The organism is Pseudoalteromonas sp. MER144-MNA-CIBAN-0113 (assembly GCF_040308965.1).
GTDB classification, from domain to species: Bacteria; Pseudomonadota; Gammaproteobacteria; order Enterobacterales; family Alteromonadaceae; genus Pseudoalteromonas; species Pseudoalteromonas tetraodonis.
In genome coordinates this window covers 1-43,078 of record NZ_JBEOOG010000033.1, presented here as the reverse complement: position 1 = coordinate 43,078, position 43,078 = coordinate 1, and the positions used below count along the sequence as shown (strand labels likewise).

General features: G+C 40.2%; 31 protein-coding genes and 1 pseudogene. 11 read left to right on the top strand and 21 right to left on the bottom strand.

Translation table 11 applies throughout. The annotated features are described in order from the left end of the window. Positions 1–74 precede the first annotated feature (74 nt). Positions 75–2,195, bottom strand: coding sequence for a bifunctional diguanylate cyclase/phosphodiesterase (locus tag AAEY57_RS10465; protein WP_350607818.1), 2,121 nt, complete (start codon positions 2,193–2,195; stop codon positions 75–77). A 562-nt stretch (positions 2,196–2,757) separates the two neighbouring features. On the opposite strand from AAEY57_RS10465, the gene AAEY57_RS10460 reads away from it, so the two are divergent. After that, a complete protein-coding gene (locus AAEY57_RS10460) occupies positions 2,758–3,243 on the top strand; it encodes a hypothetical protein (protein WP_013462913.1) in 486 nt (161 codons plus the stop codon). A 36-nt stretch (positions 3,244–3,279) separates the two neighbouring features. On the opposite strand, the gene AAEY57_RS10455 is transcribed toward AAEY57_RS10460, so the two are convergent. Continuing rightward, entirely contained in the window at positions 3,280–4,485 is a 1,206-nt protein-coding gene (locus tag AAEY57_RS10455) for an anhydro-N-acetylmuramic acid kinase (protein ID WP_350607817.1), read from the bottom strand. A gap of 309 nt (positions 4,486–4,794) precedes the next feature. On the opposite strand from AAEY57_RS10455, the gene AAEY57_RS10450 reads away from it, so the two are divergent. From AAEY57_RS10450 to AAEY57_RS10435, 4 genes are all read left to right on the top strand, one after another. Next, positions 4,795–6,462, top strand: a complete 1,668-nt coding sequence (locus AAEY57_RS10450) for a reverse transcriptase domain-containing protein (RefSeq protein WP_350607816.1) — start codon at positions 4,795–4,797, stop codon at positions 6,460–6,462. Between the two features lie 63 nt (positions 6,463–6,525). Beyond that, the gene (locus tag AAEY57_RS10445; RefSeq protein ID WP_350607815.1) at positions 6,526–7,014 is read left to right on the top strand and encodes a GNAT family N-acetyltransferase; all 489 of its coding nucleotides are present in this window, start codon (positions 6,526–6,528) and stop codon (positions 7,012–7,014) included. Positions 7,015–7,194: 180 nt separating this feature from the next. Further along, positions 7,195–8,223 carry an NADPH-dependent curcumin/dihydrocurcumin reductase gene (gene curA / locus AAEY57_RS10440; RefSeq protein WP_013462909.1) on the top strand — a complete coding sequence of 343 codons (1,029 nt, stop codon included), beginning with the start codon at positions 7,195–7,197 and terminating at the stop codon, positions 8,221–8,223. Positions 8,224–8,271: 48 nt separating this feature from the next. Further along, positions 8,272–8,889 carry a glutathione S-transferase family protein gene (locus AAEY57_RS10435; RefSeq protein ID WP_350607814.1) on the top strand — a complete coding sequence of 206 codons (618 nt, stop codon included), beginning with the start codon at positions 8,272–8,274 and terminating at the stop codon, positions 8,887–8,889. Between the two features lie 51 nt (positions 8,890–8,940). On the opposite strand, the gene AAEY57_RS10430 is transcribed toward AAEY57_RS10435, so the two are convergent. The 7 genes and pseudogenes from AAEY57_RS10430 to AAEY57_RS10400 all read right to left on the bottom strand — a co-directional run bounded on the left by AAEY57_RS10430 (position 8,941) and on the right by AAEY57_RS10400 (position 17,426). Continuing rightward, positions 8,941–10,476 (bottom strand): HD domain-containing phosphohydrolase, encoded by a 1,536-nt coding sequence (locus AAEY57_RS10430; RefSeq protein ID WP_350607813.1) that lies wholly within the window; start codon positions 10,474–10,476, stop codon positions 8,941–8,943. 19 nt (positions 10,477–10,495) lie between these two features. Next, positions 10,496–12,610: an ATP-binding protein gene (locus tag AAEY57_RS10425; protein ID WP_350607811.1), complete on the bottom strand. Its 2,115-nt coding sequence runs from the start codon at positions 12,608–12,610 to the stop codon at positions 10,496–10,498. A 443-nt stretch (positions 12,611–13,053) separates the two neighbouring features. Then, positions 13,054–13,470 (bottom strand): winged helix-turn-helix domain-containing protein, encoded by a 417-nt coding sequence (locus tag AAEY57_RS10420; protein ID WP_350607809.1) that lies wholly within the window; start codon positions 13,468–13,470, stop codon positions 13,054–13,056. Then, positions 13,433–13,735: a YkgJ family cysteine cluster protein gene (locus tag AAEY57_RS10415; protein ID WP_350607807.1), complete on the bottom strand. Its 303-nt coding sequence runs from the start codon at positions 13,733–13,735 to the stop codon at positions 13,433–13,435. The genes AAEY57_RS10420 and AAEY57_RS10415 overlap by 38 nt, the downstream gene beginning before the upstream one ends. A gap of 149 nt (positions 13,736–13,884) precedes the next feature. Beyond that, positions 13,885–14,292 carry a substrate-binding domain-containing protein gene (locus AAEY57_RS10410; protein WP_350607805.1) on the bottom strand — a complete coding sequence of 136 codons (408 nt, stop codon included), beginning with the start codon at positions 14,290–14,292 and terminating at the stop codon, positions 13,885–13,887. An 11-nt stretch (positions 14,293–14,303) separates the two neighbouring features. Further along, positions 14,304–15,378 (bottom strand): annotated as a pseudogene (locus tag AAEY57_RS10405) (porin). A gap of 107 nt (positions 15,379–15,485) precedes the next feature. Then, a complete protein-coding gene (locus tag AAEY57_RS10400) occupies positions 15,486–17,426 on the bottom strand; it encodes a RecQ family ATP-dependent DNA helicase (RefSeq protein WP_350607803.1) in 1,941 nt (646 codons plus the stop codon). A 234-nt stretch (positions 17,427–17,660) separates the two neighbouring features. On the opposite strand from AAEY57_RS10400, the gene AAEY57_RS10395 reads away from it, so the two are divergent. Beyond that, the gene (locus AAEY57_RS10395; RefSeq protein WP_013462895.1) at positions 17,661–18,965 is read left to right on the top strand and encodes an NAD(P)/FAD-dependent oxidoreductase; all 1,305 of its coding nucleotides are present in this window, start codon (positions 17,661–17,663) and stop codon (positions 18,963–18,965) included. Positions 18,966–19,059: 94 nt separating this feature from the next. Further along, the gene (locus tag AAEY57_RS10390) at positions 19,060–20,559 is read left to right on the top strand and encodes a phospholipase effector Tle1 domain-containing protein (protein WP_350607801.1); all 1,500 of its coding nucleotides are present in this window, start codon (positions 19,060–19,062) and stop codon (positions 20,557–20,559) included. Between the two features lie 55 nt (positions 20,560–20,614). On the opposite strand, the gene nagP is transcribed toward AAEY57_RS10390, so the two are convergent. The 5 genes from nagP to AAEY57_RS10365 all read right to left on the bottom strand — a co-directional run bounded on the left by nagP (position 20,615) and on the right by AAEY57_RS10365 (position 27,834). Next, positions 20,615–21,910, bottom strand: a complete 1,296-nt coding sequence (nagP, locus tag AAEY57_RS10385) for an N-acetylglucosamine MFS transporter NagP (RefSeq protein WP_024602609.1) — start codon at positions 21,908–21,910, stop codon at positions 20,615–20,617. A gap of 32 nt (positions 21,911–21,942) precedes the next feature. Beyond that, on the bottom strand, positions 21,943–23,070 hold the full coding sequence (gene nagA, locus AAEY57_RS10380) for an N-acetylglucosamine-6-phosphate deacetylase (protein ID WP_013462892.1): 1,128 nt from the start codon (positions 23,068–23,070) through the stop codon (positions 21,943–21,945). Next, on the bottom strand, positions 23,071–24,069 hold the full coding sequence (gene nagB-II / locus AAEY57_RS10375; protein WP_350607819.1) for a glucosamine-6-phosphate deaminase NagB-II: 999 nt from the start codon (positions 24,067–24,069) through the stop codon (positions 23,071–23,073). Continuing rightward, positions 24,069–24,980: an N-acetylglucosamine kinase gene (gene nagK / locus AAEY57_RS10370; protein WP_350607799.1), complete on the bottom strand. Its 912-nt coding sequence runs from the start codon at positions 24,978–24,980 to the stop codon at positions 24,069–24,071. Before nagK ends, nagB-II begins: the two co-directional genes overlap by 1 nt. Before the next feature lie 163 nt (positions 24,981–25,143). Further along, positions 25,144–27,834, bottom strand: coding sequence for a beta-N-acetylhexosaminidase (locus AAEY57_RS10365; RefSeq protein WP_350607797.1), 2,691 nt, complete (start codon positions 27,832–27,834; stop codon positions 25,144–25,146). A 509-nt stretch (positions 27,835–28,343) separates the two neighbouring features. Between AAEY57_RS10365 and AAEY57_RS10360 the strand changes: the two genes are divergently transcribed. Both AAEY57_RS10360 and AAEY57_RS10355 read left to right on the top strand, forming a co-directional pair. Beyond that, positions 28,344–29,366: a LacI family DNA-binding transcriptional regulator gene (locus tag AAEY57_RS10360; RefSeq protein WP_013462888.1), complete on the top strand. Its 1,023-nt coding sequence runs from the start codon at positions 28,344–28,346 to the stop codon at positions 29,364–29,366. A 363-nt stretch (positions 29,367–29,729) separates the two neighbouring features. Then, on the top strand, positions 29,730–30,455 hold the full coding sequence (locus AAEY57_RS10355) for a MauE/DoxX family redox-associated membrane protein (RefSeq protein WP_350607794.1): 726 nt from the start codon (positions 29,730–29,732) through the stop codon (positions 30,453–30,455). 87 nt (positions 30,456–30,542) lie between these two features. Here the strand turns inward: AAEY57_RS10355 and eat are convergent, their stop codons facing one another. From eat to AAEY57_RS10340, 3 genes are read right to left on the bottom strand one after another with little or no spacing between them, the layout of a single operon-like run. Then, positions 30,543–31,955, bottom strand: a complete 1,413-nt coding sequence (gene eat / locus AAEY57_RS10350; RefSeq protein WP_350607792.1) for an ethanolamine permease — start codon at positions 31,953–31,955, stop codon at positions 30,543–30,545. Positions 31,956–31,992: 37 nt separating this feature from the next. Further along, entirely contained in the window at positions 31,993–32,877 is an 885-nt protein-coding gene (gene eutC / locus AAEY57_RS10345) for an ethanolamine ammonia-lyase subunit EutC (RefSeq protein ID WP_350607790.1), read from the bottom strand. A 2-nt stretch (positions 32,878–32,879) separates the two neighbouring features. Then, positions 32,880–34,280, bottom strand: coding sequence for an ethanolamine ammonia-lyase subunit EutB (locus tag AAEY57_RS10340; RefSeq protein ID WP_028834301.1), 1,401 nt, complete (start codon positions 34,278–34,280; stop codon positions 32,880–32,882). Between the two features lie 221 nt (positions 34,281–34,501). Here AAEY57_RS10340 and AAEY57_RS10335 point away from each other — a divergent pair, with 221 nt between their 5' ends. After that, positions 34,502–35,485 carry a helix-turn-helix domain-containing protein gene (locus AAEY57_RS10335; RefSeq protein WP_350607788.1) on the top strand — a complete coding sequence of 328 codons (984 nt, stop codon included), beginning with the start codon at positions 34,502–34,504 and terminating at the stop codon, positions 35,483–35,485. 340 nt (positions 35,486–35,825) lie between these two features. On the opposite strand, the gene arfA is transcribed toward AAEY57_RS10335, so the two are convergent. The 4 genes from arfA to AAEY57_RS10315 all read right to left on the bottom strand — a co-directional run bounded on the left by arfA (position 35,826) and on the right by AAEY57_RS10315 (position 42,607). Next, entirely contained in the window at positions 35,826–36,026 is a 201-nt protein-coding gene (arfA, locus tag AAEY57_RS10330) for an alternative ribosome rescue factor ArfA (RefSeq protein WP_016899107.1), read from the bottom strand. Between the two features lie 449 nt (positions 36,027–36,475). After that, entirely contained in the window at positions 36,476–39,004 is a 2,529-nt protein-coding gene (locus AAEY57_RS10325) for a TonB-dependent receptor plug domain-containing protein (protein ID WP_350607786.1), read from the bottom strand. Positions 39,005–39,443: 439 nt separating this feature from the next. Further along, positions 39,444–40,601: an HDOD domain-containing protein gene (locus AAEY57_RS10320; protein ID WP_350607784.1), complete on the bottom strand. Its 1,158-nt coding sequence runs from the start codon at positions 40,599–40,601 to the stop codon at positions 39,444–39,446. Next, positions 40,598–42,607: an EAL domain-containing response regulator gene (locus AAEY57_RS10315; protein WP_350607782.1), complete on the bottom strand. Its 2,010-nt coding sequence runs from the start codon at positions 42,605–42,607 to the stop codon at positions 40,598–40,600. Before AAEY57_RS10315 ends, AAEY57_RS10320 begins: the two co-directional genes overlap by 4 nt. Positions 42,608–42,877: 270 nt before the next feature. On the opposite strand from AAEY57_RS10315, the gene AAEY57_RS10310 reads away from it, so the two are divergent. Then, positions 42,878–43,030 carry a hypothetical protein gene (locus AAEY57_RS10310; RefSeq protein WP_350607780.1) on the top strand — a complete coding sequence of 51 codons (153 nt, stop codon included), beginning with the start codon at positions 42,878–42,880 and terminating at the stop codon, positions 43,028–43,030. Positions 43,031–43,078 lie beyond the last annotated feature (48 nt).

Sequence of the window (43,078 nt, the reverse complement as noted above, 5' to 3'; positions counted from 1 at the left end):
ATCCAATCGTTCTTGGTCGAAAGATCGGATCTCGGAACAGGCATTTAGTTCAATTTTCTTAAACGAGATTCAGGTTAGTTAGCTTGCAGGTATTCAATTACAGAGGTCGCGTTCACAGGTTTGTAAAAGTAATACCCCTGAAAACGTTTACAGCCAATATCCACTAACATATCAAATTGTGCTTGCTCTTCCACGCCCTCAGCTATAACACTTAAGTTATGGCTGTTGGCAATGGCAATAATACTTTGCACCATACTATTTGATTTAGAGTCCACCAAAATATCATCAACAAAGCTCTTATCTATTTTCAGTTCATCTATCGGTAAGCGTCTCAAAAGACTCAGTGATGAATAGCCTGTGCCAAAATCATCCATTGAAAAGCGTATTCCACGTGACTTTAAGCTCTTAATCGTATCAATCATATGTTCAAGATTATCCATAAAGAGGGATTCTGTTATTTCTAAAATGATACTTTGCGCAGTAACATTGTGCGTCTCTAAACTGTGTAATAATGTAGGAATAAATACACTACTTTGAAATTGCATTACTGAAATGTTTATTGCCAATTCAAGAGGGGTATCGCTGTGTTGCTGCATTTTTGCAAACTCACTAATAGAGCGCGCTAAAACAAAGTCACCGATTTTAAAAATTAAATCACTTTGCTCCGCAATAGCAATAAACTCAGCAGGTGAAACCATACCCAACTCGCTATCATGCCAACGAATTAGTGCTTCCATAGCATGAATTTTACCCTGCTCATTTACTTGGCACTGATACGCCATAGACAATGACTGCTCGTTTAACGCCATATTAAGCCGCTCTTCTACTTTTAAACGACGTAAGTAAGCTTGTTTAATATCAGCATGATAATGACACAGCCATTGACCTGTATCCTTTGCCCATTGATTCGCTAAATGCGCACTTCGTACGAGCTTGCTCTTTGTTATACCATGCTCTGGATAACAGGCTATGCCCACACTTATATTAAGTAATCGTTCACTATTGTTGGTTTCATATTGCTGGATTGCTGACTCTAAAATATGCTCGAATGCACGTCTGTTTTGCTCATCAAAAGTGTGAGGTGCAATAATACAAAATTCATTCCCACTATTTCTAAATACTAAATAGGGTGATAAAAATGTTGTTTTTAAAAAGCCAGCAAAGGTTTTTATCGCTTTATCGCCAAACTCCATGCCAAAGCGATTATTCATAGAACGCAAGTTGGTAATGTTAATGATTGCTAAGCTAAACGATGTTTCTTTTTTCTCTTCAAAGCTATCACGTAACGCTTTTCGATTTGGGAGTTTGGTCAAATCATCATGTCTTGAAAGATGGAATAGCTCATCAATACGCTTTTTTTCAGCACGTGCAATAAGCCTAAAACCAAAAAATAGCACCATACAAATAAACACATAAACTAGGACATACAAGCCAACTTTCCAATAATACAGATTTTTTATTGGTTGCATCGCCATTTGTGACAGAGTCCACAACTGATAACGGTTATCAAATTTTGCTGAGGTGATATACGGTTTGCCTTTTACCGTCGTTTCTATGCTAAACACTTCCTCGGAAGATTTAAGTGTTTGCTTTGTTTTACCTGTTTGCTCTATCAAAGCATTACCCGATAACCCCAATGCCTCTTTAGTCTGGGTTTTTATATAACTTGCTATATCTGCATCTCTAACCGAGCTGTATTGAATAAAGCCATCTATTTCTCTTGCTAGCATGATGTAATCATCACGATTACTTTGCAAAATATTTAAGTACTTAGTCCCTCTCGACACCGCCATACCTGCCGTCATAACCGCAATTACTGTGCCGCTCTTATCGCGTAATGCTTTTCTTATTGGGATCACCCACTCTTGTAAAGATTCATTAAAGTAAGTCTGTCCTAATACCATTTTGTCTGATACGAGGGTTTGCGCAAAGCTTTGGCGTGTATTTTTATTTTCTTTCAGGTTGATCATGGTTGAAGCGTTTAAGTTTGAGCTGTAATAAATAATCTCGCCTTGCGGATTAAACAGTCCAAAGCCTAATAACACGGGATTTTCGAGCAAAATATTATCAAGAAGTTTAATTGTCGACGTTTTTTCATGTAAATTATTATTAGAGAGAATATCTCTACCAATTAAATCTAGCATCAGCTCTTTATTTCTAAGGGTGCTTTTAAGTGCTTGCGCAGAAAATTCCACACGATTTTGGGAGCTCGTGAGGTAATCTTTTTTGATGTTTTTCCACTCGTAAACCAAAAGCACGCTTAATAAAATTAAGCCACCCAACAGCAAAAAACAGAAGAGTTTCCATAAATTATTTTTTATTAGTGCCATCTAATTCTCACAACCCCGCCACAACCTGTTTGGTAGTGTGTTATGTATTTGGGCTCTTAAATGCACTTTATGGCTAGCTTGGTTTTTTTCAAGTAATTTTATTGCAAAATTAAGAAAACACACACAAATAAACACCTTTAATTAACAATAAAAGTAACATTAATTAACGACCGGCAAGCTCGATAAAAGCATTATTGTTATTGCTAAGCTAAGGCCTCGTTGTATCCTTGCATTTAATAAACGTATTATTAAGCGACCATTGTAGTTTATTTATTAAATATAATATTGATTTAAAACAATAGCTTTAGTTGTAAAATGTAATTTAAACCAGCCCATGTATGAAGTCGCTTTGTTTAGTCATAATTTTGCAATAATGATCGGTAATAATAGCTGTATTATTAATCAAAAATAGCATTTGAAGCCCCTCATGAGCGAATCTATAGTGCAACTTACTTTTGCACTTCCGTCATTTGAAGATCCTATGTCTGCGGCAATGAGTCACAGCATGGAATTTGAAACGCTATCGCAGGATGCTAACAGTCAGCATCAAATCACACTGCAATGCGTTTTACCTGAAGCGGCTCATGAAAGTGATATTATTTCACTCAGCGCAACTGAGCCAAATGCACGAGCGGCTCAATACTACACAGAAAAAACACTCAATTTATCTGATTTAGAACAAGGGCGAGTCAACCTAACTTTGAGTCAAATAGCACATAGTCATGATTTTGTGATGCAAATGATTTTGCATGGTAAGCACGGCACGTTAAAAAATAGTTTGCAGTTTGATATGCATATTAACCAATTTGGTAGTGGTTATACTGCACCTGCAACTTATATAGCGCCGCCTAGGCCGCATCGGGTACGTCAGTATTTCGCTAATATGGGAACAGCTTTACTTTCGCTTTTTTAGTTATTGGCGCACACTTTTCCACTGGTTTTTTATTACTCAATCAGCAAAGCTCACTTTACCCATAGTGATATCTAAAATCCCTTGGTTGTTATTATTTAAGCTTTGACGTTGCCCAGCCAAACATTCATTTGCCAAAATAGCAAACAGCACGGCCTCTTTGGCATCAGGATTTACGCCTAAATTCTCGGTGTTTTTAAACGCCTTAATGTTTGGGCAGTGCATCAGTAATTGCTCCATTAATAATGGATTATGAATACCTCCACCACTGGCATATACTACACAGTCTTGAGTATGTTGAGCACAGTCATTTAACGCCTTGGCAATCGTAGTGGCAGAAAGGGCATTTAAAGTCGCTAAAACATCTTCGTGGTTTAGTCTTTGTGTCGTTGAATGCGTTTGTGCCGCCCGTAAATAAGCTAAATTAAACACCTCAGGTCCGGTTGTTTTAGGCAGTGGTAATTTAAAAAACGCGTTATCGGTAAGCGCAGCAAGAAGCTTTGTATTCACTTTACCAGCTTTGGCAAGTTTAGCCCCCTCATCATAATGCAGCCCTTTAAAATAATGCTGTACATAAGCATCCATAATAGTATTGCCAGGGCCAATGTCAGAGCTAAAGACCGCTCCAGTATCGCCGTTTTTAGGTAAAAATGTTAAATTAGCAATGCCCCCCATGTTGAGTAAAATACGATTTTCATTTGGGCTGGCAAAAAACAAATAATCTCCATACACAGCTAATGGTGCGCCTTCACCACCAGCAGCAATATGCTTTTGCCTAAAGTCACCTACCGTGGTAATGCCTGTAGTAACCGCTATTTGATCGCTGTCGCCAATTTGTAGCGTGCCATTTTTAAAATCGTGGTGGTTATGTTGGGATTGCGGGCAGTGATAAATAGTTTGCCCGTGACTGGCTATTACATCAATATCGGCTGGATTTACTTGCCACAGTGCTAAACACTGATTAACCATAGCACCATGGAGTTTTCCTACCCAAGGGTGTAACAAAGTCAGCACTTCTAAATCGCATTCGCGCTTGGCAAATACCTGCTTTATTTTAGTTTTATACTCGTCGCTGTATTCAACCGTAGTAAAATTTTTAACCTCTATTTGTGTATGCAAACCTGCACCGGTTATTTTACATAGCGCCACATCTAAACCATCTAAAGAGGTGCCACTCATTAAACCAATAATTAAACGGCTGGGCTTTTGGGCACTATTATAAAGGGCGGCTATGTGTTGGTGCATAAAAGGTATCTTAAACAGTATTATATTTTGCTTATATTAACAAAGTTATAGCTGCAACTCCTATAAAGAGTATTAAATAAATTAAACTGGTATAAATCCAGTCTTTATCAACTAGTACTTTACAAGTAACTGATTAATAGTATAGTTTTGTAATGCGAGGCGAGAGTTTAACTTTCTGCTGTTAATCTGCGGCGGTCATTGGCATGTTTCATTTAAATCCGGTTCTGATGCACTACTCTAAGTGTGTCAAGGTATTAGAGAAAACAAAGTCGCCTCGCTTTTTATGGATGAATATTTTATGAGTTATCAATGCTGATTTTTTCTGCTTCATTAATAGTTAAGAAACCAACATGTTTAAAAGAATGCAGATGTGTTGAAGGCTTAGCTAAGTTCCTAGGATTTACCTCTTACAGTGAATTAGGTGAGCTAATATATCCAGCAAGTAGTCACCTTTATTATAGTTTTAAAATTCCAAAGAAAAATGGTCACAAGCGCACAATACTAGCTCCAAGGAAACCTTTAAAAAGCATTCAAAAGTTAATTAATATTGAATTAGCTAACTATTTCTATCCTAGAAAATCCACTCATGGCTTCATTAAAAATCGCAGTATTGTGAGTAATGCAGCTAAGCATGTAGATAAAAAATATGTGTTAAATTTAGATCTTGAAAATTTTTTTGACTCAATACATTTTGGGCGCGTCAGAAACCTATTTTGTTCTTATCCTTTAGAACTGTCAAAACCAGTTGCTGCAGTATTGTCTCACATATGTTGTTATCAAGGAAAGCTACCCCAAGGTGCACCTACATCCCCTATTATTTCAAATATGATAGCTTACCGGTTAGATAAAGAAATTCAGTATTTAGCATCGAATAATAGGTGTACATATACACGCTATGCGGATGATTTGACGTTTTCATTCACCCAAAAAAGAAGAAAACTACCCAGATCTATAGTCAAGGTATCGAGTGATTTAGACATTACTATTGGCCATGACCTCAAGGAAATTATATCAAAAAATGGATTTACTATTAATGACTCTAAAACACGCATTTCTTCAAAATGCCAAAGGCAAGAAGTTACGGGGATCACAGTTAATGAAAGAATGAATGTTCCCAGAAGTTTTATTAAACAAACTCGAACAATGCTTTATGCTTGGAAAACTTTTGGGTTAGAGAATGCCGAATTCCACTATTTAGACAAATATCATAAGAAAACCTTATTTGAAAAGCACAAAAGAAAAATAGATAAAAAAGAGGGGGTATTTTTTCAGAAAATAGTCAAAGGGCGTATTAATTTTATAAAAATGGTACGCGGCTCAGAAGACATTATTTATAGAAAAATTGCTTATGACTATTCTGTATTAACTGGTAAACCTAATTCAGACTTAATTAAAACCCCCTTAGATAAAGTGTGTGATTCCATATTCATCATTGAAAATATGCTTGATACTTCGCAAGGGACAGCTTTTTTATTAAAAGATATAGGGATGATAACAAACGAACATGTCGTGGAAGGTATTGATGAAGACAACCCTGAGCTTCTGGAGTTTTTTAGGCATTTTGAGCAAAAAAATAAGAAAAATGTTACTTTTAAAAAATCTTGTAAATCTAGAGATTTGGCAATATTAAAACCAACAAAAGATTTTAATGGTATCAAAAGGCTCGACGCTGGTGATGATAGCTCACTAGCTATTGGTTCAGAAGTTACAGTGTTAGGCTTTCCTCAATACTCACCAGATGAAACCCCCTATATAAATACTGGAAAAATTATACAGTCGAAAATATTATATGGCCAAAAAATATGGCTTTTGGATATTCCTATAATTCATGGGAATAGTGGCGGACCAGTATTAGATAAAGATCAAAAAGTTATTGGCATAGCATCCAGAGGATCTGCAAAACACGACCAATCAACTAAGCTACATGGCTTTATACCCATATCAACTTTGTTGAAGTATTTTAAAGAAAAATCTTAATAATTACCTATAGAGCAATTTCAATACCTCTTTTATATAAAAATCATTTGTGGACGGAATCCAATGATCACCCTCAGAGAGTTCAAAACCCAAGACGCGCCTTTTATTATTAGCACCTTAAACGATGAACAGGTGACGCGGTTTTTATCGTCTAAAATTCCATTTCCGTATACTCAAGCCGACGCCGATTGGTGGATAAACCAAGGCTCTAAAAGTGGAATAGTTAAGGCCATTGTTGTAGATGAGCAATTTGCGGGGTGTATAGGCATAACGCCCGGAGAGTTCGAGTATAGCCGCAGTGGCGAAATAGGTTATTGGCTTAATAACCACTTTTGGGGGCAAGGAGTAATGACTCACGCTATTACAAAAATTTGCGATGACGCGTTTAAAACCTCAAACCTAAACCGTATTTTTGGCGCAGTATTTAATGGTAATACTGGTTCTATAAAGGCACTTACTAAATGTGGTTTTAAGGCCGAGGCCGTTCTTAAACAAGCCATTTATAAAAATGGCGCATTTTACGATAGCCATATTTTTAGCAAGATAAAATAAACCGTTTAGAATAATTACTCCACTTAAGGTTGAATTAACAGCCCCTCGCCCAAAACTCCTGTTGTAAGGTACAAATTTGTATATACATAGACTACTTAGCGCGCATTATTGTTTATGCCAATCGGGTTATTAAACGCATACACATTCGTTAAGTGGGTTCATATTCAAAAGGAGATTTTTATGTCTACAACTAGCCGTCAATTTACTTTAGCCTCGCGCCCACATGGCGCCCCTACCAATGACAACTTTGAATTTAAAAGCAAAGAGCTTCCATCGTTAAAAGAGGGCGAAGTACTGTTGCGTACAATTTACTTATCATTAGACCCCTACATGCGTGGCCGTATGAGCGATGCTAAATCGTATGCCGACCCTGTCGAAATTGGTGATGTAATGGTTGGTGCAACGGTGTGCCAAGTAGAAACATCTAAAAACGATAAATTTAGCGAAGGCGAATGGGTATTAGCGTACACAGGTTGGCAAACTTACGCCATCTCAAATGGCGAAGGCTTAATGTCATTAGGTAAAGAACCAACAAACCCTTCATACGCATTGGGTATTATGGGTATGCCTGGCTTTACCGCCTACATGGGTTTACTCGATATTGGCGCCCCTAAAGCAGGTGAAACCGTGGTCGTTGCAGCAGCAACGGGACCTGTTGGTGCAACGGTTGGCCAAATTGCTAAAATTAAAGGCTGTAAAGTGGTTGGAGTTGCCGGTGGCAGCGAAAAATGTGCTCATGCCGTTGAAAAGCTAGGCTTTGATGCCTGTATTGATCACAAAGCCGATGACTTTGCCGAGCAATTAGAAAAAGCATGTGACCAAGGCATTGATGTTTATTATGAAAATGTGGGCGGAAAAGTGTTTGACGCCGTATTACCTTTGCTTAATACCTCAGCGCGCGTTCCTATCTGTGGTTTGGTATCGCAATATAATGCGACCAGTTTGCCTGAGGGCCCAGACCGAATGGGCATGTTAATGGGACAATTACTAACTAAGCGCATCAAAATGCAAGGCTTTATTATTTTTGATGATTATGGCCACCGCTATGACGAATTTGCACAAGACATGCAAAAATGGCTACAAGACGGAAAAATTCAATACCGCGAACATCTGGTAGAAGGCATTGAAAACACCATCAGTGCATTTAACGACATGATCAGTGGGAAGAACTTTGGTAAAACCGTAGTAAAGATTAACAGCCCACTATAATAACATTCAGGCTGTGTTGTAATTCAACACAGCTCAATAAGGAAGAAAATGATTAAACTACACCATTTAAATAAATCTCGCTCTAAACGTATTATTTGGTTACTAGAAGAGCTTGAGGTCGATTACGAAATTGTTGCTTACCAACGTAACACTGAGACTTTTTTAGCCCCTGATGAGCTTAAAAATGTGCATCCGCTGGGTAAATCGCCAGTTATAGAAGATGATGGCTTAGTGATTGCCGAGTCTGGCGCTATCACAGATTACCTGATCACTAAATATGGCAAAGGAAAATTTGCCCCAAAAGCAGGCACCCCTGATTACGTTGACTACCAGCAATGGCTACATTTTGCAGAAAGCTCAGCAATTTTACCGCTTTTACTCAAAATGTTTGTGCAAAAAGGTGGTGCTAAAACCCAGTTTTTAGAGGGCTATGCTGATGCAGAAACCGCTAAAGTGATTAGCTATTTTAACAGTCGTCTTGAAGGCAAGCGTTATTTAGTGGGCGAGACCCTAACCGGTGCCGATTTTATGATGTCGTTTATTGTTGAAATCGTTAAAAATGCAGGCCAGTTAGAGCACTTTAAAAACCTGGTTAAATACGATGAGCAATTACAATCTCATGAAAAATTTCATACCGCTAACGAGTTAGAAGCCAAGTACGACTAACTTACCTTTCGCTTTGATTGTGGTTTCACAGTCAAAGCGATACCCGCTTTTCTACTCAGGCCTATCCAGGTAGATTTGTTTAAAATCATTAAAATGTGCTTCAAAAAGTGCAACTAAGTTTGGATCAAAATGATTACCTGCACCTTTAATTATTTCCGCTTTTGCGTCATCCATACTCCAAGGCTCTTTATAACAACGGCGACAACATAACGCATCAAACACATCAGCAATCGCAGTAATTCGTCCCTCTAAACTGATTTCTTGCTGTTTTTTTGCGTGCGGATAACCGGCTCCATCCCAACGCTCGTGATGATCAATCGCAATGTTTGCAGCCATATCAATAACAGGATTAGTTGTCCCTTTGAGAATTTCCCAGCCCTTAGTGGTATGCTGTTTCATAATTTCCCACTCGTCAGCATCTAATTTTGCCGGCTTGTTTAAAATGAGATCTGGTACACCTACCTTTCCTACATCATGTAACTGCGCAGCTAGACTAATTTTATCGCAGTACGCTTGATTTTGATTATGCAGCTGCGCGAGTAATTTTGCATATAAGCCAACCCTAATTACGTGAGATCCCGTTTCCTTGGAGCGCGACTCCATGGCACCTCCCATTAGTGAAATAGCCAGCTGCTGGGTTTCTTCAATTGAGTTAGCTAATAATAAACTTTCAAATGTGAGAACAACATTGCCCAAAAACAAGTCAACAAGCTGTTGCGCTTCTTTTTTAACCGGTTGCAATGATTGAAATGCGAGTATTGAATCTAGACCTTTTTGTGAATGATGAAAATAAACATAATGATCTTCTGCAATAAAATTCTGCTTGGTTTGTTTCGCCCTTAAAAAGTACTCTTGATGCTTTTTCGGAATACTATCAATACCACTTCCCGTGAACAGATGTATACCTGAGACCTCCCCTTCAATCATTTGCAACTTTTCATCTAACTGACAAATACCAAATACTTTAGGCGCATCAATATATAAATTGGCCGAGCTCATATTCAGTACAAGTTTTAACTCTTCCATGACAACAGAGGTAAACTCTACCAAGTCACCAATTTGAGTAATGGTAGAGATAGCTTTTATTAGTCTTTTTAAATTATAGCGGTGAGTTTGTAGCATACAAATATCGCGGTAGGCTCGTAAAGAGGTATAAAAAATCAATTCAAGATCTTGGCTTTGCAGTTGGCTCTTCGCTTTATAGCCATCAATATCATAATCGCGAATAACACTGCGCTCAGGCGCAACCCCAGGCTGACCTGTTCGCAAAATAATTCGACTATAACCATTTTGTAAGTCTTGGCGAATAAATCGCGCAAGATCTAATCCTGCATGTTCTGTTTCCATTACGACATCTAGTAAAATTAATGCGTAACGTTCTGAGCTTTGTAGTTTCTCTTTCGCCTCAGATGCACTGTAAACACTGTGTAGTTCAACAGGGCGTTGCTCAAATTCAAAGCGCTTCATTGCAAGTTGAGTTACCTGATGCACAGAGTCATCGTCATCAACAATTAAGATTTTCCATGGGTTAGCATTGCTGTTGGCAACCGCTTTATCTGACACTACATCATCTTGTAACCACTCCATAAACACACCCTGCTATTAATTAATTCGGTGGCGTTATCGGAAATTGAATGAAAAAATAAACGCCTGTGGATTCTTTTTGCTTTACTGCAATTTGCCCTTTCAGGCGGTGAACTACGAGGTTATAAACAATATTCATCCCCAAGCCACTGCCGCCACCCGCTCTATTTGTAGTGTAAAACGGGTCAAACACTTTTTTCTGAACTTCATCTGTCATGCCTTGACCACTGTCTTGATAATGAATACAGACAGAGTCTAAGTACTCAATATGAACACTTATCTGCCCTTTTTTTCTACCATTTTGAAAACCGTGAATAATTGAATTCATTACTAAATTAGTGAAAATTTGCGCTAAGGCACCGGGATCAGAATACACTTCTGGCTCAGGCTCCGTTGCACTAATGGTAATATCAACCGGTGTTGCTTTAAGGGTATGATAGAGGCTTTTTAGCACCTCATTAAAATAACTACTTACATACAAATTACGTAATTCTTCGGTTGTTTGATCAACCGCTACACGTTTAAAACTGCTTATTAAATCAGCGGCACGTTGCATGTTTTTTAGCAAAATGTCACAGCTTAAATCAACTTCACTAATAAACTCACTAAACTGCGTTTTACTTAAGGTGCCAGAAGCCACTTTGTTTTTAGTTTCGATTAACATTTCTCGCAAATGAGATGTCGCTGTCACACAAACACCTAACGGTGTATTCACCTCATGTGCCACACCACTGACTAAACTTCCAAGTGAAGACATTTTCTCTGCTTCAACAAGTTCCTGCTGAGTGCGACGAAGCTCTATGGTTTGCTCAAGTAGAGCCTGCTCTGCCTCATGGCGTTTACTCGACATTAAATTAATAGAATCACTTAAACTGTCATAAGGGCTGCGCTTAGAAACTGTTTGAGAAAAATCCCCAGCTGCAATCGCAGAGCAAACCTGATCAATATCTTTACTGGCTTTAATTAAACGCTCAAAGCTTCTAAACATGGTGCCAAGCTCATCCTTTTGAGTCATATACTTTTGAACATGAATAGATAAATCTCCATTAGCTAGCTGTTCAACAGATTTAATCGCAATATTAATACGCTTGGTTGTTCGGTTAATAAAATACCAAAAGAGTAAAAACACCAGTAATACACTTGCAAAAGCCGCTGCCAATAATGGGCTAAATTGCGCTTGAATAGGCCCAATAATATCGGTTTCAGAGCGACGCACTATCACTGTCCAATGCCCAGTGGCAACCTTGGCTTTATCAAAATAGAATATTCCAGAATCAAAAGGATCGTTAGCAGATAATATTTCTCTTGCTTCCCCCTGTGATTTTAGCTGTTTGGCTATACTTGCATAATCTGTGTCTAAAATGGCTTTCGTTTTTAGTCCTGAATGATTTAATGTCGTGGCAATCACGTTGTCACGTTGGCTGAGTAACAAAACATCAATTTTTAGTTGCTGCTTTATGGTTTGTAAGAATTTCGTTATATCAGCAAGTGCTCTATCTACACTTGCCATACCGACAAATTCGCCATTAATAATAATTGGCGAACTTTGTTCAACCAGCATTCTTCCCTCGTAAACATAGGGCTCAGTGATCATCGTCTCGGTATTACCATCACGTAAAAACTGTTGACGTACTCCCTCATAATAAAGACTTGATTCCATATCGACCAAGGGCTCAAGTAACAAAAGTTCAGAGTCATTAAAATCACGATGCCAATAAGGTAAAAAACGGCCAGTTTGGTCTACATAAACGCCCTCTTTTAACGGTGGAGCATTAATATAGGCTTGATCTTGATTATCGGCATTAGGCTCATAACCAAACGAAGCCCCCACAAATGAAGGGGTCATTTTAAGCACTGCACGAACAAAATTAATACTTGCCTCTCTATCACCAAACAACCCATTTTGCTGTGCTAAGGCCATAATCTCTGTAGTGCGTACCGCTAATTGCGTTTCTTCATTTACCTTCGCGGCAATCGTATCTGCCGTCTGGCTTAAATTTAGTTTTGCTTGTATAACAGCCTGATTAAGGCTAGTTGAATACCAATAACTCAAGATACTGGCAATAATGAGCATGACGGGCAATGCCAAATACAGCAGCATCTTTCCTTGCAAAGAGTGTATGAGTGGTAGTCGCATAATTTTAGGCTTGAACAAGCAAGCCAACATCCTGAGGATCTGAAGTATTAAGCTTAAAAATTAGACTATAAAAACTTTCTAGGCAAATCAATTGTGTAGAAATTAATGCAGAAGCGGGGTATTAAAATACCCGCTATATAACGGACAAGGTTGTTAAATAACCTGAACTCCGGATAATAAATCCATCTCAAGCAGCTATTTTCAGCGCTAACTGCGTTGAATTTACTTGCAATAGGCTAGCTATTGACGCATAATTTCGCCTTGTTTTCACTAAAAATCTCTAGCTTGAGAAAATAAAAATAAATATCATTTTGATTCAATATGTTAGTAAATCTCTTAACCAGAGTTCAGGTTAAATAGAGTATCGCTTGGAAACAAAAGCGTTATTTATATAATTTATCAGACTCGCTGAGTTGTAGAGCAGACTGTAAAGTTCTTATTGTTTAATCGACCAACCGATAACCCACAGCGGGTTCAGTTAATATGTATTTTGGACTAGCAGGGTTAGCTTCTAGTTTTTGTCTGAGCTGCGCTACATGTACCCGCACATATTCAGGACGGTCTATGTACTGCGCTCCCCAAATATGGCTTAAAATTGCATTATGAGTGAGTACTTTATCTTTATTTTGAAACAGCAATAATAATATTGCGTACTCTTTTTTAGTCAGTTTTATCTCATTCCCCGAGGTGGTTACTATGTGCTTTTGTGGATCTATTTTTATATTCCCACAGGTAAACGCCACACTCGGCTGACTTTGGGTGCGCAATAACACCCGAATTCTGGCGAGTAACTCATTCGCGCTAAACGGTTTGGTAATATAGTCATTTGCTCCATAGCTCCCGCTCAGTAATACACTCACCCGAAGCCATTTCAAATTCTCGACACGTTAATGGGCGATTTTCGTAAATAGTACACATGAGGGTATTTCTATCAAGTGCTTCGCACCAGCCATCGTCGCCGCGCTTCATGACCTCACTGCCCCATTTGTCGTAATCAATATATCGAAAAGGAACACCGGTATCAGTGACAATACGCACTTCTAATTGGCAGCAACACGCTTGGCAGTTAGCGCAAGTGACTGGTTGGGTATTGATATTTTCAACAGCAATGATTGAGTTTGGCATACAGACTTTTGATAAATGATATACAAGCTATAGGATACACGAGCGAGGCAAGGGTGACAGTAAAATAACGTCAGATATTAAACATCGTTATATTGTAATTAACTAATCACTAAATAAGCGTGCTGATTAACCAGCACGCTTATTTAAGATTAAAAATTGAAAACCACTTTAACGTTATCCGATACAGCTGATGAAGAGACAAAGCCAATGGTGTCAGAGTTAGCTGCGACCATTTTGATTACTTCACTGTCATTTTCTAACTCTTTAGGTGGTGTGCCCTTTCCTGTAAAAATTAGTTTTGACCAATATGCTTTTAACTGAGAAGACGTTTTATTAAGTAATTTACTATTAAATTGCTCGGTTGCAGCACTACTTGGTTCTTGAGATATTGGAATGATCTTATTGCCATTGCTAAATGACTTTTCTTTTCCTGTATAAATTCGGCTGATAACAGACTCATCAAAGCTACTTTCATTTGAAGGATGCACGATAATAGCAAAATCTGCATAGGCGAAGTTCGTAAACAGGAATATTACACTTAATATTAATTTTTTCATTTTACTTCTCCTTAAAATACAACATCGACACCAAGCGTGATAGCTTTACTATCACCGGCCACAGCTAAATCAAACGAGTCATCTTTGACTCTATCGTATTGCACTTTAAATGCAGCTGACGGATGAAAGTCCCACCTCACACCAACAGCAAATGTATTATGCTGCTCTGTATCACCTTCACCTTCTTGTTCGAAGTCTGAAAACATGACATAAGGTGTAATTGAATCAAAACGATAGCCCGCACTGATCATATAAGTGTCGAGATTACCATCTAAGTCTAAGCGGTTAAGCTCACTTAAAACGAAAAAATCACCAAAATCAAGATTTGCAGCTAAACCATAAAAATTTACCATCTCTGCTATCTTTGCCGTCCCACAAAACCGGTTCACCCGCACGAAAACGCTTGTTGGTGTATTGCATGTGGGTCACTCTTAGTTCGAGCCAGTCACGATTTAGTAACAGTACGCCGCCTAACATATCTTCCCAAATTTCTCTTGTTGGCTCTTGAAAGAAGAAATCTGATAATAGCTTGTTATCGTCATCGTCCTCTTTACCGGTATAAATATTCGCAGACACTCCCCAGTCACCTATAGAACCTGAGTAGAGTAAATTAACGCCCTCGTAGTTAAATACTTGCCATGTATAGTTATCTGCAGGGGCTCGCATCCATACATATGCATAACCTACATCGAAAAAGTCTGAGTAGTAAAATAGTGGTAAACGCTTCTTACCTGCTTGAATAGTCCAATTATCATTGATATCGTAAGAAATATAAGCCCATTCAAAATTTGCCTCAAAGTCGTTGACTCCTCTGGCAACTAGCTGACCTGTTACAGAAAGACCTTCACCCAAATCGCCTGATACCTGTAATCCAATCAAAGACTCTGGCGAAAAGGATAAATCTTCAGTGTATGCACTAACATTTGGATAGTCCGCAAGAAATGTTGGTTCAACGCCATATTGCGGGACACCTGTACCGCTCAGTACCTTACCTGCATTAATACTTGCAAAACCCGAAATATTAATTTCAGCATAACTACTTGCTGATATAAATGCTCCCAATAGTATAATTTTTTGCAGTTTCATTGATCACCTCATTATTATAATGGCTGTCATAGCCAACTTGAGTATAGTAAAGCAAGAAAAAGAAACAAAAAATTAACATTTTTTTATTTTTATACTGATTTCTAATATTATTTAGCCATCGACCTTGATAGCAATGTCCCTTTAATTTCGCTGTAGCGCTGCTGCTCGCACAGTGCAAAACCACTTAGTTGGCGTACTTTATTGCGCGCAAACAGTGGCACACTCATCCCCGCTAAAAACCGGCATTGGGTTTCAATGCCCACATTGTGCACGCCTTTAGTTGCCATATGGGCTAAAAACTCATCGACCTTTTGGCATATAAGCGCTTTATCAATCTTTGCAGGGGTGATTGAATATTCAAGCTTAACCGAATCCCCACGGCACACCGAGCAATGCCCACATTGCTGTGGCGCATTCGCATCATCAAAATAACGGGCTAAGTTATAGCTTAAGCAAGATTGCAGCTCAAAAAAGCGCACCAAAGCAGCAATCCGTTTTATTTCAGCTTGCTCTTTATCAGTAAAATAATCGTGTAACTGCTGGGCAAGTGCAGGATTATTAATCACCTCGCTATGCACTTTGTACACGTGAGTAATACGTTTAGTTTCAAGCGTGATAAGGTTTTTTTCTGCTAAGTAATCAAGCGCGGCTACCACACGTTTACGGTCAACCTGCGCGGCTTGCGTTAGGGAGTCAAAATTAAGTGTGCCCCATATTTTTTTAAAGTCGGTATGACTAAATATTTGTGTTAAAAAAGCTTGGCGCTGCTCATCAAACTGGCTAAGCAACTCATTTTTATCAACCAAAAATTTATACTTAAAATCGGCATAATAAGCATACTGTGGCGTTATTGCGCCTTGCATTTCAAGCTGTACCAGCAAGGTTTTAAGGGCAAGCTGGCGAATATTACTCTCACTCGATAAGCTATATTCTTGCATTTCCCATTGCTGTTGAGCTTGGCGAATATCGTTAATAACATATTCAATACCGCTGAGCTCTGGGGTATCGCCGTAAATAAAGTTTTCTACTGTATTTAAGCCATCTAAATTAGCCAGGGTATAACAATTTGATGGGTTGCCGTCACGCCCTGCGCGGCCAATTTCTTGGCTGTAGTTTTCTATTGATTTAGGTAAATCGTAGTGAATTACAAAGCGTATATCTGATTTATCAACCCCCATGCCAAAGGCAATGGTAGCAACCACTACATTTATTTTGCCCGCCATAAAATCGTCTTGAATTTGCCCGCGCAGGGTGTCTTCAAGCCCAGCATGGTAGGCAACCGCGTGCAGGCCCTGTGCGCTGAGCATATTAGCCACTTGCTCAGCACTTTGCTGAAGCGTGACATACACAATACCGGGGCCGGTTTGCGCACGGACAATTTTAGTAAGCTCAGTGTTTTTATCGGCAGTTTTAACACTCAACACACTTAAATCCAAATTAGCGCGATAAAACCCCGTTTGCACAATACATTGTGGCTCAATAGCAAAGCGCTCCGCCATGTCGCGTTTTACTTTTTTAGTGGCGGTGGCGGTTAATAATAACACTAGCGGAATGTTTAGCTCTTCACGATAACGAGGTAGCTTTAAGTAATCGGGTCTAAAGTTATGGCCCCATTCAGATATACAATGCGCTTCATCAACTACCAACATAGAAAGCGCCACTTGGCTTATAAACTCTCTAAAGCGTTCGTTTTTAAAGCGCTCAACCGACACCATTAACACTTTAACTTTACCACTTCGTACGTCGTTCATTACAGTGCTACTTTGCATTTGGTCTTGGCTTGAGTCGAGGCTGGCGGCATAGATGCCTTTGCTATTTAAAAAGCTAATTTGATCTTTCATCAAGGCCAATAACGGCGATACCACCAGCGTTAAATGCGGTAAATGTAACGCGGTGAGTTGATAGCACAACGACTTACCCGATCCTGTAGGAAATATTGCCAGTGATGATTGGCCATTTAGCAGCTGCTCTATGGTTTGTTGTTGCCCTGCTCTAAACTGATTAAAACCAAAATGTTGCTCAAGAGACTGAACTAGCGAGGTACTCATAAAAGCGTCCTTTTTATGTCGGTGCCCATAAATGCTGTAAATGCGCAGTAGATGAAATATTTGCATATCAGTATACATCAAATGACGTGATTTATTGCTGACATATCCTTTAATTAGGCGCACACTATAGCCCCATAAAAAGGTGCTTTGCCAAAATAATTTTTTGATACCCAAGTCATTTTAAAAATCAACGTACAGAAATTGCTTCGGTATATTATTTTTAAGGGCATAGTCATGGATATAACCATACCAAAAATCGTCATCATCGGCGGTGGCGCTGGTGGGCTGGAGCTAGCAACTCAGTTAGGTCACAAACTAGGAAAGAAACAACACGCAAATATATTACTCATCGATAAAAATCGCACTCATATATGGAAACCGTTATTGCACGAGGTTGCAACTGGCTCTATTGATGCCGATTTAGATGGGGTTGTTTACTCCGCGCATGCTGCCAAACATCACTATAACTTTCAACTTGGTACCTTTTGCAACCTCGATAACAACAATAAAACCATCACCTTAAGCCCTCTATATGACGAGTTAGGGCATCAAATTTTACCTAAACGCACCGTTCACTATGATCATTTAGTTATTGCTATTGGCAGTGTGAGTAACGACTTTAATACGCCAGGCATTAAAGAGCATTGTTTTTACCTAGATTCAAATCAACAAGCAGAGCGCTTCCAACACGCGCTGCTGGATAACTTTACTCGCCTTCATCAAGACGATGACCCATTACATTCATTAAATATCGCCATTGTTGGCGGTGGAGCAACTGGGGTTGAGCTCTCGGCTGAGCTGTATCATGTTTCTGATTTACTAAAAATATACGGTTTAACCAATATGTCGGCTAAGCGTTTACATATTCATCTGATTGAAGCGGGCCCCAGGATTCTTCCGGCGCTGTCTGAGCGAATTGCCAGTTCGGCCAAGCGTGAGTTATTAAGATTAGGCGTCACCGTTCGGGAAAATACCCAAGTTAAACAAGCAACCGAACATGGCTTTATCACCAATGATGATGAGCAAATAAATGCGGATATTATGGTGTGGGCGGCGGGCGTAAAAGCACCTGACTTTATTAAAGAGCTGGGTATTTTTGAGCTGACTCGTAATAACCAAATAAAAGTAAACGAATACTTACAAAGCAACCTTGACCCACAAATATATGTGCTCGGTGATTGCTGCGCGTTTACGCAAGATGATGGTACGCAAGTGCCGCCACGCGCACAATCGGCACATCAAATGGCACAATGCGTTGAAAAAAATCTAATTGCCACATTACGTGAGCAGCCCCTTAAAAAATTCGAGTATAACGACCATGGCTCACTGGTTAATTTATCGCGCTACAGCACAGTAGGCAGCTTAATGGGTAACCTAACCAGTAATAGCTTTTTTATTGAAGGTAAAATTGCCCGCTTTATGTATATTTCATTATATAGAATGCATCAGCGCGCTATTCATGGCAGTGCCAAAACCTTTGCTTTGTGGATCAGCGAAAAAGTGCTGCGTGTTGTGCGTCCTAAAATGAAGCTGCACTAGCCAAAATTAAAGACAGTGGTAATTTAAGTTACCACTGTCTTTAATTTTTAATATTAGCTATATAAAGTACACAAAAATTTTAAGGAAACAGGCTATGTCGGATAAAACGCTTATTTTTAATTTTGATGGTACCGGCAGTGAACCCCGAGACGCAGATCAGTTTAGTACAGAGCATTTTAAAGAAGACGCCAGTATTTCTAATATTTTAAAACTACACTTATTGCTCGGTGGTAAACTTGATGATTCTCCCACCACCCCATTTTCCAAACAGTTAAGTTTTTATTACCAAGGCATAGGCACTAAAGGCAGTCGTTTAAAACGAATTTTAAATCAAGCACTCGCCCCACGTTCAGACGATGTAGCCAGCATTTTAAATCAAGCTATTAATGATTTTAAACAGTATTACCAAAGCGGCGATACCCTCCTACTTACCGGCTTTAGCAGAGGCGCTGCATTAGCGCGGCGATTTGCAAAGTGCTTAGAGCCACTCATACATGAAAAGGTGTATTTATGTGTGTTTGATACAGTGGCCTCAATTGGCATGTCAAAAGTGAGTAAAGCCACTTGGGGTGCAGAGCATGTTATTTTTGAAAATCACACCATTGCCAGTAATGTCTCTGAGGCGCTGCACTGTGTAGCGCTTGATGAAAAACGTCGCGCCTTTGAACCGACGTTAATGAACCAGCAAGCTAACATTACCGAGCTGTGGTTTGCAGGAGCCCATTCTGATGTGGGAGGCGGCTACTATCGCGATGGACTTGCCGATATTTGCTTGCGTTATGCACTTGAGTGGCTCATTGCTCAGCCACTGTCAGTTTCATTGCTAACCAGTCATGACATCGATTACGAAAACCTTTTACCTGAGAGTAACTTGGTTGCCCAAGACGATGTGACTGTTATTCCCGATCCACTGGCGTTAAGTCATCAGCAAAATTACTTTTGGCTAAACCCATTTTTTAAACTTGTTGATAGGCAGTGCTGTGTATTAATTGACGATGAAATCAGCCACGTCGCCCCATTAATACATCACAGTGTTGCACAGCGAATTAATAAACTAACCAGCTATCGCCCCGAATCGTTAAAAAACTTACATTATAAAATGATTTACAGCGACGACAGCACGTTAAACTTTATGGGACTCAGTGCCCATATAATGCTAGCCAACCAAAATATGAGTTTACTTAGCATAAACCAAAGCCAAGATGTGATGGTATATGCCAGTGAAGCCTACAACGCCACCGGCTTAATGCTTGCCCAAGGTGCGACCTACCGTTTTACACCTTATCCTAATCAATATTGGTATGACGATGGTATAAAGTGCTCTCCTTCTGGGTGGCATCGCGATAACGTGCAACTCGGCGTTAAAGAAATCCCCATGGCATTACTTGAGCCATTTAGACGTTTAGCTACAGCGCAGTGGTTTAGCTTGATCGGCACGATTGGTCAAAGCGATGAACATGCCTTTGAAATTGCTGAAGGCGTTGAAATAACCATTAAAAAACCGGGAGAGTTTTGCCCTTTTGCTAATGATTTAAGTCGTTTTTATGGTGCGAATGCCGGTAGGATAAAACTTAAAGTAACGCGATTAAGCTGATAATCAGTGCACTTTATACTGCAAAGTGCACTGAGCTAGGGATAGCTGGTGGAGGTTATTGCTTTTTCATTTTATGGCCTTTCACGGCATAAAATAATATGAATAGATAACAAGGTAACAACACCGAGTAGCCTGTTTGTAACGAGGTAAAGCCACTCAGTAGCCCCCATAAAACGGGACCAAATGCACCTCCGGCAATCCCCATAATTAAAAGCGCAGAACCAGTACTAGTAAGTTTACCCAATCCTGATAATGCTAGTGGGAACACCGCAGGCCAAACAATCGCGTTTGCTAAGCCTAAAAAGGCAATCAGCAGTAAAACATCAGGCAAATTAGCGCCGCCTAAAGGCACCAATAACGCATTGGCAATAACAAACGACTGTGCATCGAGCAGTAAAATACATAATGTAATAACAATCCCTAATACAGCCGATGCGGTTAAAGCGCTCTGCTGAGAAATAAATTTAGGGATAAGTAAAATACCTAAAATATAACCAAACACCATAAACATCATAGTGTATGAGGTCATTACCCCATATTTTTCGACTCCCAGCGATAGTGCAAAAGTACCTATGGTATCGCCTGCAATAACCTCAACCGCCACGTACAAAAATATCGCAATAGCGCCTAACACTAAGTTTGGATGAGAGAGTGTTTCACGAATTTCACCCTTATCGTTTATTGCTTCAACTTCATCATTAATAAGTTCAGGTAGCGGCGACTTTTTAACCGCAAAAGCTAATAAACCAATAAATATGGCCATGCCTAAGTAAGGTAAAATAAGGCCGTTGGCCATATCATCAACTTGCTCTTGGCTAAGCTCTGTGCCTACCGTACCGGTAAAGTTGCTTAAAATTAAGGCCGTAAATACCATCGGAGAAATAACCCCTGCGCCTTTATTTAAAATACCCATAATACTAATACGCACAGCAGCCGACTCTTCTGGCCCTAAACGCACTACGTACGGGTTAACCGCAGTTTGTAATAGAGTTTGACCTGCCCCCATCACCAACTGGGCTAATAAAAACAGAGGAAAAAACTGTGACATAGCAGCAGGAATAAACAGTAAACCCGCTAACATCATACACCCCATGCCAAGCGCCATCCCGTTCTTATAGCCAACTTTTTTAATTAACACGGCCGAGGGAAGCGCAGTAAAGGTGACGGCAATATAAAAGGAAAATAAAATTAGCGACCCTTGAAACGGAGTTAACTGTAAAATTTGACTTAAATACGGCATTAATGAGCCATTTAGCCAAGTAGCAAAGCCCAGTATAAAAAATAATACCGCAACAATGGCCATTGGAACCACGCTACTATTTTTGGACGTATCCATAACATTGGTTGTCATGTTATTTTCCTTTATTTATATTTATTATGTTGTTAACAAACCTGAGCGCCGCCAATCCACGTGCTAATGACTTGTTGTTGTGTGTTTAATTGTACAAAATCTGCTGGACTGCCCGGTATTAATCGCCCGTGTGTGGCGGGCAACTGTAAATACTGAGCAGGATATAAACTTGCCATATTAAGCGCTTGCGCTAATGGCTGCTTTAAATGGGTTACTGTATTTCTTACTGCGGTTGCCATATCAAGCGCAGATCCTGCCAGTTCACCCGTGGTAGAGGTGAGCTTACCATTATCTAAAGTGACGGTACGGTCAAAAAAAGCAAATTCGGTGTCATTCGTACCCACTGGTGGCATCGCATCAGTGACTAAAAAAACACGACCCATTGGCTTTGCTTTTAACGCAAGCTGACATGCAGCGTAATCAACATGATGCCCATCAACAATTAGGCCGCAATAGGTGTCATCGTTTAATAATGCACAGCCTACAACACCTGGCTCTCGCCCCTGTAATGGCGACATAGCATTATATAAATGCGTAAATCCGGTTGCGCCAGCATCGACCGCGCGCTGAGCTTGAGCAAAGCTTGCATTGGTATGACCTAAACAAACGTGTATGCCTACCTCACGCATTTTAGCGATATCACTTGGCAGAACATTTTCAGGTGCAACTGTTACCACCACTTTACCTAAATCTTGGCGAGATAATACCTGCCATTCTTGTTCAGAAATAGGGCGAATATAATCAGCACTATGAGCGCCTTTTTTTGCAACAGATAAGTGCGGGCCTTCAAAGTGAATGCCAATAATACCGGGAGTCTGCAAAGCAATAGCATCAGCAATGACATCGGCTGCTTGGTGCATCACTTCAACCGTGTCAGTAATTAAAGTCGGCAACATGGCAGTTGTGCCATACTTGGCATGTGCCAGCAGCATTTGTTTAACCCCAGCAACACTGCTAGTACGATTAAACAATACACCACCGCCACCATTCACTTGCAAGTCAATAAAGCCTGGCGCAACTAACCCCGTTAGGTGCTCATCTGCCTGTTGCACGTTATCATCTATTGCCGTAATAATACCCGCATCAATGCTCAACACTTTGTCGTTAACAAATTGCTCGCCATCAAAAAACTCTGCTACATGAATACGTTTTACTGACATTTATAATGTCCTTGTTACTTTTTTAAGCCCCTTAGGCTCATCAGGGTTAAAACCACGGCTTAACGCTACTTTTGCCACATCAAGATAAAAACGCTGCAATACTAAAAATGGCGCTAATCGAGGGTGTACGTTAATACCGTTTTGATTAAGGCTAATCACGTGTGCACCGCGTTTTTTAACCTCAGCAATTTGCTGCTGATGTGACTCTTTAGTTTCATCATCAACCGAGCAATCTAAAATCACTAACCCTTGCTCAACTAAGGTTACCGGACCATGTAAAAATTCTGCACTACTGAATGACTCAGCATGAATAGCACACACTTCTTTAAGCTTAAGTGCCATTTCTTTTGAGATAGAAAACCCTAAACCACGGGCTAATACCACCATGTTCTTAATGTTTGCAAACTCACTAGGCTGTAACTGAGTTGGCGAGTCTATCATTGCATCAAGCGCGCTAGGCAGCTCTTTAAGCCCTTGTAATAATGACTCATTTTGCGTCCAATTAGCAACAATATGTACCAATGCCGATAACGTGGCTAAGTAACTTTTTGTTGCCGCCACCGAAATTTCATCACCGGCTTTAAGGGGGACAAAATCATCTACTATGTCTTGCAATGGTGACGCTTCATCGTTAACCAGTGCAATACAATAAGCGCCCGCCTCTTTCGCCATTTTTGCTTGAGCGAGAATATCTGGGCTGCGTCCTGATTGAGAAATTACCATCACCACAGCGCCTTCAAGCTTTAATGTTTTACTATATACACTCGCCACTGATGGCGCTGCTGAACTGACCGGTACACCTGCTTCAATTTCAATTAAGTACTTACCAAAAACGCCAGCATGATCTGATGAACCGCGACCAATCATCATCACCACCTTAGGGGCCATATCGCGAAGCTTATGACCAATTTTTTCCACTAAAGGTTGGTTGGCAATAATTTGCTTTTCAATAACATTTGGCGTTTGCGCCGCTTCTTTTTCCATTAGGGTGTTAAACATCATAACTCCTGGCTGCTGTAATTAACGTGCTGTTGTTTAGCGTAAAGTACAGACCCCATTTCTGGTGACGATAATGGGGCTGATAAAATAGCTTGAATGTCTGGATCTAACCATGTTGTCATCACGGCTGATAAGCCACCGATAAACGAAAGCCTTGGTGGGTTTTTATCTAATAATTGACGTGCAATATCGCTTAAGTACGCGCCACCTTCTTTTAAAATGGCAATCGCAATGGCATCGTTTGCTTGTGCTGATTGAAAAACACAACCTGCAAGTTGCGCAAAAAAGGCGGCTGGTTTATTCGCAATCACTTCAACTAGTTGCATTGCATCACGCACTTCTAAATACTTCATAATCAAATTAGTAAGCGCACCACTTGGGATTAACTTGTCTAGGCTTAACAACACCTGCTGACAAGCAGTAAAGCCTATCCATGCACCGCTGCCTTTATCACCGTGTGGGAAACCATGACCACCAATCATAAACGATTGAGCATTAACGTATGAAAATCCACACGAGCCAGTACCTGCAATCATCACTGCGCCATCACTACCTTGATGAGCGCCTATACAAGCAATGAGTAAATCAGTCGTTAAATGCATAGTTTTAAATGGGTGTTGCCACTGGGTCATTTGATTATGCAAACTTGGTAAGTTAACTCCCGCTAGGCCAACCCCTGCGATTAATGCAGATAAAGGCGTCTCTTTGAGTCCTGCATCTTGCAAGGCTAAACGCGCTGATTGCTCAATGGAATGCGTTGCTTGGCTAAATCCATGTAACGGGTTACCAGGGCCTGCCACACCGGTGCCTACTATTTCATTACAGCTATTGACGATAATTGCTTTACATTTAGTGCCACCGCCATCGATCCCCACAAAGAGTTCATTGTTATTAATATTGTTGGTGATCATTTTTGCCTCTTAATTTGTTCGACCGTTTTGCAAAACACTGAAAATAAAACCGGACTGTTATACTGTATGAATCTTATACTAGCACAAATGACAGCGTTGTCATTATTTTTATTTACAAATAAATAACTTCTTTCATCTTCAATAATTTAAAGCAAAACGCACCTTATCGGTGCGTTACTTTGAGCTTTCTGCTTACACGACTTGCTGATGGAATCTTAGAGCGAATCCATACATCTTGTGTTACTTTGACGGGTTGTTTATAGGTTTGCCATTGGCCGCTTCCTTGTTTGTATTCAATTACCAAACCAGGGTAGGCAATATTGGCGTACAACATGCCGTTCTCAATTTTTGCGCCCGCATTTGCAAGACGATAATGCACATCAGCCATTTCTAGCTTAGGAAATTCTTTTAGTCCCATTGTGGCTGCAAAAGTCTGCCATTGCTGATCGCGCTGCTGTTTTAATGCTGAGCTAAAGCGATTTGTTTGTTGGCTATAAACAAAGCCATTGTGATCATACGGTACCGCCCAATCTGCCTTATGCCATGCTCTTTGTGCCAACGATAATAACCGTGGGAAGAGCTTATATTCGGCCATATTATTGGTGCGCGTATTTTCACTCCATAACTGCCCTTGAATACCAATAAAGCGTTTATCTTTTGCCAAAGGCGCTGATACTACCTTGCCTTGCTCATCACGCTGTAACGTGTCATCAGCGACATAGGGATTATCTTCTCTATCGAGCCAAAATTCAGCATGAATAGGTAAATTATCTGGCATAAACTGAAATATTTTTTCGGTATTTATATGCCTTGAAGCCCAGTAATAACCGTGTTCTTGTGGGTCTGCTTCATACGGAAAGTCAAAATACAGCACATCTGGCGACGAGAGCACCACTTGCCAATTTCTATTAGCAAATTCATGGGCACGTTGATGGCCGTTCCACATTAATAAATCCCAGCTATTACCTTGTACAACCTCTGGCATATTCTCTGGGTTAGTATGCGATAAACCATCGCTCCATGCAGCAGTTTCAATATTCATATCAGCCAACATATTCGCAATACGTTCAATAAAATAGCTGCCCAGCTGACTCGCTTCAGTAATTTCTAACTTATTTTGTTTAATAAAATCAGCACAAGCTGGTGAGTCAACCCACGCTCCGGCGGTTTCATCGGCGCCTATGTGATAACGGGTTAACGGATGCTGTGCATCACTGTGTATGCCTTTTACCTGTTCCATTACTTCACGAATAAACGCATACGATGAGTCTAAACACACATTAATCGTATTGTCGTTATAGTGCTGTACCGACGAATACACGGTTGTATCAAGCGGATCATAAAGTAAAAACTGCTCGGCTTTTTGTTTATCGCCTTGTTTTATGTATTTATTATAACGCGCTTGCATGGCTTTAATTGCAGCGCGAGAATGCCCTGGCATATCAAGTGATGGGATCACTTGAATATGACGCGCACTCGCCGCTTTAAGTATTTCTTGATAATCAGCCACCGAATAATAGCCGTTTGCTGCACTTGAAGTATCAAGCCCTGCGCCCAACTGTGGCATTAAACATTGTTGCTCGCTTTGATCAAAACAACGCTTCGCCCCTATATCCGTAAGTTCAGGAAGTGATGGGATTTCTATACGCCAACCTTCATCATCACCTAAATGTAAATGCAGCTTATTAAGTTTATAAGCCGCCATTTGATCAAGCAGCTTTAAAATAAAGCCTTTGTCGCGAAAGTTCCGTGCTACATCCACCAACACCCCTCTAAACTGATAATGCGGTGCATCAATTACTTCTCCCACAGGTAACATATTACTGTTAACCTGATATAAACTCGCTAAGCTTTGCAAAGCATAAAAAATGCCCGCTTCATCAGCGGCATTAATCACAATTTCATCAGCTTTAATCGCTAACTTATAGCTGCCTTCAAATTCATCATTTTTAGTTACTGTATTAAGTGTGATCTTAATGGCCGCTGCATCATCGCTTATATTAATACCTAGTAGTGCTAACCTTTGTGTTGCGGCAGATAAGTGTGTTTTATCTATTCCTGAGTAGTTAATATTAAGCCCTTGGCTTATATCTAGCGTTTGAATTTGGCTAAATTCGCTAAAACGTGGGGTCGGAATAATTTGTTGAGCAATCACATTGCTCACTTGATTTTGCGACGTTAAATAAGCAGAAAAGTCATATTTTTCATTGCGCTCAAACAAGCGTTCAGCGCTAAGCCACTGCGTTTTATCATTCGCGGTACGTTTAAACTGACGTTCATAATCGGTGTAAGGCATAACATGTGGCAATACCTCTAACCCTGTCTCTGGGTCAATTTTAGGTTTTGTGCTTTCAATCACTTTAGCGGTGTCATTATTATTAACAACTATATAATTAGGAATTGCGTCGCTTTGCGATAATGACCAAAAGTGCGCATAAAAAGTAATCGTTTTAGTCTCACCCGCTTTAAAGCCAGTAAACCCGTCTTTAAGCTCAATGACATGAATATCGCCATTAACACGTTTAATAGTAAATTCATCGCTAACCGCCGTTTGAATAGGTGTAATTTGACTAAAGTAAATTTTCCATTGGTCAAAGTTAATCGCCGAGTTGGCGGTTAAATGTAAATACGCTTTAAAACAGTGACCGTTTTCTATATCTGGATCGCACTGTGCTGATGGACGGTTATCAACCTGCTGATATTTTATTTGTAAGGTTTTAGCAAGTAACTCTACGGCGCTATCGTTTGCAGGGCTTAGCTGAACCGATACCGTATTTTGTTCATCAACATTGCCCTGACACGCACTCAAACCCAGTGCTAAGCAGCATGCTGTCAGTAATGATTTAATCTTCATTCGCTACTTTCCCTCTATTGTTATTAACTTAGTCACTCAAGTATCTCTTTCAGATACTTAAATTAATCCCGCTTTTAAATCAATCACTATTCACATCTAGCAATTGCCACCTTAGCGCACACAATCCGCTACCTTAGGGTTTAAATAATAATTAACAGCGCGCACCAATTTATGACAACGCTGTCATTAAGTTGTTAATGTATCCTTTTTTTTCTTTTATAGCTACACAGAAGGGCAAAAAAGATACAAAAAATTTACATGTATGTGCTTAATATTCTTTTAAACTATTGTATTTAAATTAAATTTAAATATTACTAAATTATTACCTAAAACTTTATCTACCATTCTCACAAGAAAGGCGTATAAATTAACTGTTAATATTCAATGATGTCTTTATAATTTAGCCGTCAAATAATAAAAACCGAGCACTGTTAACTGCTTTTGCTGTAGTTGTTAACCGATAAAGATAAATTAGTACCCAAAATGATATGTAAAGGTCTATTAAGCCTATGAGAACAACAATAAACGACGTGGCAAAAGATGCCGGGGTATCAATAAAAACGGTATCACGAGTAATAAATAACGAAACCTCGGTGCGTGACAACACCCGTGAGAAAGTCATGGCGTCGGTTAAAAAGTTGAACTTTCAGCCTAACCTTGCTGCAAGAAGTCTCGCAGGAACAAAAGCTTACAGCATTGCTTACATTTACGACAATCCAAATGCCTACTATATTATAGATATGCAAAACGGCATTTTAGATACGTGTAAAAAGCAAGGGTTTGAACTACTTATCCACCCATGCGATGCCAAAGAAGCACATATTATTGACGAAATAACCAGCATGATAAAACGCACCCGAATTGCCGGTATTTTACTCACGCCGCCATTTTCAGAGATGCCACATTTTGTTGAAAAGCTGACACAGCTTGACCTAAAAGTTGTGCGTATTTTATCGGGGCACGACGCCCCCGATACATTAACGCCCTGTATTATGATTGACGATAACCTCGCCTCTAAATCAATTACCGAACACCTTATAAATAATGGCCACACACGCATCGGCTTTTTAGCTGGGGGCAGCGAACATAACTCCACCAAAGAGCGCTTAGAGGGCTACAAAGCGGCTTTAAAACAATACGACATTACTATAGACCCTAGCTTAATTATTGATGGCGAATACTCATTTGAATCCGGGGTTGAGGGTGCTAAAACACTCATTAATCAACAAAACAGGCCAACCGCTATCGTCTCATGTAACGATGAAATAGCCGCCGGTGCGTTATTTGCAGCCAGATTAATGAACATTGATATACCCAGCGAGCTTTCTATTACAGGGTTTGAGGATAGCCCATTCTCACGCCAAACATGGCCAAAGCTCACTACAGCGCATCAGCCAAATAATAAAATTGCTGAAGATGCAGCCAGCTTACTGATAGCGCAAATTCGTAATGGCAATGACCGCGATATTATTAAACTATACACACCAGAACTGGTTGTCAGAGATTCAACAGCCCCTCCTATAGCTTTATAATTAATTAGCTGGCACGCGCTGCAAGTCCCCCTTCAGCGCTTAAAGCATTAAAAGCGGCCTGATTTTTGAACGCATAGCCTGTACCACTGAGTTTATTAACAATAAAACGGCACATGTTGTAAATTTTACACTTAGGGTCTGTTGATCTTTCAAGGTTATATAACTCAGTTAACCTCTCTAATACCAGTTCGCTTAATTAACTGAGCTATTTTGAGGGAGGAAAATCGTGTCGATAGCAAGGCAAAAAATTTCGTTATTGAGTTGTTCTAAATGAGACGTTTTTAACGTCTGTTAGCGTCTAATCTGCCCCCTCAAAATGATTAAGTATTATTGCAAATTGGTATAAATATACAGGAGTAAAATATGGCCAAGTCAGCCCAATTGTATAGAATGGCAACCGATGAACATATTTGCCCATTTGGTTTAAAATCTAAAGATTTACTTGAACGTCAAGGCGTTGAAGTAGACGATCATTTACTCACCTCAATAGCCGATACCGATACCTTCAAACAAAAATACGGTGTAAAAACAACACCACAAACATTTATAGATGATGAGCGTATCGGTGGTTATGATGAACTCAGAGAATACTTTAATAAATCCCCTGCAGGCCAACAAGGCACAACGTATACGCCGGTCATTGCTATTTTCGCGGTTACCTTGTTGCTAAGTTTAGCCTTTTCGTTGAGCGGTGCAGGATTAAGCATGTATACGCTTGAGTTATTTGTTGCGTTAACCATGGCGGTACTAGCCATTCAAAAGCTGCAAGATTTAAACAGTTTTTCAAATTCCTTTATCACTTACGATTTACTCGCCATGAAAGTGATCCCCTATGCCTATGTTTACCCATTTTTAGAAGCTTTTGTTGGCGTGGCCATGATTGCATCACTTCCAGTTTACTTGGTTGCACCTATCTCTTTGTTGATTGGTAGTGTCGGCGCAGTCTCTGTTATTAAAGCTGTATACATAGACAAGCGAGCACTAAAATGCGCCTGTGTTGGCGGCGACAGCAATGTACCGCTTGGCTTTATTTCATTAACCGAAAACCTATTTATGATAGCAGCCGGTCTATGGATGCTAGTTAAATAATAAAAAGGCGCGGTAAGTTAAAACTTACCGCGCCAGCGCAAACTCTTCGAATATTAAAGCCACATGAGTTATTTTAGTAAATGAGAATTACCCCTCACTTATCGCTGTATTTAAACCGGCCTCAGCATCAGCGAGCATAGCAAACTCCTCATCTGCACTTTTGGCCACTAAATGTTTAGAGCTAAAGCCAAAGTAATACGCCGCACCGACTATAAACAGCACCATAGTGTATAAAAAAGCACGGGGGTCAAAGGCGTACACACCGGTCAGTGCAATCAACGATAAGCACAATGCTATGCTTGAAGTGACAATGCCGCCAGGCGTTTTATAAGGTCGAGGTAAGTCGGGTTGTTTTAAGCGCAACATTATATGACTGAACGCCATTAACGCATACGATACTGTTGCACCAACCACCGCCATAGCTAACATTAAATCGCCCTCACCACTTAGTGAAGCTAAAAAACCAAATACAGCAGGTACAATAAGCGCTCGTGCTGGCACTTTACGCACTGTAGTAATTGATAACGAACGCGGTAAATATCCTGCACGCGATAACGCAAACACCAACCGACTATAGCCATAAATAATAGAGAAAAATGAAGCCACCAGCCCTGCTAATCCCAGTATATTAACCACGGTTGCTAAATCGCTATTGCCTGTCGCATTTAACGCATCTACCAGCGGAACTGCACTTGCGCCCATTGCTGTTGCACCTACTGCCCCGGGTACTAACACAACCACTAACAACGCAGTAAACAATAAAAATACCATAGCGCCAATAATACCTTTAGGTACATCTTTCGCCGGATCTTTTGCCTCTTCTGCCGCCAATGGTACCCCTTCAACCGCTAAAAATAACCACATAGCAAAAGGTAATGCTGCCCATACACCATACCAACCCAGAGGTAAAAATTCACTCGCGCCAGCAGCATCGGTTACGGCAACATCAAATAAATTTGTCGCATCAAAATTGGTGATTAACACCACAGCGGTGGCAACAATGGCAAGTACCGCCAAGCCGCTTATTACCATCATTACTTTTAGCGCTTCACCAACCCCAGCTAAGTGAATACCCACAAACACCAAATAAAAGAGCGCATAAACCCAAGGGCCATTAAACCCCGTTAACGCCTCCACCGCAGAGCCAATAAAAATAACAATAGCAGCCGGTGCTAACGCATATTCAATTAATACCGCAAGGCCGGTTAAATAACCCCCCGTTGGCCCCATTGCTTGGCGAGCAAAGCTATACCCTCCTCCCGCAGCGGGAATAGCAGCCGACATTTCAGCCAGCGATAACACTAAGGTGAGATACATAATAGCCATTAATACTGCCGCTATGGCAAAGCCGCCCCAGCCTGCTTCTGCAATACCAAAGTTCCACCCAGCAAAGTCTCCTGAAATCACATACGATACCCCTAACCCCGCCAGTAATAACCAACCCGCAGTGCCACTTTTAAGTTGCCTTTTTGCTAAGTACTCTGAATTATTAGTAGACATAACATCCTCTTTATCGATTTTTTATTTTTAGTTACCGTTATTCCGCATTTAAAAAATGACGGCTCGATTGTTGATGCTCAATCACATCATCCTGTGTACGATCTTTTAAGTTCACTCCTGTTAGTTTTAATTTTTTTGCCTCACGTAATAAATAAACTGCACGCCTTGCAGCCTCACAGTAAGGCAAGCCCGCAGGGCGAATATTTGAAATACAATTGCGACAGGCATCGTTAAGACCTGTTTTAGGTGCCCAAGTTAAATATAAACCAAGGCTATCGGGCGAGCTAAGCCCTGGTCGCTCACCAATTAACACCATGACTACTTGTGCATTTAAAAGCTCTCCAATGTCGTCACCAATTGCCACCCGACCTTGTTCAACCACACTAAAAGGCGCAATGTTTAACTCACTGTTATCACCTAGCTGCGCTAATAATTCATTAATAAAAGGATAAACATTTTTTTGCACCGCAAGCGACGATAAGCCATCAACCACAACGATGGCTAAATCATATTTTGCAGCCGTGCTTTGCTGCCCAGCGGTGAAATTAAGTAGGGTTTGTCGGCCGTTTTCATCTAACCTGCGTCCTAAATCGGGGCGTTGTAAATACGTCATTCGGTCAACAGCCTGGCTATGTAAGCGCAAAGGAGCAGCCAGCTGTTTCTCAGCACTGAGTTTGCTAAGCTGTTCGGTTATTGCATTAATATCGAGCGGAAAGTTCACCGCATCACGCGCTTGTGCATGGGATAATTGAAACGCCAGCATTTCACTGGTCGGTAAGCTTATTCCTGCGCGGCCAAGGCCAATCCGTGCATCAGTAAAACGGCGTAAATCGCGCCATGGGTTATGCACCACGTTGCCATTATTTTTATGTGTATTATCGCTGTTGTTTATAACAGACGTTGCGTTAGAATTTGATTTCATACTCAGCCCCCTTTAATCGCATTCAGTGGTTTAGCAAAAGCGGCAGGTAACGTATCAGATAAAATAATATCGTGACTGTTGCGCATAATGTTCATATCAGTAAGCCACTTTTCAAACTCTGGCGCGGGGCGCGCGCCCAGTACTCGGCGCACATATAACGCATCATGAAATGAGGTGGTTTGGTAATTAAGCATAATGTCATCAGAGCCCGGAATGCCCATCACAAACGAGCACCCGGCGACCCCAAGTAGCGTAAGTAAGTTATCCATATCATTTTGGTCGGCCTCGGCATGATTGGTGTAACACACGTCGCAGCCCATCGGAATACCCAATAACTTGGCACAAAAATGATCTTCAAGCCCTGCGCGAGTAATTTCTTTACCATCAAACAAATATTCAGGACCAATAAAGCCCACCACGGTATTAACTAGTAGCGGATTAAATTTTCGTGCAACGGCATAAGCACGGGTTTCGCAGGTTTGTTGATCAAGCCCATGATGTGCGTTAGCCGAAAGCGAACTGCCCTGCCCCGTTTCAAAATACATCACATTATCGCCTACAGTTCCGCGCTTTAAACTCAGTGCGGCATCTTGTGCCTCAGCTAAGGTATTTAAATTAAAACCAAAACTCGAGTTGGTTGCTTCTGTTCCACCAATAGACTGAAACACTAAATCAACCGGCGCTCCCGCTTCAATGCATTCAATCGTGTTAGTAACATGAGTAAGGACGCAGCTTTGGGTAGGAATTTCATATTTTTGAATCACCTCATCCATCAATGTCATCAACTTAATGGCCTGCGCTACGTTATCGGTTGCAGGGTTTATACCTATTACCGCATCACCATTACCGTACAAAAGTCCATCTAAAATACAGGCGGCAATACCGTTAATATCATCCGTAGGGTGGTTAGGTTGCAATCGCGTGGATAAGTGCCCTGGTAAGCCAATGGTATTTCTAAACGCACTGGTTACATGGCATTTTTTAGCAATTAAAATAAGATCCTGATTTCGCATTATTTTGCTTACAGCCGCAGCCATTTCAGGGGTGATCCCTTGCCTAACACTTGCCAACACAGCGGGAGTTGCAAAGTCACTTAATAACCAGTTACGAAAATCGCCTACGGTTAAATGAGCAATCGCCATAAATGCATTGGTGTCGTGATCGTCCATAATTAAGCGGGTTATCTCATCGTCTTCATAGGCAATCAGCGCCTCATTTAAAAACGTTTTAAGCGGAATATCTGCCAGTGTCATTTGCGCCACCGCTCGCTCTTGTGCTGAGCCTGCTATCACTCCTGCAAGACGATCGCCCGATCGCCCAGGGGTAGCCTTTGCCATTACTTCAGCCAAGTTTTTAAAATTGTACACCTGCGTGCCTAACGTATATCGGTACCTTTGCCCCATGATCTACTCCACATAACAACTAGTTCAAACCTTGGTACAGGTTTTGCTGACCTATAAGCTATAAATCAATTTTGTTTAGTTTCAAGAGAGCTTAATTCGTACCAAGACACTATCGAATTTTGGCAAATCATCATTTTTGGCTTTATTTCATATAGTTAACTATAGTTACTGGTGGTAACTTAATCTTAATAAAAATAAAAAAAGCAAAGAGTAACTCCATTATGACGCAGCAAGATTTAGCTAGCGCACCACAAAAGAGCATGGTGCATACCCAAGATATAGATGAGCAAGCGAATAACCTAACGCAGTGGCAGCAAAAATATGATCAGCTCAGTGAAGGGCGATTTTTTGGGCGTATAGAGAGCGTGGATTATTCTAATATTCAAGCATTTGAAGAATACACAGAGCGTGCTCTTCACCAACAATGTGCAATAGCGCCGCAATCTATTTGGCTTGGGATCCCAAAGCAGTCTCAGCAGAGCAAAATTAATGGCTTAAATGTGGCAAGTAATCAATTTATGTGTCGAACCAGTGAGAGTAACTTTGAGCTTATTACACCTGAGCAGTTTAATATTTATGGTTTAGTAATAGACACGCAATCGTTAGAACATATGGCTCAGATACAAGGGATATACTTGAAAAATATAACCTCTTCAGGTACTGAGCGACATACAACAAGCAACGCCATGTTAAAAAGTGCCCGGGGTATAATAAACAGTATGGTTAGCAGTAACGCTTTTGGCCTAAATGCCGATTTACAGCAAGACATGCTTAATATGTTGGCATTACATTTACTAAACGAACAGACTCCGTGTCAACGTATCGCTCCCAGTTATAAACACCGAAAAGCGGTGGTTGATAAAGTAAAAGATTATATAAAAGCGCACCCACAAAACACGGTAACAATTACTCAATTATGCGAACTCACCTTTGTGAGCAGGCGTACCTTACAATATAGTTTTGAGAGTATTTTAGGGATAAACCCACTGCGGTTTTTACGTTTAACCCGATTAAATAATGTTAGAAGAGAGCTAAAATTAGCAAAGCAAGATAAACCCATTTCTGTGGTTGCTGCCAATTGGGGGTTTTGGCATGCAGGGCAATTTACCAAAGACTACACGCAATTATTTGGTGAGAACCCTTCACAAACAGTGATAAACCATGCTTCTTATTTGGCAAATTCTAAATCGATAACACATGAGTAAATAGGCTATGGGTTTCGGGTGTCGAGCTACGAGCTGCGAGCTGCGGGAGGCGCTGCGCTGAAAGAATAGATTTAAGGGCTGATATGACTAGGTGCTAGACTGTTTGCACAAGCTCGCTACTCGTCACTCGAAGCCCGTTGCCTTCTCATTTACTCCTCATTCACTTTTCTTTGTGCAAACATGTTTTAAGTGATTTATTCACAAAGAGGTTATGAGACGCTGCGCTGAAAGAGAAGGCTAAAGGCGCTAGGTTGTGTTCGCTGCTCGTGACCCGAAGCCCGCCTTATTTCAACAAACACTTAGCCAACTCGCAACAAAAGCCCTATTTGATCGGTGCTATTTAAGCCGCGATTAAATAGGACTCTTGTCCTGCGTGTTTGTTGCTGCGTTTAAACGAGCCTTTGCCTTTTTTAGCTTTAACCACTTGCGGTTTAAATACTTTAGAGGTTACCAGTGCTGCCAATGCGTTGTGTTTTATCACGCCGCGCCCAGTGTCTACTGCGGATTTGTTACCCGCTTTTGTTTTGCTTTTTTTCGCCATTTATTTTTTCCTATTAATAAAATGAGTATAACGAGGGATACATACCCCACAGTGTTATTGATGGCGATTGTATGCTTAATTTTCAAGCATGCAATCATTTTTAATGCTGTTTTAAATATATATTTTAGCCATAAAAAAAGCGCCGTTATAAACGGCGCCTTTGCTGGTTAATTTAGGGTCTGTTTACCTTTCAAGGTTAAATTTGCAGCAGTCTGTTTGGTATTTAGGCAAGGCAGCGCCTATGTAGTGTGGTTATTCCCCATAAATAGGCGATAACGCAGCATCAATGCCAAACAGGCGCTGCCCGAAGGGTTCTGCCTAGGGGCAATTTACTCTTTGTTGCTCGGTTTTTACTTAGCCCACTAGGTTACAAACCTCGCGTCGCGATTAAACCGCCTCTAGTTTGAACAAATTTTAATCCGCAAAGGCCAACAGACCCTAGTTTAAAATTAAAAACTAAAGCTTACTTTTGCATAGTAACTACGGCCATCAAAGCCATAGGGTACGGCTCGTAACGGATATTTAAATGCCCCATTTGAAATAGCGTTTAATACTTCATCATCGCCTAATTCATCCGGTGTTTCATCAAATACATTGTCTGCACCTACCGATAGAGCAAACATATCGTTAATTTGATAACTTACATTTAAATCCACTAATACGGCTGACTCTACCGTACTGGTTGCTTTAAATGAGCCATCTGTTGCAAGTTCAATATGGTCATTACCAAAGTACTTCACATCGGTTTCGCCAAAGTAATTAAAGCGGATCATTGAGCTATACGCGTCACGCTCATAATCAAACGTTAACGTTGCACGTTCGCCCGGCTGCCCATCAGTTAAAAAACTACTTTGGATATCATCAAGTGCTACATTTTCAGGAATACCCGGTGCTGCATTAACACTGTCAATTTTAGTTTCGTTTAAATTACCGGCAAACGTAGCAGAGAAATTACCCTCATATAAATCGGTGCGATAGGACGCAATAATGTCAACACCCTGCGTTGTCGAATTCACTGAGTTTGAAAAGTAATTCGCTTGTACTGCACCCGTTGCCTGTAGCGCGGCAACTGCATCAGGACTAAATGCCACATCATCAGCCGATAACAAGCTGCCCAGTGTAATACGGTCTTCAATTTCTACACGGTAAAAATCCACCGTTAACGATAAATCACTGGTCACATCATAAACAAAGCCCGCACTGTAGTTCGTTGATGTTTCAAGCTTTAAGTTATTAACGCCTAATGCAGCTGGAAATGCAGAGCCTGTTGTTGCTGTAAAAGACTGGCTTAATGTGCCGTCAGAACCTAAGTTAGTGGTAAACGCAGTGTAACCGCTTTGCTGTAATGATGGCGCTCTAAAACCCGTTGATAACGCACCACGTACCGCAAAATCATCGTTAAATTCATAACGCGTGGCTACTTTACCAATTATGTCGTCACCCGCATTAGAGAAATCTTCGTAACGAAGTGCACCGCTAACATTCCACGCATCGGTAACCATGGTTTCTGCGTCAATATAAACGGCGTAGCTATCGCGATCACTTTTATTTGATGCTTCAGGGCGAAGGCCGTTGTAGGCTTGAAAACCACATTGTGCAAATTGATTCGGATCGTTCACTGATGGGTATGAAGTATCTGTGTTAGCAGTGCCACACGCGTATGAGGCTTCTTCACCGGGTACAATTTCATAGTTTTCTTTACGGTATTCAGCACCAATTGACACGTACACAGGCTCACTGCGGCCAATATCAACAATCCCGTTCACATCCGCGTTGAATGTTGTTTGGTCAAACCTAAAGCCACCCGAATACCCCTCAGTTGGTCCTGCATTTGCAGCAATATCGGCATCACTTGCACCTGGGTTATTAAATAAGTACTCAGCAGCATAAGAGGCATTTATTGTATTGCGTGAGGTAAAGTCGTATTGGTTTTCACCATATACCGCCGATACATCGTAATTCCAATCAGGGTTAATATCACCTCTAAAACCAATTGAAACAGAGATATCCTGTGCTTCATTGTCTATTTGCGGTAAAAATCCATCGCTATATACTTGAATCACGTTTTTAGACGCTTCATTAAAATTACGGTAAAAGCCGTTGCCTAGTGCCGTGCGCTCAGAGTAACCACCAAATGAGTAAAGCTCTCCTTCACCCATTGGCAGGGCCATATTGTAAAATACCGAAGTAAACTCGCTCTGTGCATTACCTTGTCCCCAACGAACTTCGTCAGATAAAGTACCTGGTGCAACATTAAGTGACCCACCCGTATCTCGCTCTGCGCGGTTAGTTTTATCTGCATCGCGGTACTCAAGCGATAAATTTATAAAACCGCCTTCATTACCTAATTCAAAGCCACGATTTAAACCCGCAGAAATTGTTTCTCCATCTCCTTCTGCCGTTTCGCCATATTGTACGTACCCGGTGGTTAAATCTGTTGAGTTATTAAGTGATAAATTGATAACCCCTGCAATTGCATCTGAGCCATACTGCGCCGCCGCACCATCACGTAACACTTCAACTCCTTTTAAAGCAATAAGTGGAATCGCATTCATATCAGTACCCGCAGAGCCACCGCCCACAGTACTTGTTAAACCAAAAATAGATTGATTATGACGGCGTTTACCGTTGACTAAAACCAGCGTTTGGTCTGGTTGTAAGCCGCGTAATGTAGCAGGGCGAAATAAATCAGAACCATCAGAAACCTGTGTTCGTGAGAAGTTAAATGACGGCGCCGTTGCCTGTAAGCTCTGTCCAAGCTCGGTAAAGCCGCCTTTGTTTAAATCATCTGCGTCAATTAAATCAATAGGTGATGACGACTCAGTGGCAGTTCGGTTTGAAACTCGCGATCCTAACACAGATATTTGTTCGATATTTTTTTCAGCTTTAGCAGGCGCTTCTTGTGCATTAACCATACTTGGCGCACTGAAAGCAAAAGCAACCGCTACAGCCAATGTGTTTAAACGATATGTTGACATAATGATGACCCTGTTTTGTGTATTCTTATAATGTGTGTGGGGTAAATTCCTGTACCCCCTTGCCAACATCCTAGCAACATACACAAACAAAAAGAAACAAAAAATTTGATAAAATTAGCATAAGAATGCAAATAACTTTAAAAAAAGAAAAATAACACCTTTAAAAGCTCAAAATACAACCAAAGTGGCAATTTAATATCACAACCCCAAAAGTTAATACAATGTTAAAATTGAAGTTTTATTTATAATTAGTAAAAACAACAGCTTTGTATGTTTTTCACTCTGCGTTGAGCAAAAAACACACTCCAAATGACGTTTTATGCGGTTTTTATTAGACTAAAGTAGATAGTAAAGGGTAAGAAAGGGGACTCAGCAGAAACTATACATAGGTCGTTATGTAGTATTGTCCGTTTTTAAACAATATTTTATACAGGCCTATTTAAGAGGTGTAACTATGCCAATCAAACTCACTAATAACATGACAAAGTAGAGGGTCTACGCCTGTTGATTCACAGTATGCACGTAATTGCATGGGGGTTTGTTTATCAAAAATAATTTGCCTAACTACATACAACATATGATTGAATGTGATTAGATCATTATCATTAGTACCATCTAAATCATGGCAACTCATCAGTAAGTTACATATTTTAGTATCGTATCCCCATAACTTTAAAACGTAGGCCGAAATAAAATTGGCACTTACATATCCATCGGTCATGGTTTGAGCATGCTCACCTGGCGAATCGCTTTGAGCTTGAGACAATAAAATAATCTTGCCAACAAAACTCAATAACGCCACCGAGAAAAGTAGCTCTTGATGTTGTAGACTAAATCCAGCTTGTTTAGCAAAGCGCTTAACACAGCTAGCGTAATTCGCCGCTATATTCAATTGCTTTTCATGTACGTCACTAGGAATAGACGATTCAAAGTTTTTAGCAACTAATAAAGACGTTGTAATTGCCATTAATATGGTAATTCCAAGCCTCGATACAGCTTCATCTATTGACGATGTAGGCCTAACAAAACCAAGATAAGCGGAGTTTGCAAGTTGTAACAATTTAGCCGTTATTATTGGCTCTTGAGAAACAACATTGGCTATATCGTGCAAATCAAATTCATTGCTTTGTATTAAGTCTTTGAGTTCTTTTAAAATAAGAGGATAAACAGGAAAGCTAATCATAGCCCCTAATTGCCTGCGAACATTAAAAGCAAAAGGCAATGACTTTAACGCCGCCACATTGTTAAAAAGCGCGGTTATGTCTGCCTCATTAAACGGTTTAGCAAGGTAAGCATGCACAACATTAGGTTGTCGCATCATGGTACTCAATGTCATATCACCAGTAAGTAATGCTCTGACTGGGTAGGGGTTTTGTGAAGAGCATTGCTCTAAAACATCCAATCCATTCATTTGCGGCATTAAATAATCACTTAATACTAAATCTAAGTCTTGCTTAGTGTTTAGCAGCTGCCAAAATTCATCAATATCAGAGGTTGTCATTATATCAACCTCTGGATAGGCTCGATGAATAGTCCTTTGTAATACTTTTAATAAAAAAGCATCATCGTCTAATATGACGACCGCTATCGAACTCATTGCGCACCTTGAGAATTAAAATGGTTTAAATAATTACAAAAATCATCCTGTTCTAAAGGCTCACTAAAGTAATAGCCCTGTATGTAGTCACAGCCTAATTTTTTAATCATTTCGCATTCAAAGGCAGTCTCTACCCCCTCTGCTATCACTATAAGACTGAGATCGTGAGACATACGTGTAATGTTACGAATCATACTTTGCATTGCTAAAGACGATTCAATATCAGTAATCAGCGCTTTATCCAATTTAACGCCATCTACTGGCAGCTTAGAAAGGTAGCCAAGTGATGAATAACCCACGCCAAAGTCATCAATCAATAGCCTAAACCCCAAAGCCCTTAGTCTTATTAATTGCTGTTCGCAGGTAGCAAAATCTTCTATTAAATAGGTTTCTGTTAGCTCAAAAACCAACTGTGATGGCTCTAAATTATTGCGACTTAAGCACTCGAGCATGTAATCAATCCAGTCGGGATCATCTTTTAACTGCCTCGCAGATATGTTAACAGCCAACACATTCACACCTATATTGTTATCCCCCCAATATTTTAGTGTTTTACAACTTTGAGAAATAACCCAGCGCCCTATTGATATAATTTGACCATCGCATTCAGCAATCGGGATAAAATGAGCAGGGGGAACCCAGCCATATTTACTTGGCTCATACCAGCGAATGAGCACCTCAGCACTAAGTACTAACCCTGTTTTAATATCAACTTTTGGTTGAAAACGTAATGACAGCTCATCTTTATTTACCGCAGTTAATAGTAAACGGCTTAATTCAAAGTTCTTTTTATAATCGGCTACCAGCTGAGGATCAAAGCGAGAACAAATACGCTGCTGATCACCTACTTGGTAATTCATCGTCAACTGCATTTGATTAACGAGCTCTTTTCCCTCTAAACTATCCTCAGGAAACAACCCATACACACCATAAAGCTGCACTTGGGCATCGATATATTTACTAGGGAGTGCTTTTTTCAGATCATGCATCGCCTTATTTAGAACGGTTAAAATTTCACTATCAGATTTAATTTCAGGAACAAATAATACAAACCGATCGGCGCTCTTATGAAGAACTTTGACCGCTTTTTCTGATACGCCTTTCAGCACCTCTAGAACCAATTTTATAAGGTGGTTGCCATCTTCGCCCCCTAGCAAATCATTAATTAATTGAAACTGCGCAATACCTATATAAACCAAGGCATAACATTCTTTATTCGCTTCACACAGGGCTAAATGATGATAAAAGTCAGACTCGTTAGTCACCACTGATGGTGTTCTGGTAAGTTGGAAAATATTACTCATGCTGCTTGCGTTAATTGATAACTTTAAAAGCTGGCAAAAATCGTCATGTAAATAACGCTCAATCATAACTTCTTCGCTTTTAGCTAGATCAAAGGCGCGTGCATAATTAATAAAAAGTGTACTGCTTTGCTTGTCAATAAAAGACTGGCTTACCGCTTTATTTTGAGCTGTATCTAAATCGGCGAGGTGTTTGTTTTCGTATAAATGAATATCAGGAATGATTTCAGCGGCCGGTGCATTAAAACGATTAATAATGCCGTCATTATCTATTTCTATTAATGCCGACATACTACCCATTAATAACTGTTCTCTTACTCTTTTAGCTCGGCGCTGTTCATATTTTACTTGCGCCTCGCTAATGTTCTCAAGTAGCTCACTATCGACCCATGGCTTTTCTAAAAAACGAAATACCAATCCCTGATTTAATAACTCAACCACAGACTTAAAATCAGCATATCCACTTAGCACTAAGTTTACGCAATCGGGCCAATTAATTTTAACTTGGCGTAATAAATCAGCGCCGTTCATTTGTGGCATTCTAAAATCAGTAATGACTATCTCAATTTGATTAGCTGCTAAGATTTCAAGCGCCTCAAAACCAGTGGATGCTGTTATTACATCATAACCAGAACGAACAAGTACTCGCTTTAAAGATTTCAATACATTAAGTTCATCGTCTACTAATAAAATTCGCAAAGCCACTATTTACACCCCAGGAAGAGTTCTAATTTACTACGCTATTTTGAAAAAATGTTATTACTCATAGAACAATAACTAAAAACCTAGTTAGGTTTATACTTTTTCTATTAATTATGCATTTCTTGATTTTAAATTATCATTAACATACGCTTTATGATATTGATTGTTTTTCACACGCCACCTAATAATAGTCTAAATTGAACTTCAAGCTATTTATTTTTAATAGCTAAAAATATCTATCGCTGTGGCAATTTTTACTTATAAGGGGCATCTATGTTCGCCATTGATACTTTTCACTCTCACGGCAGCGATATAGATAAATTTATCCAACCTGTAAGTCAGTTCACAAACAACAACCCAGATTTACTGCTTGGGTTTGCTACAACCGATACTATTAACTCAAGTTTCGGGATTCAAACCCAATAATAAAAGCCAAATAACATGATGATTTAAAAGAAGTTGATGTCTCATTGT

Coding starts and splice junctions, on each gene's coding strand:
- AAEY57_RS10320 (WP_350607784.1), bottom strand. CDS start 40,601: ATGAGTTCGATAGCGGTCGTCATATTAGACGATGATGCTTTTTTATTA.
- arfA (WP_016899107.1), bottom strand. CDS start 36,026: ATGGCGAAAAAAAGCAAAACAAAAGCGGGTAACAAATCCGCAGTAGAC.
- AAEY57_RS10410 (WP_350607805.1), bottom strand. CDS start 14,292: ATGAAAAAATTAATATTAAGTGTAATATTCCTGTTTACGAACTTCGCC.
- AAEY57_RS10445 (WP_350607815.1), top strand. CDS start 6,526: ATGATCACCCTCAGAGAGTTCAAAACCCAAGACGCGCCTTTTATTATT.
- AAEY57_RS10395 (WP_013462895.1), top strand. CDS start 17,661: ATGGATATAACCATACCAAAAATCGTCATCATCGGCGGTGGCGCTGGT.
- AAEY57_RS10460 (WP_013462913.1), top strand. CDS start 2,758: ATGAGCGAATCTATAGTGCAACTTACTTTTGCACTTCCGTCATTTGAA.
- nagB-II (WP_350607819.1), bottom strand. CDS start 24,069: ATGTTTAACACCCTAATGGAAAAAGAAGCGGCGCAAACGCCAAATGTT.
- AAEY57_RS10355 (WP_350607794.1), top strand. CDS start 29,730: ATGGCCAAGTCAGCCCAATTGTATAGAATGGCAACCGATGAACATATT.
- AAEY57_RS10390 (WP_350607801.1), top strand. CDS start 19,060: ATGTCGGATAAAACGCTTATTTTTAATTTTGATGGTACCGGCAGTGAA.
- AAEY57_RS10360 (WP_013462888.1), top strand. CDS start 28,344: ATGAGAACAACAATAAACGACGTGGCAAAAGATGCCGGGGTATCAATA.
- nagA (WP_013462892.1), bottom strand. CDS start 23,070: ATGTCAGTAAAACGTATTCATGTAGCAGAGTTTTTTGATGGCGAGCAA.
- eutC (WP_350607790.1), bottom strand. CDS start 32,877: ATGAAATCAAATTCTAACGCAACGTCTGTTATAAACAACAGCGATAAT.
- eat (WP_350607792.1), bottom strand. CDS start 31,955: ATGTCTACTAATAATTCAGAGTACTTAGCAAAAAGGCAACTTAAAAGT.
- AAEY57_RS10435 (WP_350607814.1), top strand. CDS start 8,272: ATGATTAAACTACACCATTTAAATAAATCTCGCTCTAAACGTATTATT.
- AAEY57_RS10310 (WP_350607780.1), top strand. CDS start 42,878: ATGTTCGCCATTGATACTTTTCACTCTCACGGCAGCGATATAGATAAA.
- AAEY57_RS10400 (WP_350607803.1), bottom strand. CDS start 17,426: ATGAGTACCTCGCTAGTTCAGTCTCTTGAGCAACATTTTGGTTTTAAT.
- AAEY57_RS10340 (WP_028834301.1), bottom strand. CDS start 34,280: ATGGGGCAAAGGTACCGATATACGTTAGGCACGCAGGTGTACAATTTT.
- AAEY57_RS10365 (WP_350607797.1), bottom strand. CDS start 27,834: ATGAAGATTAAATCATTACTGACAGCATGCTGCTTAGCACTGGGTTTG.
- nagK (WP_350607799.1), bottom strand. CDS start 24,980: ATGATCACCAACAATATTAATAACAATGAACTCTTTGTGGGGATCGAT.
- nagP (WP_024602609.1), bottom strand. CDS start 21,910: ATGACAACCAATGTTATGGATACGTCCAAAAATAGTAGCGTGGTTCCA.
- AAEY57_RS10455 (WP_350607817.1), bottom strand. CDS start 4,485: ATGCACCAACACATAGCCGCCCTTTATAATAGTGCCCAAAAGCCCAGC.
- AAEY57_RS10430 (WP_350607813.1), bottom strand. CDS start 10,476: ATGGAGTGGTTACAAGATGATGTAGTGTCAGATAAAGCGGTTGCCAAC.
- AAEY57_RS10425 (WP_350607811.1), bottom strand. CDS start 12,610: ATGCGACTACCACTCATACACTCTTTGCAAGGAAAGATGCTGCTGTAT.
- curA (WP_013462909.1), top strand. CDS start 7,195: ATGTCTACAACTAGCCGTCAATTTACTTTAGCCTCGCGCCCACATGGC.
- AAEY57_RS10335 (WP_350607788.1), top strand. CDS start 34,502: ATGACGCAGCAAGATTTAGCTAGCGCACCACAAAAGAGCATGGTGCAT.
- AAEY57_RS10325 (WP_350607786.1), bottom strand. CDS start 39,004: ATGTCAACATATCGTTTAAACACATTGGCTGTAGCGGTTGCTTTTGCT.
- AAEY57_RS10415 (WP_350607807.1), bottom strand. CDS start 13,735: ATGCCAAACTCAATCATTGCTGTTGAAAATATCAATACCCAACCAGTC.
- AAEY57_RS10450 (WP_350607816.1), top strand. CDS start 4,795: ATGCTGATTTTTTCTGCTTCATTAATAGTTAAGAAACCAACATGTTTA.